This is a genomic window from Virgibacillus sp. 7505 (assembly GCF_002272135.1).
Lineage (GTDB): Bacteria > Bacillota > Bacilli > Bacillales > Amphibacillaceae > Terribacillus.
Genome location: NZ_NPBF01000025.1, coordinates 287,307 through 343,989, shown reverse-complemented (window position 1 = coordinate 343,989; position 56,683 = coordinate 287,307). Strand labels below are relative to the sequence as shown.

The window sequence follows — 56,683 nt, the reverse complement described above, 5'->3', positions numbered from 1 at the left end:
TGGGAGAGCGCTTCGCTGGCAGCGAAGAGGTCAGCGGTTCGAGCCCGCTATGCTCCATCTTACAAAACCCTTATTTTAAGGGTTTTTTCTTGTTTTAAAGGTAATAAATCATACATTGAATCAACTGCACAATACCTCGGACCGCATTAGCTTCTTTCTACTTTCATGCTTTACTATACCTACCATTTATCACATCTCTAGTAATAGAACCTACTCTTTCCTGCCCTTTTCCCTTTGCAATTTTCATAGGTCCTTTAGAGAAATCACCTGTAAAGCCACTTGAGACAGTACCTCCTATTCCTCTTTCTAGACATTTCACTCTAGCAGACAAACATACATTTCGACAATTTAGGTATAAAAATCTAGTCCTTCTATTTGAATTTGAATATACATGTAAAAAACAGGTCGGGGGAGGTTCAAACTTCCGATTAAAAAATAAAAGGGAAGGAAAAAGGAGTTGTGCAAGATGACATTAGAAATAGGAATCACGGTATTCACGTTCCTAGTTACTATGCTGGTCATCCTCTGGAGGCCACGGGGGCTTAATGAAGCTATCCCGGCAGCAGTAGGTGCCGCGATAATTTTATTGACAGGAATTGTTTCAGGGCCTGATGCGGCAGATATAGTGGATAAGATTGGGGGAGCCGCAATTACGATCATGGCCACAATCGTCATGGCGGTCATATTAGAGAGTTTCGGTTTCTTTCACTGGGTCGCTGCAAAGCTAGCTAATTTGGCTCGGGGTTCGGGGTATCGGTTATATTGGTACATTCAGCTTTTATGCTTTTTAATGACACTCTTGTTCAATAACGACGGAAGTATCTTAATTACAACACCAATCCTAATTTTACTTCTCAGGAATCTCCGCTTACCGACACACCAGCAAATTCCATATTTATTAAGTGGTGCCCTTATCGCTACAGCCTCCAGTGCACCGATTGGAGTAAGTAACCTCGTCAATTTGATTGCCTTGGAAATAATCGATATGTCACTTTACATGCACACAGCTATGATGTTTGTTCCGGCGACATTAGGATTACTGTTTATGTCTTGGCTAATGTTCATGGTTGTGAAGAAAAAATTACCTATATCATTACCTGAATCTGTAAAGGACATCGAAGAACACTTCTTTACGCAACACTTTAAACCGATACAAGGTAGGAAGGTATTCACAGACACTAAACAAAAACGAACAAAATTCATGCTTATACTATTGTTGTTTGTATTCTTAATACGCTGTCTGCTGTTTGTCGCTTCTTATCTGTCCATCCCTATTTCAGTCGTAGCAGTCCTCGGCTCTCTTGCGTTGCTGGCATGGCGCTGGTATTACTTACGTACAAATCCGATCGACATCATCAAAAAAACACCGTGGCATATACTCGTTTTCGCCTTTTCTATGTATGTCATCATTTACGGCCTGCATAACATCGGACTAACAGAAGTGCTTGTTAGATATAGTGAACCGATTATCAGCCAAGGATTGATGTATGCAAGCTTTGCAATGGGAGGACTTGTTTCGATTCTGTCTAACATCTTCAATAATCACCCAGCCTTGATGATCGGTACATTCACAATGACTGAAATAGGACTTGATCCAATCACTTTAAAGACGATTTATCTAGCGAGTATCATCGGCAGCGACATCGGATCACTATTGTTGCCAATCGGAACACTTGCTTCACTGATCTGGTTATATATCTTGAAACAACATGATATTACATTAAAGTGGATGGACTACCTCAAAGTATCGGTTATTGTCATCCCTATATCCACCATAGTTGCTTTGTTCTTACTCTATTACTGGGTCAAGATATTTTTTTCTTAGCGGCAGGGGTTTAATGAAATATATCCTCCAATTTAATTAAAGATAAGGGATTCAACCAATCGAATTCATTCTCTATAATTCCTTATCTTGTACTAATAGGTAAATACTTAGGTTCATTTTTACTGTATGCAATGGGAAGGAAAAGCGAACTAAGTAAAACACCTAAAGTGCACCAACTGTCACTTCTGCGATACATCTATTTCTTTCATTTAAACACCCCGTATTTACTGTCTTGTTATTAAGCAGTCCCAGCCAACACACTAAGCAGACACTTTCTTAAGGAGGTGTCTTTTTACAATAAAAGACCCCCTTGGACTTGTAAGGGGGCTGTACTATATTAGTTGTATATCTGATGCTCCTTGATATACTGATAACAGCTTTCTGGCAGCAAATACCGCGGCTCTCCTCCAACAGCAAACTCGTCGCGGATATATGTGGAGCTGATCTCCATCGCCAGTCCTTTATCAATCAAATGGAAAGTTTGTCCGTCATCATGATTTCGCAGCAGCGGAGAATGGCTGATTACCTTCAGCATATCAATATCGTTACGTGCCATGACTATAAATCGGTTATCGCGAACAAGTGCTTCACTGTTCCCCCATTTTCCAGCGCCGATATCCTCTAGCAGGTCAGCTCCCATAATGAAGTAGACCTCATCATCGGGATAGACTTCTTTAAAATGCGTTAGTGTCTGCTCGGTATAAACATTCCAAGCTTCCTGCTTCATCTCATAATCATCTGCAATATAGCAGTCATTATCTTTTATCGCCATCTGCACCATCTGCCAGCGATGTTCGTCTGTCGTATGAAGCTGTTTGTCTTTTCGCTTACTGGAGCATGGCAGGAAAATGACCTTATCCAGCTTACAACGGTGAGCGACCGTACTGGCCGTCCATAAATGGACATTTGTAACAGGATCGAACGATGAGCCATAAATTCCGATTTTCCCCATGCTACTTCTCCTCCAGCTGTGATTTGATGCGCTCGATCAATTCCATTTTATTATCCCAGCAAGCTGTGCTTAAATCGACAGGATAAGCTTCTGGATTATGAGTCCGCTTATATTCATCCCATAAGAATGTGAGGCTGTGTGTGACATAATTCCGTGTTTCCTCTAAAGATGGCAGTCTGTACACGAGTTCACCCTTTTGAAAAACAGGCTGCTGAAGCTCCTTCGCTTCAAAATCTGTTACAAATTTACTAATGTACGGATAGGTTGGATGGAACATTTTGAGTCGTGGTTCTTCCTCCGGATTTTCATGGGCAAGCGCAATATAATCTCCTTCTGATTTTTGGTTTGCTCGATTGATAATCCGATAGACCCGTTTAAGACCAGGGGTAGAAACCTTTTCAGGATTGGCGCTGATTTTGATTGTATCGGCCATATTTCCATTGTCATCTTCAATGGAAACTATCTTATACACCGCTCCTAATGCTGGCTGATCAAAAGCAGTAATAAGCTTCGTCCCGATACCCCAGTTGTCGATTTTGGCTCCCTGTGCCTTCAGAGCACCAATAGTCTCCTCATCCAAATCATTGGATGCGGTAATTTTCGTTTCCGTAAAGCATGCTTCATCAAGCATTTCCCGTGCCCGCTTTGATAAGTAGGCTAAATCGCCGCTGTCCAGACGAATAGCATTAAAACGGATCTTGTCACCCATTTCTTTAGCGACCCTGATAGCATTTGGCACACCGGACTTTAACGTATCGTACGTATCCACAAGAAACGTGCAATCCACATGCGTTTCGGCATATTTACGGAATGCTTCATACTCATCACGATAAGCTTGCACAAGCGCATGCGCGTGGGTTCCAGCAACCGGTATACCGAACTTTTTGCCTGCCCGCACATTTGACGTTGCATGAAAGCCGCCGATATACGCAGCTCTCGTCCCCCAAATAGCCGCATCCATCTCCTGGGCACGCCTGGAGCCAAATTCCATCGCTGTATCTCCCTCATCCAATACATGCATGATACGGGCAGCTTTTGTAGCGATGAGTGTCTGGTAGTTCACGATATTCAGCAGTGCTGTTTCGATCAGCTGTGCTTGAGCAAGCGGAGCTTCTACCCGGATGATCGGCTCGGTACCGAAGACAAGCTCTCCTTCCTTCATGCTGTACAAATCCCCAGTAAAGCGCAGGTCGCGCAAGTAGGCGATGAACTCCTTCTCATATCCCAGCTCCTGCTCAAGATACTCCAGATCTGAATTCGAGAAACGGAATTCTTTCAAATAATCGATGACTCGCTCCAAGCCAGCGAAAACAGCAAATCCATTACCGAAGGGCTGTTTACGGAAAAACAGCTCGAATACTGCTTTGCGATTATGCTTTCCATCCTTCCAATACGTCTGTGCCATATTGATTTGATAAAGGTCTGTGTGCAATGCCGTGCTATCATCCTGATAATGTGTCATTATTCCGCTCCTCCTTTTGTAATCTCTGCTCCTAACGCGCTTTTAAAGTGATGCAGGGCGTATGTATGCCCCTCTTGGTTGAAACTAGCAACAGCATCTGCGTGAACAACGATTTTGAAGCCATAATTATATGCATCGACCAGTGTATGGAAAACACAAATATCTGTTGCTACACCAACAGCATGAATCTCCTTGATACCACGCTCATTTAGCCGCTGCAGCAAATCGGTCCCTGCAAAAGCACTGTATCTTGTTTTATCCATATAATAAACATTCAATTCATGCTTGGCAGATTCATATGCATCCGACAGCTTGCCATAAAGTGCACGTCCCTCTGTCCCATCTATATTGTGCGGTGGATACAGCTTGCTTTCTGGATGATAGGCATCCTTCTCCTCATGCTTATCAATTGCAAAAACAACATAGTCACCGTTCCTAATGAATTCAGAGGTAATCGCCGTAAGTCGTTCCTCTATCTTTCGTCCTGGCACCCCGCAAGTCAGTGCCCCATCTTCTGCTACAAAGTCATTCGTATAATCGATATTTATCAATGCTTTCATCTTTCATCCTCCTCTGGATTAATGACGAGCTGTATAAATCGATTGCTTCAATTCCGCATCAATGAACCGATAAAGCTGAGTTGGCAGCTTGGATGTTCGCTGTGTCTTCTGCCCTTCAACTGCTTCGATGAAAGGCAATGTTTTAATTTTGCGTGCAAAAGCTTGCTCATTTTGAATTGCTTTATCATCCGTTATCGTCAGCAAGACTGCCTGCAGTTCCGAGTAAGTGAACAGCTCTGGCAAGAATTGCTTTGCTACTGTAGTTTGCAGTAAATCTCGTGTTATATGAGTAATAGCATGACGGATTATACTGGCGTGATCAAATGCTAAAAGATGCTGCTCCAGATCTTGTACAGGGAACAGTTCCACTTCTGCGGCATCATCATTCGCTTTTCTCTCAAATAATCTGTATTCCGGGACAATAGCATAATGCGCATTCGAGATGATCCACCCGCGCGGATCACGTCCTGGGTCATCGTATACACCAAAGTGTTTCAAATGTATTCCTGCTATTCCCGTCTCCTCTTCCAATTCCCGGCTGGCTGCCTCGATGGCTGTTTCTTCCGGTGTAACGAAACCTCCGGGCAATGCCCACTTCCCTGCTTCGATATTCGGATTTCCTTCCGTATCCTTCTCGGCACGCTTGATGAGCATCAACTTGAGTTTCATTTTTGGCGGAGCATATGCTTTGGTCTTTTCGGAGGTAATGGTAAATACAGCTATATCCGATGTGTACCCATCAGGTGTCCGGTAGCGACTAACATCATAAGGTATCTTTTTATTATTCGACTTCAATATGTTAATCTCCTTTTAATTAACATTATGTTAATTGTTAATTGTATTATATGCGGGATTACCACTCTATGTCAATGATAAACAAAAAAGCCTCCTCCTATAAGGAGAAGACTTTTAAGTCTGTGTAAAGATCATGACGGTTGCACTTGCTGCAATAACGAAGACAATCAAATAGACTCCTGTCATAAGCTTTTTCTTATTTAAGATAGACTCAACTGAAAATAACAGAAACATTATGGACAAAAGTGGCAGCATCAGCTGAGGATTCACTTCGTAATCCCGGTCGATATATCGATAGACACCAATTGCAATGACAATGATAGCGAGCAGAGCATTTATTTTACGTAACATTTGCTTTCTTCCCTTCCAAGTCGCATGATACCATAGACAGTATAACAGGACATAGCTCCTTGTTGAATAGAAAGGTTGTATGTATTATGCCAACTTACGATGAATGGCAAGTGACGTATAAAGAGACTGCCATCCGGGAAATCCAGAAATACTTCAGAATATATGAAATCGGCAACGTATCCGAAGCGATCTTGGAAGCCGGGTCTGCACGGATTGCGCAGCAAGCTGAGCGTATCGATGATAGCACATTTGCATCCTTGCTGGAACAAATCGGACGCAGCTTAGCTGCTAATGATATACAGGATGTCAGAAATAAATATTACGAATTGGAACAGCTGCCTATTTAGCCAGCTTGCAAAAGTACGTTTCGATACGGCTCAGGTACTTTTTCTGTTTTCCGTTCTTTTTTTACAGTCCGCCAAACTCGAAGATTTTCACTTTACGGATACCTACAAATCGGAACAGCGCTCGCTTCATTAAAATCTTATGTGCATTCCCTAAATAAAAGCGGCTGTAAAACCCTGGGCCTTTCATGGTGGAAACACAAACCGCTTGCTTGCCTTGGAGCAATCCTTCCGGCAGTAGACCCTCGTGCCGATAGGCAAAATTTGCTGAGAAGTTTTGATCGATGAATCCAAGCAGCATAGCCGGCGGCCTTCCCCAGAAAATAGGATAAATGAACACAAGCAGATCAGCTCGCTTAATTTTCTCCCGATACGCTTTAAAACGCGGATCAGTATGCATATCACGACGACGCTTTTTTTCATGGAAAACCAATGCTGGATCAAACTCTTCGGCATACAAATCGATTGTTTCCACTCCGCTGATGGCAGGATTGTGTTCAATACCTTCCTGCACTGCACGGAAAAAGGCATAGTTGAGAGATGCATGATTTGGATGGGCATATACTAACAATGCGTTCATCGATTTCCTCCTGTGCGTAAGATATCTACTTATACGGAAAGAAATTAATAAGGTTACAAAAAAAGAATGCGGCGATTATGCTGCATTCTTTTAAATTCTGTTCAGGCTGTAAGGACAAGAATAAGTATGGCTACTATCTGATAGCCGGCTCCAATGATACTTGTCGCCAAACCTCCGATTGCCATACCTTTTCCAGTTCTTTCCGGGTTCTCCGCTTTTCTTATCGTATGTAAAGCAAGGATGAATCCAATAATGCCAAAGAAGATACCGTATAAAGAAAGAAACAAACTGATGACCCCGAATACGAGCGAAATGAGTGCTGTTTTCTGCATGGATCAAAACTCCTTCTTTCTAAGTTCTGTCTCCATTGTATCCCTAGTCTCACCTTGCTGTCCTGTTTCTTAACTTTTCTAAATTATTTTATCCTTAAACAAAAAGTATCCTCTTACGAAGAGGATACTTTTTTATCATCAGCTTGCTTTGCCCAAACATCTTCATCGACGTTCGGAATGCCCGCTACGCTATCTGAATAGAACTGTGGATTCTTTCCTGCCTGTTTTTGTTCCATATAATCTTTTAATGCACGGAAAGCAATTCTTCCGAGCAGCACGATCGCAATCAAGTTGATGAATGCCATAAGTGCCATGAATAGGTCAGCAATTCCCCAAACAAATTCCAGGCTTGCCAATGAACCGACTGCAACCATAGCCACTACAGCCAATCTATAAATGAATAGCCATGTTTTGCTATGCTTGATGAAGTTAATGTTTGATTCTCCGTAGAAGTAGTTACCTACTACAGAAGAGAAGGCAAACAAGAAGACGATTAACGCAATGAATATACCAGCCCAGGATCCGACAAGTGATTCAAGTGCATTTTGTGTAAGAACGATACCGTCAGATTCTGAACTTGTATAAAGACCAGAAAGGATGACGATGAATGCTGTAGCTGTACAAACGCCGAAAGTATCAACATAAACTCCTAGTGATTGAATAAAACCTTGTTTTACCGGATGGGATACATTGGCAGTGGCTGCTGCTTGAGGAGCACTACCCATTCCTGCTTCGTTTGAGAACATGCCTCGTTTAATACCCTGCATCATCGCAACACCGACAGCTCCGCCGGCAATCTCTTTAATACCAAATGCATCCTGGAAAATGATAGTGAATGCATGCGGTATTTCGGAAATGTTGAAGATAATGATTCCAATAGCTAAAAGGATATATCCTCCAGCCATGACTGGTACGATGATTTCGGATACTTTGACAATTACCTTCGTACCTCCAAAGATGATAAGAGCGCTAATCACTGTCATGATGACTGCCATAAGTTCTTTGCTGATACCGAAAGAACTATGGAACGCACTAACAATCGTATTCGCCTGTACAGAGTTAAACGCCAAACCGAACGTCAAGGTGATGATAACGGCAAAGGTAATACCTAGCCAGCGCTGACCTAATGCTTTCTCCATATAATAAGCTGGCCCGCCGCGGAAAGAAGATTCTCCATCCCGCGTCTTATAAATCTGCGCAAGTGTTGCTTCCACGAATCCAGAAGCAGCACCAAGGAAAGCCATCAGCCACATCCAGAATACCGCTCCTGGACCCCCGACAGAAATAGCCAGTGCTACACCTGCTAAGTTACCAGTACCTACACGTGCCGCGGCACTGATACAGAAAGCTTGAAATGAGCTGACCCCTTTCCCATCAGTGGTCTTTTCACCAATTAATTTAAACATGTGTGGTATTTGCGTGAATGTAGTTAGTTTAAGTTTCAGTGTAAAATAAAGACCGACTAGGAGTAATAGTCCCATCATAATATAAGTCCACATAAAATCACTGGTAGACTGAATTATTTTTAATAATATCTCCATCTCTTTCTCTCCCCATAAAAAAATACACGATGTAAACTAATGTAACAAAATCTAACATGATACGCAATGTTTATTCCTTCCATAGCGATCTATCATCCGTGCTATACTGGTGTTTACAAAGACAAGGTGGGATATGAATTGAAACAATCTAATGAGAAAAAGCCCTTCCGTTATCCTTTGGCAATCTCGGTGGGTATCATAACAGCTATACTATTTGGAATCGCCTTTCAAAGCCCTACTGTTGGACTGGCTGCTGGATGTATGTTAGGTATCATTTTCGGCACAATGCCTAAGGGAACAAAAAAGGAGGAAGAATGATGATTGCGGTTCGTCCTTATAAAACAGAAGATCTACCGGCAATTGTCAAATTACTAAAAGATGAGAGCTGGACTACCCTTGCAGCTGATCCAGCTAGTTTTGACCAAGCTATGAAAGGCTCTGCCCCCGCTCTCGTTGCGCTGCATAATGATGAAATATGCGGCTATATTCGCTGTATCACTGATCAAGTTATTACCCTGCTCGTCGCTGAACTGCTTGTGGATGGAAAAATGCGCGGACAAGGAGTCGGCGGCAAGCTGCTACAAGAAGCACACGACCTTTTCCCTTCGACCCGTATGGAAATGCTGGCGACCAGTACATCGAAATCATATTATGAACAGAAAAATTTCCGGCCTTTTTATGGCTTCCGAAAGACATATGCGGAGTAATAACTTCTAAATATAGTCCATATGATATATTTTTTCGATATATTGTTTGTTAAAGTGCATAATGGGAATATATTACTAACTCAACAAGAGGAGGTAATGAAAATGGCACATGAAGATCGCGCACAGAATGCTGTGGAAAATCTTTCACAGGAAGATAAGAACGAGATTCTGAACAATTTCCAGAACTTCCAAGATTATTTAGGTAACAAGGTAAAACAAGGTGAGCGCCTTGGCTTGAGCGAAGAAGCTTTGACTAAAGCCGCTAAGCGCGTTGCTGACTATTTGGCAGACAAAGAGGAACCTCGCAACCGTGAAGAGTATCTGCTTAAGCAGCTGTGGCTTGTTGCTGATGAGGAAAACAAGAAGCCCCTTGCGAATACACTTGTGAAGCTAGCAAATCAAACAAACTAACGAAAAAAGCGGATCCGGATTGGATTCGCTTTTTTATTTACTATAGATCGGCTCCGGTCTATCACTGCTGATCTGACAGGAAAGCCCATTCGTTTCAATACTGATTGTACCTCCCTTGGCTGTTGCATAAAGCACAGCTCCCACTTTGCTAAGATTTCGAACGACTTCCTTGGTTGGATGTCCTAACTGATTATCTCTTCCGTAGGAAACGACTGCAAAATCAGGCTTTACTTTTTTAAGGAAGGAAAGTGTATTGCTCGTACGGGAACCGTGGTGCGCAACTTTATAGACCTCCGATTCCACTTCATAATTATGTTTCATCTTATATTCCTGCTGTGATTCAGCGTCACTCATAAGCAGAAAATCCACCGTCCGATACGTAAGCCTCAGTACGATGGAGGCCTGATTATTCGTGGCTTTAGGATGGTTGGCATTTAATACTTGAATAGATAAAAGCGGGTCTACCGATATATAGGAACCTTCTTTGGCGATAGTCACCGGGATTTGTTTTTCCGCCAGAATTTCTGTGTAACGCTGATATGTCCTCGTCGTATACAGCTTACCGCTGTCGAGCACTTGGCTCACCTTGAATTTCTCGAGTACCGGAAGAAGTCCGCCGATATGATCGATATCCGGATGAGTAGCAACTAACAGATCCAATTTCTTTACTCCCCGGGCAGAAAGCTCAGATATTACCTTCTCCCCTGATTCTGCGTCTCCTCCATCCACAAGAATATTATAATGGGATGGTGTTTGTATCAGTATGCTGTCACCTTGGCCGACATCAAGAAAATGTACCTGCAGCCTCCCTGATTCGTCGGTTTGTGAAAAAATATAGTCCCATATACCGCTTCCGCTTTCTGCTGCTGTATTCATCGGGAAACTAAGCATCAAGCAGAGACAGAATAAAAACACCCACTTCTTCATTGCGTTCCGCCCCCTTTTCCATAGGATGCAGTCCGCTTACTAATCATATGCACCAAGATGCAGCTCCTAATTTTAACAATCGATTGGACATGCTATACTATTAGCAATTGAAAGGAGCGACGAATCATGTTTACACATCGCATTGACTCAGCCACTTATATGAAGCTTTTGGAACCTCAGGACAGTGATAAACTGTTCCAGCTGATCGACAGTTCCCGTGATCACCTGCGCCAATGGCTTCCTTGGGTAGATCAGAATACGACTGTCGAGCATAGCAGACAATTCATCCAGCATACTTTGGCGCAGTTTGCAGCCAATGATGGATTTACAGCTGGCATTTGGTATCAAGGGGCTTTAGCAGGAGTAATCGGCTTCCATAAAATTGACTGGCAGAATCGCTCTACCAGCTTGGGTTATTGGCTGGGAGAAGAGTATACTGGTCTTGGTCTTATGCAGAAAGCTGTCAGCAAATCCTTGGATTATGCCTTCCTTGAACTTCGATTGAACAGAGTCGAAATCCGTTCGGCAATCGGAAATGTACGCAGCAGAAGAATTCCGGAGAAGCTTAACTTCACCCATGAAGGAACAATCCGCCAAGCAGAAAAGCTTGTCTATGGTTACGTGAATCACAATGTTTACGGTATGCTCTTGGAAGAATGGGAAGCAAAAGAAAACAGTAAGACAAACGATGATGAGGTAAATGGATAAGCATTTCTTACCAAATTAATTACAATTCCATTACATGCGTTTAGTCTCGTCTCCAACCGGCTATATAAACACTAAGGAGATGAGAAGAACAATGGAAAAGAAAATGCATATTGTATCATCGACAGATGACAACTACGCACAGCACTTGGGTATGACATTGAGTTCTCTACTTGAAAATACTTCAAACCCTGAGGATTTTGTCATTTCAATCATCGATGGAGGAATCAGTCAGCAGAAGAAACAGCTATTGAAAGAAACAGCAGCCGCCTACAATACACCACTGGATTTCTTGAATGTAGATTTGGATGCATACGGAGGCGCAATCGCCAGTCGCCACATTTCAAAAGCGGCTTACTATCGCATTTCCATCCCTGAAATGATGAATCCAGCTATTGAACGGACGCTGTATGTTGATTGCGATATGCTGGTACTAGATGATGTCAAAAAACTATTCGAAATCAATATGGAAGGCAATATCGTTGCAGCCGTAGGAGACTATGGGGAACACCGCCGTCTGGAGAAAATGGGAATCACAAAAGAAGATCGTTATTTCAACTCCGGTCTGATCCTAATTGATATGAAGGCTTGGCGCGACAATGATATTACAAATAAGGTGCTGACATTCATCAACGAAAATCCGGATAAGCTGGCTTGGCATGATCAGGATGCCCTTAACGCCATCCTATGGAATGACTGGCTGATGCTTCATCCGAAATGGAATGCTCAAACTCATGTTATCTTGAAAGAATATAAAGCGAAGTCACTCAAGGAAGAACGCGTGCTTCGGACAGTAAGAGAAACACCGTCAATTGTCCATTTCTGCGGAGAAGAGAAACCTTGGCAGGAAGGATCCATACACCCTTACACAGATGGCTACTATAAATATTTAGCAAAAACAGCATTCAAAACTGCCGCTAAATCTGAAAATCCCTTATCTGTATAAACTGTTTGTAAAACCGGAGTTAAGATAACTCCGGTTTTTTCTATGCGTTCTTCGCATATGTTACACTAGTACAAAAGGGGGTGCTTTTTCTGAAAGCTAGACGCACGCTTTATGCTGTGCTGCTGCCGATTGGTATCGCCGTAATCGCCCTATTCATTTTTCGCTCTTATTTTTATTTCCCTAGTACCGTATATGGTGAATCAATGGCTCCGACTTTGGAAGACCAAAACAAAATTCTCATTAGCCGCGTTGGCAACATTGATCGTTTTGATGAAGTTGTTTTCCATGCACCAGACCAGGATGCAAGCTATGTAAAACGGGTGATCGGGATTCCCGGCGACAGGATTGAATATAAAGATGATGTGCTTTATGTGAATGGCAAAAAGCATGCAGAGCCTTACCTGAAAGAAATGAAGGAAATGATGCGGGAAGATGCGTTATTTACGAATAACTTCAAGCTTCGTGATGTCATCGGAGAAGACACAATTCCTGATGGTTACCTGTTCGTCATGGGAGATAATCGCAGAAACAGCAAAGACAGCAGGATGTTCGGCTTGATTTCACAAAGCTCAGTCATCGGAGAAGTGAAGTTCCGCTATTATCCATTTCCTCAAATGGGATTGACCAATTAAATAAGTTGAGCTGACGAACAGTGCAGGTAATTGCACTGTTTTTTTATTTTCTCCAAATTATGGTTGACTCCCCTCACTCCGGGTTATATAGTTAGTTACATGAGTGATGAACCAATTATCCAAGATTATTAAAGGAGCAAAAGTATGCTTGATGATTCAAAGCCAATCTTTATCCAGATTAAAGAACAACTAGAAGACTCCATCCTCAATGGCTCCATAAAAATTGGAGAAAGAGTGCCCTCAACCAATGAATTTGCTAAACACCACAAGATAAATCCAGCCACTGCAGGAAAAGGGATCAACCAGCTAGTAGACGAAGGTATATTATTCAAGAAAAGAGGCGTAGGTATGTTTGTAACAGAGACAGCACAGGATATTCTTCTTGAAAAGCGGAAACAGCAGTTTTTTGATGCATATATCGTTCCGATGAAACAGGAAGCCAGTAAGCTCCATATTCCGAGGGAAGAAATCATTCGCATGCTGAAGGAGGAACAATGAAGATGACAATTGTAGCTGAAAGCCTGATAAAGGAATATAAAACTGCGACAGCCTTGAAAGGAATTGACCTTCGTATCTCAGAACCGAAAATCTACGGTCTGCTTGGTAGAAACGGTGCTGGAAAAACCACCTTCATGCAATTGCTGGCTGGCTACGATAAACCCTCAAGCGGAGATTTACGTATCAATGGTATGAAGCCTTTCGATAACCGGGCGGTTACAGAAAATACTTGCTTGATTAAGGAAGCAGATAATTTCAAAAAGGAGCTTACCGTTCAGCAAGTGCTGAAAATCGCTTCTATGCTCTACTGCAATTGGGATAAAAAGCTGGCGGCCGACCTTTTAGAAGGATTCGACTTAGACAAAAGACGACGCGTGAAAAGTCTCTCCAAAGGCATGGAGTCTGCTCTTGGCATCATTGTTGGCCTGGCAAGCAAAGCACCTGTTACGATGCTGGATGAACCTTATATCGGACTCGATGCCGCATCCCGTGCTTATTTCTATGAAGTACTGCTGGAAGAATTCCAGAGCAATCCTCGCATCATCATCCTGTCTACACACTTAATTGATGAGGTCAGCAGCTTGTTCGAAGAAGTGATTATCTTTAATAAAGGCAGTATCCTTTTGCATAAAAGTGCAGAAGAACTTAGAGCGCAAAGCTTCTGCATCTCAGGACCGGCAGCACAGGTCAAGGCCTTTACGGACGGCAAACAAATAATCAAAGAAAAAAGCTTTGCCGGTACGTCACAAGCCTATCTCCTATCCACAGAAGCACCTGCCTTAACTGGTGACCTGACAGTTTCAGGGGTGCCACTGCAAGACATGATGGTTCATTTAACAGAAAAAAGAGGTGTCCGTGCATGATGAAACAAATACAAGCTTTACTCTATTTCTTTGCTGTCGACAGCAAACGTACAGTTGCTATCTTTTGCTCTATACTGCTGCTGTGCATTACAGCATTAACTGTTCTTGGCGTTACTGTTGCAGATATCATGTACATCGCCATCTCAGCACCAGCATATATCTTTATGATCATCTTCGGTTTCAGAACAATTCAAGAGAGTCTCCCATTTGCTATTAAGAGGGGTATCACCAGGAAAAGTTATCATACAGCCGTCGGTATTTTCATTTTGCTGATCAATCTTGTAATGCTCGCTTTTCTTGCTGGAGTACAATTAATATTGGATGCTGTGTATCAGATAGCTAATGTAACGAACATCCATATTATCCGTCCAATTGGAGCGAGCACCGAGCTGAAAAGTATTTTTTATAGCTTGCCGCTTGATTATGCTCTCCTGTTATCTTTCTTTGCTGCCGGACTTTTACTTGGTATCATCGCCTATAAATTTGGCTTTCTGGGGGGTGCGGTACTCGGAGGCATTGCCTTAATTGGTATAACCGTGTCTCTGACTATCCAGGGATTAACTGACGTCATTACTTGGATACTAGACTTAGCTGTACTTCCAGCATTCGGACTGGTTTTTGCAGTTGCGCTTGTATGCTATGTAATAAGCTGGATCTTTATCCGCACCAGCAACTCCCAGCCTACCTCATAAAAAAAGAGACTCATGCCTGGGCATGAGTCTCTTTTCTATTATTTACTTACTACAGTAATTTGTTCATCAACCAAATCCACTACCATACTGCTCACGTTCTCTTCCTCAAGGATATAGTCAGTAATTTTATCCTCTACCTGGTCTTGGATAACACGGCGCAATGGACGTGCACCAAAACGAGGATCATAGCCTTTTTTCGCAAGGAAGTGTTTTGCAGCTTCTGTCACCTCAAGCTGGTAGCCTTCTTCTTCCATATTCTTCGTCAAATCAGAAAGCATAAGCTCAACAATTTGCACCAAATCTTCCTCTTTCAGCTCTTCAAAGCTGATGATGGAATCAAAACGGTTCAAGAATTCTGGTTTGAAGTAAGCTCCTAGTTTCTCAATCACAGAAACAGCTTCATTTGCAGATTTCGTAAAACCGACAGAAATCTGTTTGTCTCCAGTTCCGGCGTTGCTCGTCATAATAATGACGGTCTCCTTAAAGCTCACTTTACGGCCTTGGCTGTCAGTCAAATGACCGTCTTCCATGATTTGCAGGAACATATGCTGTACATCCGGATGTGCTTTCTCGATTTCATCCAAAAGGACGATCGTATAAGGATTACGGCGTACGCGCTCAGTAAGCTGACCTGCTTCTTCATGTCCAACGTATCCTGGAGGAGAACCAATCAGTTTCGCAACGGAGTGACGCTCCATGTACTCACTCATATCCAGACGGATGAAGGATTCTCGTGTGCCGAACATCTCTTCCGCCAGTGCGCGAGTAAGTTCTGTTTTACCTACACCAGTCGGTCCGACGAATAGGAAGGAACCGATTGGGCGCTGCTTGGATTTCAATCCAGCTCGGCTGCGGCGGATCGCTTTAGCAACTCGTTCAACTGCCTGTTGTTGACCGATTACCTTGCTGGACAGGTTAGCAGCTAGGTTCTTCATTTTGTTCTGTTCTTCAGACTGGATTTTCGTCACAGGGATACCTGTTTTCTCTTCTACAATCTGCTGGATTACCTCAACTGTCACTTCAGCTTTGTCTTCATTCTTTGGTTGCTCAAGCTTCTGTTCAAGCTGAATTTCTTCCTGGCGAAGATACGCAGCACGTTCATAGTCCTCGCGACCTGCAGCTTCTTCTTTCTCTTTCGCAATTTGTGCAAGACGAGTCTGAATGGCATCTTCGTCAGTCGTCACTGTAAGCAGGTTGATACGGGATCCGGCTTCATCAAGCAAGTCGATCGCTTTATCCGGCAAGAAGCGGTCCTGGATGTAACGCTGAGACAAGCTCACGCTCGCTTTGACTGCTTCTTCTGTGTAGGACACTTGATGATACGCTTCGTATCTCTCCTGTAGCCCTTTCAATATCTCGATTGCCTGTTCTGCTGTCGGTTCTTTTACGATGACCGGCTGGAAACGGCGTTCAAGCGCTGCATCCTTTTCGATTTGACGGTACTCTTTCAATGTTGTTGCTCCGATCAGCTGCAGCTCACCGCGAGCAAGTGCTGGTTTCAGAATATTACCTGCATCCATTTGGGAACCTTCAGCAGTTCCAGCACCGACTAATAGATGAATCTCATCCACAAAGAGAATGACATTCTTACGCTGCTGCAATTCGGAAATAAGCTGTTTCATCTTTTCCTCGAATTGACCGCGCACACCTGTGTTCGCAACTAGCGAAGCAACATCAAGCAAGTAAATTTCTTTATTTTGCAGCTTCACAGGCACATTGCCTTCAACAATCTGTAAAGCCAACCCCTCTGCTATTGCTGTTTTACCTACCCCTGGTTCCCCGATTAGTACTGGGTTGTTCTTATTGCGTCGGTTTAGCGTCTCAATGACACGTTTGACCTCTTGCTCACGGCCGATGACTGGATCTATCAGACCAGCACGCGCTCCATCAGTAAGGTTCTTACCAAGTGAGTCTAGCAATCCTCCGCGGCCATTGCCGCCAGCTTGCGCTTGGCTGTTTGCACCAGCCTGGAAGCCGGATTGTGCTCCGCCAAACATATTTTTAAAGAAATCATCCATTGTTCCGCCATTGGAAGCGAAACCGGCAGGGTTTTTAGACATATTTTTCATTTCATTATAGCAAGTATGGCAGAGCTGTAATTGCTGTTTTTGATTATTGAATTGCATTAACAAGTTCACGTTAGCTTCTCGTTCACCACAATGTTGGCATTTCATAATACAATTACCTCCCCGATTAGGTTAGTTTAATTTATTTGGTCAAGTGTCTAACTTTGACTTTGACTATCTTTGACCTTGTGACTTTATTATAGTCTGACCTTATTTGACTTTCAAGTGTTATGCTTTAATTTTTTTATTTTTTTCAGAAAAGGTATTTAGTGAATAATTAATGAAGAAATAAAAAAAGCATCGCCTTTATTAGGCGATGCTCTCAATTACTTCATATTTTGTTTTTCTTGATTTCGCAGTTCCACACGTCTAATTTTACCAGACGAAGTTTTCGGAAGTTCTTTAACGAACTCAATTTTACGTGGGTACTTGTAAGGTGCAGTCGTATTCTTTACATGCGTCTGCAATTCCTTCACAAGGTTTGGATCATTCTCATCTACACTTTCACGCAGGATGACGAATGCTTTAACTACATTACCGCGGATTTCATCCGGGCTTGCTACAACCGCGCATTCTGCTACAGCCGGATGTTTCACCAAAGCATCCTCTACTTCAAATGGTCCAATTGTATAGCCAGAGCTGATGATGATATCATCGCTGCGGCCTTCGAACCAGAAGTAGCCATCTTCATCTACAGAAGCTTGGTCACCTGTCACGAAATAGCCGTTGCGTTCCGCTTGCTGACGGCGTTCTGGCTCACGGAAATATGTCTTAAACAATGCAGGACTATCGAGTTTCAAGGCGATGTCACCAACTTCACCCGTTTTAACGCGATTTCCGTCCTCATCGATTACAACAACTTCATTTCCTGGAGTCGGTTTACCCATGGAACCTGGTCTTGGTTCCATACCTTTCATAATACCAAGCAGCAATGTGCTCTCTGTTTGGCCATATCCATCACGTACAATGATGTTGAAATGTTTCTGGAAGACATCAATCACTTCCCGGTTCAATGGTTCACCTGCTGATACCGCACTATGCAGGGCACTCAAATTATAGCTGCCAAGATCAGTTACTTTGGCCATCAGACGATATTCCGTTGGTGTACAGCAAAGTACATTGATTTTGTAATCCTCGAGTAGGGAAAGGTAAGTTTTAGCATCGAATCGTCCCATGTAGACAAAGCCTGTTGCTCCAGTACCTAAAACAGAAAGGAATGGACTCCAAACCCATTTCTGCCAGCCTGGTGCAGCTGTTGCCCATACGATGTCTCCTTTGGAAGCCGACAGCCAGTTTTCTGCAGCTGTCCGCAAGTGTGCATATCCCCAGCCATGTGTATGGACTACACCTTTGGGATTACCTGTCGTACCACTTGTGTAGGACATCAATGCAATATCTTCTCTGGAAGTCTCTACCGTTTCCAGTTCTTCTGAAGCTGTTGTTTTGAGCTTCCCGAGATCCTTCCAGCCATCGACTGCTCCGCCGACTGCAAGTTTGATTAAGCTATCTTGATTCTCGATGCCTTCAAATTGCGCAGTAAAGGCATGATAACTGATGATGCTCTTCACTTTTCCATGATCGATACGGTATTGCAAATCCTTCGTCTTCAGCATTTCGGAGCTAGGGATGATCACAAGTCCGAGCTTCAAGGCTGCTGCATAAATATGATACGCCTCAACGACACGCGGTACCATAACCAGTATCGCATCCCCTTTTTCCAAGCCCAATTCTTTCAGAACATTACCTGTGCGGTTTACATCCTGGAATAACGTTTTATACGTTACTTCCATCTTATTACCCGCCTCGTCCATCCAAATGAGCGCCTTACGATCTTCATCTGTAACGAATCGCTCCATTTCATCAACGATGTTGTATTGCTCTGGTGCAATCAAATCTTTTCTTTCCATACTTACGCCTCCTAAATGGCTGCCTGTTTTAACTAATGCACTAATTATAGCAGACCAAAGCACGACTTCCCAGTAATAATTGTTACCAAATTATAAAACTTGATATTAGTATCAGGTCTCAATACTTCTCCAAAGCGTCATAGTCGCGTAACTGCGATAAGGAGCCCACCTTTCTCCTCGTGTATGTATAGCTGCTGGAGTCGGTTTTTCAGTGAGATTGTCATATGATTTCAAGGCGTTTTGCACCCCGATATCAGCAGCTGGTAATAAGTCGGAACGCCCTAACCCGAACAGCATCCAGTTTTGCGCGGACCAGCTTCCAAGCCCCCTGATCTTCGTAAGCTCTGAAGCAATTTCTTCATTAGAAGCAGCAGCAAGCTGTGCGAGATCCAGCTTCCCTTCTATAATAAGACGACTTGTATCAATTACATATTCAGCTTTCCTTTGCGAAAACTGCAGCTTCCGTAAGTCGTCATATTCCAAGGAAGCAACGTTTTGCGGTGTTGGATAAAACCAGATACCTTCCTCTTTTGTCCCGAATGCTTCGACAAACCGATTTGTCAGTGTGTAGGCGAACTTCAAATTAAGCTGCTGGTGGATGATTGTTTTCATCAAACAGTAGTATAAGTCTGTATCTTTTATGATAGGTGTTCCTGCGTGTGCATAAAAAAGCCGCTCCAAATCTGAACCGATAAAATGAGCAGCTACTTCTGTAAGGTCAATATCCCATTGAAGCCAGTTCTCCACCCAAGCAAGTATGTCCTTCTGTCTCGAAGAATCTGCAGAAGACACTTTGACAACCGGTGATGTAATTGTTCCATTGAACTGGAGCACGACGATATGACGCGATTCATCTCCCAATACAACAGGAAGCTTCAGCTCATGCCCTTCTGCATCAACGATATTCAGCTGGTCCATACTCCATCTTTTCATTAAATAATGATAATCGTATGTATGTAATCCTTTAAGCTGCTTTTCCCACATCAGTAGCATCTCCTATCCTATTTGTTTTATCGCAAAATCAATTACATCATGCATCACTTTCGTCAAACGCTTATTTTTATGCCAAAGTAGCTTTGTTGTGGGCTGATTGATTGGTTCATCTAGATCTACAGTGCTTAACTCGCCTGATTGCAATTCTTTTTCCACTGTCATGAGCGGTAAGTAAGATAAACCCAAACCAGCCATTACGCATTGCTTGATTGCTTCTATACTGCCGAATTCAATGACATTTTCCGGTTGCAAATTCTGTTTTTGTAATGCTTGCTCTAATTCCGTTCGATAAGCACAGTCTTTCTCCGTCAAGATCAAAGGATGCTGCATCACCTCAGCCAAGCTAGCGGAGGGGTAAACTGCCAGCTGATGGTTCGGGGAGCTTATCAAAACGATCTCCTCTTGAAATAGAGAGACTGACTCCAGTAAAGCATTGTGATGTTTCCGCTCCATAATAAATGCTATATCCAACTCGCCTTCCTGGAGCATTTTCTCCGCAGTTTTACTAGACGGTACGGGTTTCAGAATAACCTGCACCTGTGGATACTGATTTCGTATAAAGCGAAGGAGTTCAGGCAGCCGGTAGATGCATTGACTTTCGCAGGCACCTATCAGAATTGTCCCTTTATTCTCTAGCTCATCCGCAAATACATGTCGCATTTCATCATGCAATGCCAAGATTCTTTTAGCATAGCTCAGCATTTTAATTCCCGCTTCAGTAAGATAAATCCTCTTTCCAAGACGCTGGAACAAATCAACTCCATATTCCTTTTCCAGCGCTTTTATTTGTGCGGTAACGCTAGATTGTGCGTAATCAAGCAGCTGAGCAGTCTTTGTGAAATTAAGTGTTTCAGCCGCTACAGTAAAAGTCTTTAAATGGTTGATGTGCATATATACACTCCCTAAATCGCTTTTTTCGATCATAATAATCAAATTATTCAGCTTTTCCTATGCATGAATGCAGTATACACTTTTATATAAATATTGGAAAAGGTTTACGCCAACTGGCTTGGAGTAGCTCCTCTTAAGATTGAACTTAATTGCTGAAAGGAGAGAAAACGATGAAGGACACTTCTAAAAAAACTTGGCGGGACTACTTCATGGAAATCGTCCATGCTATCATCCAAACCAAATAAAAGAGCTGACCCAATTCGGATCAGCTTAAAATTGCGTAATGGCTTTCGGCAGGATATCCTGTTTGACCAGGTCATCCAATGTACGGAAGGTATATCCTTGCTTCTTCAGTTCAATAATCAACTTCTCCAATGCAACGGCATTATCTTCAGATACAGAGTGCAGCAAGACGACTGCACCCGGATGCATTTGGGCCATCACTTGATCATACGCGTACTGCCAGCCTTTTTGTTCGCCTGTTTTCCAATCAGCATAAGCAAGTGACCAGAATACATTCGTATAGCCAAGTTCTTCAGACCACTTCAGCGAACGGGCACTAAAGGTACCTCGCGGCGCCCTTAAATAGTGCATGTCGTCTTGATCTGTCAAATCAGCGACAGCATCCTCCAGCATTTCAAGCTCTTGCTGCATCTTTTCTTTAGAAACCTTCGTCAAATCTGGATGATGATACGAATGATTGCCGACAATATGACCTTCGTCGACCATCCTTTTCACCAAATCAGGGGCTGATGATACATAATGACCTGTAATAAAGAAAGCAGCCGGTACTTCGTGCTTCTTTAATACATCCAGAATATCTCCTGTATATCCTTGTTCATAGCCGTTATCGAATGTGATATATACCGTTTTCTCCCCAGAACCATCCAAATAATAACTATGATATTCATCCAAAAGCTGCTGGTATTTGCCTACTTCTGGTATACTGCCACCCTTGCTCTTAACAAATCCCCAGCCATAGCTGACCGGGCTTTCTGCCGATACAAAGGATGGTGAGACAAGCAGCAGACATAACAGCAGCATAAATGATTTCCATCGCATATGGCACACTCTCCTTACGGATAGATTGCGCCATATCCACGTCTCCTATGCGATGCAAAAATTAGAAAAGACCGTGCATCAGCACGGTCTTACTTTAATTTATTTTCCATTTCATCGAGCATCCGAAGCATTTCATCGATTTCCTCCAAGGAAGTCTCCTCCGGTTCGATACTATCCAAATAATCCATGAAAGCAGACAGACGCTGCTTCAAGTCATCCACTTTACTCGTTGCCAAAGATAAAACCCCTTTACCGCATTATCTGGCTTCAGTATACCACAGCGCTGTTCATTATTGTACGTTGAAGGTGAAAGACAGATGATCTTGAATCGGAATCCAAGCACCAATTCCCTGTTTGGTAACATTTTTAACAACAATCTGCTTTCTTGATCCCTTTAACTCCAGGTAGACTTCCCCAAAAGTAATCGTACCCTTTTCATTCACTGCCGGTGCATAAGCCGTAAGAATTCCAGACTTATTCAAAGGAACACCGTAAGCATTTTCCTTATTGGTACCTCTTCCTATTACCGTTTGGAAGGAAAGCGGAAGCTTTGTATTCTTCTGGGCCTGCTGCAGCATCATTAATTTGATATCCCTAGGGTTATCTATTTCAGCTGTCAGTCCACCCTTCACATATCGTTCTTCCTGCTGCTCGTAATTCATTTGCTTAGCCGATTCTCCACCAGCATTGCTCAGCTGGTTCGTATTCACTTTTTGATATTGCCAGTTGATATTTGTCTCTGCAGACTGGTATTCAAGCGGCCAATGCCCCATGTAGATCATCCCTCGATACCCGATTGCCAACGGAGATGGTTTCAGAGTCGATTCATTAAGAATGCGAATCAGTTCCGGATTTTGGATGACAATATCACTTTCTTCCGTCAGTTCTTTAACAAGCTCACTTGGTTCCAGAACAATTTGATCCTTATTTGAGTTCGGATAAGTATTTTCCTTTGAAATATTTAATACGTGATTTGGTATTTCAGTGTCCTTCTTTTGTACATTCTCAGCTTTCCCTGCTATGGAGAAAGGAAGAGTAAGCAAAGTCAATGCCATGATTGCTATGATGATTCTAGCGAATTTCATAAAGAAAAGCCCCTGCCTTTCAGATTTTTTTCTAGTATCTGAAGACAAAGGCTATCCTATACATTTAATAATGGTTCAAGTGAATGACTTCCAATCTTTCCTCGATCTCGATACTATCCTTGACTGATTGCACCATGGAACAATTGTTGTGCGCAAGCTGGAGATTCTTCTCCAGTTGCCCCTTGTCCAAATGAAAACCACGTATAACGAAAGTAAGCGTGATCTTAGTAATACGGTTTGCTGCCAGTTCATCCCGTTCTACCTCTGCTGACACTTCCATATCGTCAATTTCCAGCCGCTGTTTCTCCATGATCTTCCGGAATACTGACGCACTGCAGCCTGCTATCGAGGAAACCATTAGCTGATAAGGCCGGATACCGAATTGCTCATTTCCGTCTATATCCAAAGTTTGATGTGGTAGTTCGATACGGAATCCATGCTGTTTCATTGTCAGCTTCAATTTCCTCATCTCCTTGCGAATTCTTTATGCGTTATATTCCCTCTTGTATGATTTTCTAACCTACATCCGTACGATTGACCAAATCCAGGAAAAACTATACAGTAGGATTGGGAAAGCATCTTACATACAGGGGTAATAGACATATGAGAAATGCGTACAGTTTTTGGATTTTAGTCAGTATTGTCGCAGTCTCCGGTTTCAGTCAAGGGCTGCTGCTTCCGCTGATCGCCATCATATTTGAACAAGACGGTCTTTCTTCCTCCATGAATGGATTAAATGCAGTTGCCATCTACATCGGTATCCTGCTCGTATCTCCTTTTATGGAAGCGCCGCTCCGCAAATTCGGTTATCGGCCAGTCATTATGGCAGGTGGACTAATTGTCGTGGCAGCACTGCTCGCTTTTCCATTATGGAAGTCATTTTGGTTCTGGTTTGTACTTCGTCTGTTGATTGGAATTGGCGACAATGCCCTTCATTTTGGAACCCAGACATGGATTACATCTTCATCTCCTGAAAAGGTACGCGGGCGGAATATTTCGATTTATGGACTTTTCTTTGGAATTGGCTTCGCTGTCGGTCCGCTTATGACTTCACTAGTTAAGGTTTCAGAATCCTTGCCATTTATATTATCTGGCGCGCTTTGCTTGGTCGCTTGGTTCACCCTTTTTCAATTGCGCAATGAGTTTCCAACGGAAGAAAATACGCAATCATCACAGCAGCAAGGGCTTCTGCAGCGCTTTGGATCCACCTTGAAATATGCATGGGTCGCTTTCCTGCCGCCGCTCGGCTATGGATTTTTGGAATCTTCCTTGAACGGAAGTTTTCCTATCTATGGCTTACGTCAGGACATCGGCGTATCAGAAGTATCTATATTGCTTACCGGATTCGCCATTGGCGGGATTGTGTTTCAGATACCGCTTGGTATGCTTAGCGATAAGTTCGGCCGTAAGTACACGCTGTTGACCGTAATATTGCTTGGAACAATCTTTTTCGGGACTGCTGTATTTACAGAACAAAATTATATTGCCCTGTTCATCTGTTTATTTGCAGCCGGAATGGTCTTAGGTTCCACCTTCTCCCTCGGCATAAGCTATATGACCGATCTGACTCCAAGACATTTGCTGCCGACAGGTAATCTGCTTTGCAGTATCACCTTTAGTATCGGCAGTCTTGGTGGTCCTTATATCAGTGGCGTGTTTATCGAAAAATTGCCCGATCTCAGTTTCTTCGTTATTATGACAGTCATTTTCGCTGGTATCTTTACAACATTGCTAGTTCATGCGATTTTCACAAAACGAGCTGTCGTAGCAGAACAATAGTAAAAGGGATGAGCCCGTCTGGGCACATCCCTTTTTAATTGATATATCGGGAGAATCGCTTCTCCAGCCGTTCCTGGAAATAGGAAATGATGATACAAAGCGGCCAATACACAAGTGCCACCGTAATGTACATCGTCATGGAATCGAATGTACGGCCAGCTACAATCTGCGCCTTCTGAAACATTTCCGGCACCGTAATAACCGCTGCCAGACTCGTCGCTTTCACCAAATCAAGAAATACATTCGTAAGCGGCGGCATCGCAACTCGTGCAGCTTGCGGGACAATGACCCGCGTCAATGTCTGCCAATAGTTAAGACCAAGTGCATAGGAGGATTCCCATTGGCCATAAGCAATACTGTTCAGCGCCCCCCGGTTTACCTCGGCGATATAAGCTGCACTATTCAAGCCGAAAGCGAGAACAGCACAGGTGAAAGCATCAAGCCTGATTTGTACGACAGGCAGCCCTTGATACAAGATGAATAAAAACACCAGTATCGGTGTCCCGCGCATAAACGAGATATAAAACCTTGCAGGCCATCGAAGGACAAAGAATCGGGAGCTGCGGCCAACCGCCAGGAAAAAGCCGAGAATCAAACCCATTCCCATACCGGCGAAAGCAACTGCTATCGTCATAGGCAGTCCTTCAAGTATAAAGGGAAGGTTCTCCCACGCTAATTCTGCATCAAAAAATTTGCCGATATCCACTAGCTCGAATGGTATCATTCCGCTTCTTCCTGCTGTTTCTCCAATATTTCTTCTATTGTCGGAATATCTTCATCCGGCTGCTTCGAAACATCTGCACCGCCGAAGAATTCCTCAGAAAGCTTCGTCAATGTACCGTCTTCTCTCATCTCACTCAAGACCTTATCCACCTGTTTCTTCAATTCTGTTGCATCCTTCGGCATGATGGCCGCATTGGCTGTTTCATCGAATTTAAAGTCAGGATGGATTGTGATATTGAAATCCGGGAAGGCTTGCAGTGCCAATGACTGCAGATAATAATCATTGATGATCAGATCTGTCCGTCCATTATCGACATCACGTAAATAAACATCATTTGTTGTATTACCATACGCTACTACTTCGGCACCTAATTCCTCAGCTATTTCACTGTAGCCAGTCGTTGCCTCACCACCAGCCTTTTTCCCTTGCAGATCCTCCAAAGAATTGATACCGGAGAAATCATCTTTACGCACAATCATTGTTGTGTAAGAGTATTTGTACGGTTCACTATACGCGAACTTTTCTTTCCTTTCATCTGTCACGCCAATATCATTCGCTGCGAGATCCACTCGTCCGTTCTGGACCGAAGCAAGCATGTTATTGAAATCAGATGTCTTGAATTCCACTTCCAAGTCTAGACGTTTCGCGATTTCCTTGATTACCTCTACATCATATCCAGTAATATCATCCGAACCTTCTGGATAATAGCTAGCTGGATACAAAGTACCTGAAGTTCCAACTGTAATCTTTCCGGAATCCTGAATAGCTTCCCATACTTTATCTTCAGAAGCTTGATCAGAACTATCATTGGCAGAAGAACCGCAAGCACTCAAAACAAGGACGACCAGTAAGCTGCAAAATACAAGTAATCGTTTCTTCATTATGATGTTTCTCCTTTATCGATTTACTTATTAGCTTCTTGTTTCAACAATTCATCAACTGTCGGCAGTTCTTCATCTGGCTTTTTGGAAACATCCGCACCACCATAAAATTCCTCTGACAGCTTAGACAATGTGCCATCTTCCCGCATTTCATCAAGAGCCTTGTCCATTTGCTTTTTAAGTTCTGGAGCATCCTTTGAAAGGATCGCGCCTTGTTCAATTTGGTCAAATTTGAAATCCGGATGAATCATGATGTTGAAATCAGGAAAAGCCTGCAACGCCAAGGATTGCAAATAAAAGTCATTAATGATTAAGTCAGTCCGGCCATTATCGACATCGCGTAAGTACACATCATTTGTTGCATTGCTGTAAGTTACAACCTCTGCTCCAAGCTGCTCTGCAACCTTGCTGTGGTTTGTTGAAGCTTCTCCTCCAGCACGTTTTCCTTTTAAATCCGCTAAGCTGTGAATACCAGACAAATCATCTTTCCGAACGATCATGGATGTATAGGAATACTTATACGGCTCTGTGAAAGCGAATTGCTCTTTTCGTTCGTCCGTTATCTCTATATCATTTGCCGCAACGTCTATCCTGCCGTTTTGTACAGAAGCAAGCATGTTGTTAAAATCGGATGTCTTGAATTCCACTTCCAAATCCAGACGCTTCGCAATTTCTTTGATCACTTCTACATCATATCCCGAAAGCTCATCAGAACCCTCCGGGTAGTAAGAAGCAGCAAATAAAGTACCGGATGTACCAACTACGAGCTTACCTGAGTCCTGAATCTTTTCCCATACCTTATCATTGCCAGCGCTTTCAGATTTGCCTTCATCATTGCTTCCGCAAGCTCCCAGAAGAAGCATAATTACAAATAAGCTACATATAATACCTAATCTTTTACCCATGAAGTCACACACTCTCCCCTTGTTATATTTTCATATATCCTAAAAGATAACAGGTAATCACTTCTATTTCAATATTTTTCTGAACTGTTTCATTTTAAATATCAAACTGTTATATACACACATATAATTTATTATTTTTTTATATTGATTTTAAACTAGCGGTCAACTATAGTAGAATTACTATTACATTATAATAATTATAAACAAATCACAATCCATAAGGAGGGTTATTAACGACATGAAAAAACATGCTGAACTTATCGCCGCATTATTCAGCGGTGCCTTGATTCTCATCACCTATTTCACTTTTCATGACTCTGTAGCTGGACCTTTCCTTTACAGTGCAGCATATCTCATCGGGGGATTCTTTAAAGCGAAAGAAGGTATGACAGAAACTATTACACAACGAAAGCTTAATGTGGAAATGCTGATGATTTTTGCAGCTATAGGAGCTGCTATTATCGGTCATTGGCTTGAAGGTGCATTGCTCATCTTCATTTTCGCCCTTTCCGGAGCTTTGGAAACATATACAGAGAATAGAAGCAGTCAGGAATTACGTGCATTGCTATCCCTTCAGCCAGATGAAGCGACCAGAATGACCGCCTCCGGGAAAGAGAGTATTCCTGTCGATCAGCTTCAAGTCGACGATCTTGTAATCGTGCTGCCCGGGGAACGTATTCCCGCAGATGGAATCATCCTAAAAGGAGTTACAAGCATTGACGAAAGTGCCATTACCGGGGAGAGTATACCGGTGACAAAAGCAGAGGGAAACGAAGTCTTCGCCAGCACCGTCAATAGCAGCGCTGTATTGGAAATCTGTGTCACGAAGCCTGCGCAAGAAACATTGTTCCAGCGAATCATCACAATGGTGCAAACAGCCCAGGAACAAAAATCACCTGCTCAGCATTTTATCGAGCGCTTCGAAGGTCCCTATGTCAAAACGGTTCTGATGCTGGTTCTGCTCCTTATCCTCATTCCTCCTTTTATAATAAATTGGTCGTTTACCGAGTCCTTTTACCGAGCTATGATCCTGCTTGTCGTTGCCTCTCCATGTGCGCTGGTGGCTTCGGTCATGCCAGCCACCCTATCCGCTATCTCAAAAGGAGCAAGAAACGGGATCTTGGTCAAAGGTGGGTCTCATCTGGAAACACTCGGGCAAGTAAAAGCTGTCGCATTCGACAAGACAGGCAGTTTGACAGTCGGGAAACCATCTGTCACAGATTTCCTTGTCAGTAAAAATGCTGAAGCCAGTATTGTGCTAGAGGCAGCTTATGCTATCCAATCCCAATCCTCTCATCCTCTTGCTAAAGCTGTTGCAGCATATGCCAATGCTGATAGCATCGAGCAAGCCGAGCAGGTAAAGGATGCCGCTGGACAAGGTATGAAAGGGATATGGCTGGGAGAGGAATGGCGGATCGGAAAAGCTTCCTATATGCAGAAACCGGCTGATCAAGAATTAACTGATCAAGCTGATGCATTGGCCGCTGCCGGGAAATCCCTTGTTTATATAGAGAACGAACAAGGAGTAGCCGGCGTATTCGCTCTGCAGGATACAATCAGACCGGAAGCAAAAGCTGCAATTCGTTCCTTATCCAAGCTCGGTATTTCCACTATCATGCTAACTGGTGATAACGACCAGACTGCAAAAGCCATCGCCAAAGAAGCAGGCATCACAACGTACCGCGCCAACTGCCTGCCTGAAGAGAAGGTTGCAGAAATTAAAGAGCTGGAAAGAAGCTACGGAACGATAGCCATGGTTGGTGATGGTATTAATGACGCACCTGCCCTCGCTACTGCTCAAGTCGGAATTGCCATGGGAAATGGAACTGACGCTGCACTCGAGACTGCCGATATGGTTCTCATTAAGAATGATTTGCGTAAACTAGCCGATGCCATTAAGCTATCGAAGCGTATGCGTAGAATCATCAAACAAAATATCATTTTCTCAGTCGCTGTCATTCTGCTGCTCATACTGGCAAATATCAGTCAATATCTTGGGTTGCCGCTAGGTGTGGTCGGGCACGAGGGAAGTACTATTTTGGTCATATTGAACGGTCTCCGGCTCTTGAGATAAAAAAAAGCGGCGCCCTTATCAGGCTGCCGCTTTATTTTTCTTCCGCTCATCCAGCATGGCATTGATCTCACCGCCAGTGATGATGATGATGCCGGAAAGATAGAACCAGATCATCAGGACAATGACAGCCCCAAGAGATCCATATGTTGCGGAATAATTACCAAAGTTATCAACATAAAAGGAGAATAACAGGGATGCAATCATCCAGCCGATAGCCGCGAAGGCTGCACCAACCATTGATTCTTTGATTGAAATTTTCTTACTAGGTGCCAGGACATACAATGCAAGTAGTACAATGAAAAATATTACAAAAGAAATGACCCAGCGCAATGCTCCCCATACAGTCAGGAATCCTTCATCCAATCCGAAAATGGAAAAAATGTAAAGCCCAATTGTTTTTCCGAATATCGGCAGCAGGAATGCGACTGCAATAACGAGCACCATGGCGATTGTCAATACTACGGCTACTCCTCTAGCTACGATGAATGAACGATCCTCATTGACATTGTAAGCCTTATTCAATGCACGGATGATGGCATTAACACCATTTGATGCGGACCATAGTGTTGCTAGAATACCAATGGATAATAGTCCACCGTTACGCTCATTAACAAGACCCGTAATATTTTGCTCAAGCAAATTCATGGTTGATTCTGGTGCGAATGTTGATAAAGTATTCATGATATCTTGTTGGCTGACCGGCAAGAATGCGATCAAGGACACAAGAAAGATGATAAATGGAAATAGTGATAGCAATAAAAAATAAGCCAGCTGGGCAGACAAGCCAGTCACTTCGTCATTGCTGATCCGCTGCCCAAGCTGTTTCAGAAAGCTCCCCATGGTTTCTCCTCCTTCTCTCTCTAAAGCCGCCTTTTCTTTATCTGGCTGCTACTGTATTACTACCGCTTGCCAATTGTTTCGGACGCTGTCCGGCCGGTAATTCGATCTGATCGTCCAGCTTGCTCACTTTCTGAAGAGCAGTCTGTACTTCCTCTAGTCCTCTCAAGCCTTTATCAGCGGTATTGGATAAACTAGTCGCCACTCGAGCATAGGATGTTTTTACATCATCCATTAAGACGCCAGGATTGCGGAGGTAGAACACCGCTTCAGAACCTGCACGCATCAAGTTACCGCGTACATGATCCCTTGTCTGTGCATCACATAACGAAATCAAGCCGCCGACAGTAGCACCAATCGTTAAACCCAATGTGAATTTACTTTTCATCATACCGGCTCCTTCCATTGTGTCTGTTGTTTTATTATCTCGCATAATTCCGCACACCCAGCCTCGAGCATCTCATAAACAGCTTCAAATTCACCAGTGAAGAATGGATCAGTGATATCCTCTCCAGCACGCTCTGGAATAAGATCTGTGAAAAGCTGATAACGTGACGTATGAGCAGGAGCTATAACTGATAAATCCCGCAAATTAAGCTGATCCATTACGATGATATAATCGTATGCTCCTAAAATTTCTGACTGGACTTGCTTAGCCACATGATTAACCATCAAAATGCCCTTATGTCCGAGAAGCTCACAAGCCGAAGGGTGCATCTCCTTCCCTTCATGCCAGTGGCCGATACCGGCTGAGTCAACAGTTACAAATGCAGATAGACCTTGTTCCTCTATACGCTTGCGGAAAATCACCTCAGCCATCGGCGAGCGGCAGATGTTGCCTAAAGAAATAAACAACACATTTATCATTCACTCAACTCCCTCGTTTTATAAATGTGAAAATGTGCGAATGTCTGGTATTCCATTCCCCATGAAACAACGATTCAAACGACCTAGTGCTAATGCTATAATATGGAAAAGGAAAGGGTGATAATGATGACGACCATGTATCCAAGCGCTTTAACTCCCAACTCCACCTTCGCAATTACTGCTCCGTCAAGCGGAGTTCCTGCTCCTCTGCATTCCAAAATACATAAAGCTAAAATGCAGCTCGAGAAACTCGGTGCTCATGTGATCATTGGAGAAACCGTCTGGACACAGCAAGCCGCTAGAAGCAGCTCTGCTGAAACTAGAGCTCACGAACTGATGGCTTATCTGAGTGATCCTGAAATCGATGCAATCATGCCGCCATGGGGAGGAGAACTGCTTGTACAAGTATTGCCTATGCTTGATTGGGACAAGCTATCCAAGAGCAAGCCCACATGGCTGATTGGTTATTCGGACACAAGCACACTTCTATGCAGCTATACACTCCAAACAAATTTTGCAACTGCCCATACGACTAACTTTTTTGATTTGAATATGGAAGCACTCGATGAAACAACGAAGCAATGGCATAAGATATTATCTGCAACGTCCCGCAAGCACATGGAGCAGCACTCATCCCCTATGTATCAATCATCATGGGATGCGCTATTTGATCAAGACAATCCTGAGGGCTTCGACTTGGACAGCAAAACAGAATGGAAAACCACGACAGGTGAAGCCGTTTCCTTTACTGGTCGCTTAATCGGTGGCTGCTTGAATACCTTGACCGCTATCGCCGGGACGAAATATGCTCCTATTCAAACTTGGCGGGAATCTTTTAAAGAGGATACGATCGTCTACTTGGAATGGTTGGATTGGAGTACTGCTGAAACTTACCGGAATCTTTGGCATTTGAAGGAACACGGCTGGTTCAACGATGCGAGCGGATTACTATTTGGCAGGCCTTCTCGAAGCACTCCTTCAGAGGATTATACAGACGAACAGATGATTCATGAATTCGCAGATGAAATTGGATTGCCGATAATCTACGATGCCGATATTGGACATATGCCGCCGCAGTTCACGATGATCAATGGTGCGTTGGCAAATGTATCATATAAGAACGGCAAGGGAACTCTAACTTATCTGGAATAGGAGAAGAGGAGCTAAAAGCTCAGCTCCTCTTTCCTTGTTTTGCCGGATGTGCCGCAGCGAGATGCGGGTGTCCGTATAATTTCTCCCTAAAAGTTCCTTCTGCATATTCCTTTTTATATAATCCTCGCTCCTGCAAGATAGGTACAACCAATTCCACGAAGTCTTGCAGGTCTTTTGGTGTAATGTAATGTGTCAGATTGAAGCCATCCACTCCGCTTCGCACAAAGAAATCCTCAATCTTGTCCGCGACCTGCTCAGGACTGCCGATGATGATATCCATTTCAGCTGGCTGACTGAATTTCTCCTGTATCTCTTTTACCGTAAATGGTTTGGCAGCATCCTTTGTCAGATAAGCAGCTCGCGATTGACCTTGTTCCGTATGCTTGTACGTGAACAGTTCTTCTTCATTTTCATAGGAAGCTAAATCATAGCCTGTGGACCCGCCATACTGGGCTTTGGCAGCATCTGCGCTCCAGTATTGCTTGATCTCGTCATATTTAGCATGAGCCTTCTCTTCTGTTTCAGCTACAACGACGTGCAGGAAGGTAAAAGCCTTGATTTCATCGCGGCTTCTGCCATAAGCCTCCGCACGCGCTTTGATATCCTCTATATAATAGCTGATTTTTTCTGGTGTCGGTCCGCCGACAAACACACACTCTGCATGCTTTGCGGCAAAATCCCTGCCTTTTTCGGAAGTACCTGCTTGGTAGAGCACCGGTGTGCGCTGTGGGGATGGCTCACTTACATGTGGTCCTTCCACTGAGAAATATGTACCCTTGTGCTTGATGCGGTGCACCTTTTCTGCGTCCACTAGAACCCCTCTTTCCGGGTCCGAAATAACAGCATCTTCTTCCCAGCTGTCCTCAAGCAGCTTATAAGAAACCTCCAGGAATTCATCAGCTATTCTGTAACGCTCATCATGCTTTACCATCTTCTCCAGTCCAAAATTCTGGGCTGCATTCGGCAAATAGGAAGTAACGATATTCCAAGCCACTCGCCCATTGGTCAGGTGATCGAGCGTCGAAAATTTACGTGCATTATGAAAAGGCTGTTCGTAAGAAGTACTGACCGTGACAGCGAAGGACAAATGCTTCGTCACAGCTGCCATGGCCGGGATAGCGAAGGCTGGATCATTAAGCGGTACTTGCACGCCATCACGCAAGGCTGCCTTTTCATCTCCTCCGTAAACATCATAGACGCCAAGCACATCAGCGAAGAACACCGCATCGAACTTTCCTTTTTCCAAAAGGCGCGCAAGCTCCATCCAGTATTCCAGCGACTTATACTCCCGATGTCTTCTGTTCTCCGGGTGCTTCCATAAGCCATGGGCGTTATGATTGGCGGCTGTCATATCAAATGCTTGCAGGATAATTTGTTTGGTCATCGCTTCCACTCCTCTATTTATGTAAAAAAGCCTCTTCCGTTTTACAGAAGAGGCTCCTTATCCAAGGTAAAATGCTCCTCTTATCTGTCAGACTTCTCGTCTGCTGGAATTGGCACAGTGCATTACTGCCTGTTGCCGAGGCTTCAAAGGGCCAGTCCCTCCACCTCTCGTGATAAGAAAATACTATTTGATTATGTTAGTTTGTTTTCAATTTGTTCCCGATATTGACTGAGTGTGCCTGGCGAATTTCGCTTGAGCTTTTGAAGCAGCGCTTCGTATTGAATCTCTTTCTCACTAATGCGCTTCCGGAAAGCTGCCCGCTCTGTGTCGTCCGTACAAACACGCACCAGATCACGCAGTGCTACAATCTCTTTCTGCAGCTCCATCTCTGGTGGAATATAGCCAGCATTCTTCAGGATCTTATAGCTCATACGCATATCCTCCGGTACACCGGATAGATCCTCCAGCTCCAAAGGTTTTCCAGCACCAGGAAGATTACGGAACTCCCCATTTGCTTCTGCCTGCTTGATACGCTCCTCCGCAAGAAGCGAAATCAGATCCATATAATCACTCCCTGCATACAAGAAAAGCAACCGATCATGATCGGTTGCTTTTCATTATACAATAATCTGAATTATTTACCAATGAATTGCTGTGTCCAGTAGTTACCGTTTTCTACATAACCTACACCGATGTTAGTGTACTCAGGGTTAAGGATATTCTCACGGTGACCTTGGCTGTTCATCCAAGCTTCAACGACTTCTTCAGGAGTCTTTTGTCCTTGAGCGATGTTTTCACCTGCAGTTTTATAAGAAATACCGAAAGATTTCATCATATCGAACGGAGAACCGTAAGTCGGGCTGTTGTGATCGAAGTAACCATTATCAGCCATATCTTTGGATTTCGCACGTGCTACTTTGCTTAGTTCAGTATCGGCTTTCAAAGCTTTAAGACCAGCTTTTTCACGCTCTTTGTTAGTCAAGTCTACTACTTGCTGTTCGAATGCACTCAGGCCTTCAGCAGCTTGCTTTTCTTCTGTTTGCTTGTTATCAGAAGCAGTTTCTTGTTTTTGTGCTGGAGCTTGAGCTTTTTGTTCAGTTGCTTGCTCTTCAGCTTTTTCTTCCTTTTTCGGAGCAGCAGCTTTTTGCTCTTCTTTCTGAGCAGCTGGTGCTTTTGCTTGCTCTTGCTGAGGTGCTGCTTGAGCAGGAGTCTGTTCTTTTTCTTGCTGAGCTGGCTGCTGAACATTGTACTTCGCTAGCAAGCTATCAGTATTAATGTGAATGTTATAAGCTGATAGATATTCATTCACCCATTTATTCAAATCTTCGATAGAAGAGAAAGATCCGCTTTTCACTACTTGTGCTACGTGCACTTGAGCTTCTTCTTTCGTTGGTTGAGCTGGTGCAGCATTTGCTGTTCCTGCCAATGCGCCTCCCGCTAGAATAGCTGTAGATAGTGTTGTTACTAATACTTTCTTAAACATGATGTTGCTCCTTTCGAGATGTATGTTTTCTTGTTGCAGCAACATCATAGCATGGGTTTTTGTGTAATATTGCAGCCTAGAATTTCCAATAGGCACTCAAACCTGTACAGCACTGCGAAAAGTCCGATTCTTATGCGAAATGGTACCCGTTTAGCCGACTACGAAACTAGTAATAAACAGACGCTTTACTATTTATTGGATGTAAATTAGGATTGACACCTTTTTCATTCCTAGTTTTTGTAACAATAGAACAGTATTTGTAATCTATCTGTAAATTGACTTACGCTTAATCCTTGCATATAATCCTTTACTCCTAATCTATTTAGTTTAATCTGCCAAATTAGGATAAAGGTATCTCTTTAACACCTCTATACCAGGTGATAGAATGAATTATGTCGAATTTAAGCGCCTTTTTGGCTCTTTGACAGATCTACCCCCATAAAGCTTTATACGGGGGAGAATGAATATAGTAGAAATATGTCATTATTGGAGGAAATATAATGTTTGCTAATCCCGAAATTGGAATAGACCTTGGCACTGCAAATATACTTGTGTATACGAAACAAAAAGGAATCGTATTGAATGAACCATCTGTGGTTGCAATTGATATGGAAACAAAAAACGTTGTGGCAGTTGGAGCAGAAGCGAAAGAAATGGTTGGTAAAACACCACAGAATATCGTACCGATTCGTCCATTAAAAGATGGCGTAATCGCCGACTATGATGTAACAGCTCAATTATTGAAAGAAATCCTGAAAAAAGTGAGCAAGGTGATGGGCTCTTCCCTTCGCAAACCAACTATCGTTGTCTGCACACCGTCTGGCAGCACATCCGTTGAACGACGCGCTATACATAATGCGGTCAAATCGTATGGTGCAAAACAAGTACACTTGATTGAAGAACCAATTGCGGCAGCAATTGGTGCTGACCTGCCAGTGGATGAGCCAGTTGCGAATGTAATTGTCGATATCGGCGGTGGTACAAGTGAAGTAGGTATTATATCATTCGGCGGCGTTGTATCTTGCCGTTCTGTCCGCATCGGCGGAGATTCAATGGATGAAGAGATCATCCAATATATCCGCAAGCAGTACAATATCCTCATTGGAGAAAGAACTGCTGAACAGATCAAAATGGAAATCGGCTATGCATTGATTGACCATGATGAGTTGATGATGGATGTCCGCGGCCGTGATATGGTAACAGGATTACCTAAGACTGTGGGTATTTCTTCTAAGGAAGTACAAGTAGCTCTTAAGGAATCCTTGGAACAGATCCTTGAAACAATACGCATGACATTGGAAGACTGCCCGCCTGAACTAAGCGGAGATATCGTTGACCATGGTGTGATCTTGACTGGCGGAGGCGCATTGCTTAAAGGCATGCAGCAATGGCTTGCTACTGAAATCAGCGTCCCTGTTCATTTGGCTCCGAATCCACTGGAATCCGTTGCAATCGGTACTGGCCGTGCCCTGCAGATGATCACAAAACTGCAAAAAGCAGCAAAATAAAAAACAGGCGTATCAGTCAGCTGATACGCCTGTTTTTTTTACAGAAAGGCGAAAAAGACCGCTTAGAAACGAAGGAATAAGCGAGAAATCCTGGAGTAAGGCGCCTTTTCCTCCCGCATGGCTTTATCGCTTAAGCCTCAGTTTTTGGTCTTTGGAGCTAGACATGGAAAAGCGGAAAGGATCGCTCAGAATCGGAGGAGTAAGTGAGAGTCATGCGTAAGGAGCTTTTTCCTCCCGCATGGCTTTATCGCTTAAGCCGTAGTTACTGACCTTTGGTGCTAGACTGTACCAATCCGATTCCGATTCCGACTGGATCAACCAAATAAGCGAGATAAAAAGAATCAAACTCCATCTTTTCTCTGACAACAACCGCCCCTTCTTGCTTGGCTGCTAGGATTGCTTTATCCAAGTCTTCCACTTCAATCTGGATTCTTGTTCCATGCGGAAAATCATGCGGTCCTTTACTTATTCCGCCATCAATTCCTCCGGCTGTCTCCACATTTTGATAACCCCAATTCGGAGCGTCAATATTCCAGCCAAAAACATTAGCGTAGAAGCTAGCTGCCTTTTCCGGGTCTTGGCTATTCAGCTCAAACCCCATCACTTTACCCCTGATTTTCTCCATTACACCTCTCCTTATCTGTTCAGAAGTTCGCGAATACTGTATGCATGCTCTTCAATTACTGGCCGCAGACCTGGATTGTAGAATACAGACGCTGGATGGTAGGTCGGGAAGATACGATATATCTTCTCGGAAAGCACGAAGGAATCCTCCTCTATGCTTTTCAGCTGCTGTATTGGCTGTTCTATCAGCTTTCCAGCAACTTCCGTGATTTTTTCCTTCGAACCGGTTATCCGCTCCCAGCCTATTCGCCCCAGTGTCACGAGAATTTCTGGTTCCGTCTGGGCAATTTCATAATCTAGCACAGGCGCATGTGCAAGCACTTCAGCCTTGGTCGGTGTTCGATTATATTTTTTCGTGACAGTCTCACCGCGTATTTGTTTTGTTTTATATTGATAGGGTCTGCTTCTGACTGCGCTTGAAATAAAAACTTCCGATCTATCCACAGCTGCTCGCTCCAGAAACAGATCCAGCTCCTTGCCTGCTCGTCCACTGAATGGCATCAGGCTATGTATCTCCGTCTCTCCCGGTGCTTCTCCTATAAAGAAGAGAAGCGGATGCTTCGGCCCTCTCCCTGGCAGGAAACCTTCACAAGGATAAGGAGCCATCCTTTCTTTGGCTAACTGAACCAACTCCTCCGGCAGCATGTCAATCCTGCTCCTGCAGCACGCGAAGCAAGGCACCGACTTCTTCAGCTGATAATGTGATACCTTTACCCATCTTCTCATGATCCGGAGCCCAGTCCCGTATATCATACTTCGGCTCCCGCCCGTTCCAGCTGATCAAATTGAGTTCCTTCTGCCATCCTTTCGGTGAAACGGATAGCACTCCGAGTTCTTTCACAATCTCATAAGATAATTCCGCCATTATTACTCCCACCTTTTCCCTTTTCCCTTTTCCCTTTTCCCTTTTCCCTTTTCCCTTTTCTAAAGTCTAGCAGAACTTTTTGATATAATGAAACGATAATGAGCTTAGGGAGGAAAAACAGATGCAAAACCCAATTCGATTGAATGATACACAGCGCAACGAAATGATAAGTTCCCTGCAGACTTATTTTGAACAAGAAAAGACGAGCAGCTAGGCGACCTGGCCGCAGGTCTGCTGCTCGACTTCATCATCAAAGAACTAGGTCCTGTTTTTTATAATGCTGGTATCGAAGCATCCTATCAATTTATGAATGAGAAGATTGAGGACCTATTTGGGATTCAGGTGCGGGAGCGATGAGTGCTCCTCAGCTTAAGCGATATCTGTAAAAGTTCCCAATTCCACTGTTTTGCTTTGTTTGATCCAATCAGCCACTTTACCAGATGTGAGTAATTCTACTTCATCCAGTCGCGGATAGTTGTAGGAGGAACCTGTATAGATAGCTTTATCCAAATAACCCGGATGTGACATTACTTCTAGTGTATCTGCGTCACCGAAGATCTCTAGCAATGAAGCTTCACTGGCCAGAGCTTTTTCAAGAGACAACTCGAATTTATCGGTGGAGGCGTACCCCACTGGAAGCTTCATATTATGACGGACAGGCAAGTCATACTTATTGGCAAGCTCCAGGAATACTTCATCGATTTCGTTATAGGTATTGATATGGTGATGACTATCCAAATGTGTCGGTGTAAGTCCGAATGAAAGAAAGCGTTCAATCTGCGCTTGCCACTCTGCTTCCACTTCCTTCCGGTCAATCGTATAGGAGCCTTGATAGAATGCAAGATTACGAAAAGAACCATTACTATCGACTATTGTTTTATGAGTCGATAACAGCGGTTCCCCGCATGTCAGCACTAAATGGATACCGACGCCCAGTTTCTGATGCTCCTTAGATAGCAGAGCAGCATGTTCGGCACCAGGCATATTTACCATCAATGTAGCTGATGTTAATATCCCATTTTGATAACAATCAAGAATACCGTAGTTTACGGCACGGGAATACCCAAAATCATCCGCATTTATAATTAGCTTCTTCATGAATCCCTCTCCTTTGTGAGCAGAATGCAGGCTATACATTACTTCTCTATAAGAGAATGGATTACCTCCTAAGACGTCGCAGCTGGCAGCAATACCCCACCCAACATCTCCTTAAATAGTTCCTCCTGCTCCTTCAGTTTTTCCCACGGAACTGCTCCGACCATAGCTTGTAAATACATCCCATCCTGGTGCAGAAAATAAATATTCCCGATCGCTTCACTGTTCAATTCTTGTTTGAATTCCTTCGTACGAATCCCTTGTTCGATAAGATTCTTGAAATATGCTGTAGCCCAGCGAATTCTATCTTGGAAGAAAATCATTTTTTCTTCATCCCGCCAGTGCATCAGCAAATACTCATACACAACTGTACCGAAGGAGCTAGAAGCCGTTTGGAGCTGTTCGCTAGATTGATCAATATAAGCAGTCAGAACCTGCCAAACAGAGGTATTTGTTGAAAGCATATGATCCATATAACTCTCAAACACTTTATCCTTCTCATCCAATATGGCTTGAAACATCGTTTCGGTATTTGGATAATACGTATAAACTGCTCCTCTGCTCCAGCCGGATGCCTGGACGACATCGGTCATTGTCGTATGCTGATATCCTTTTTGAATGAATACCTCTTCAGCCGTTTTCAGCACTTCGAGCCTTTTCTTCTCTTTGTATGCGTCCGTCACTTTTGGCAAGTGCCTCTCCTCCTTTTATCTTTCGGAAACTGAACCACGCTGTCATACCAAGTGTCAACAACAAACAGCCTGTCAGTATGAATCCAAGAATAGGACCGAAAACTGTCATGATAATGCCTCCTGCTGCCATACCAAGAACTGCGCCCGCTCCCATAAAGCTGTTGATTGTACCGTAAACTTTTCCGGTTTCCGTAACCTTTGCCTGCAGCTGAACAGCTGTATGAAAAGGCATGTTAATTGAACTGAACCCGAATCCAATCGCAAAAAACAACAGTGGTACAAGAAACACATATATAGCCTCAGGTAAATAGCTTGCTCCCCCAAGTAGCAGGACAACTGTACCTATTCCAAGTGTACCGAAAATAAGCGCTGGAGCAAGCGCCATCCGCAACCTCTTCGATCCAAACAGATAAGCAGCAAGGAACATTCCAGCACCGCTGGCAGCTATTGAGTAGCCAAAAACAGTGGTTGGCTGCTCCAGGACTAGCCGCAAAAGCACCATCACTTGGCTGTCAGCAAATTGCAAGACGAGCATGGCAGCGCTAATAAGCAGAAGGGCAGCATACAGGTGATGGGACTGGCGTATGATCCTGATGCCATCTTTCATTTCTCCTATTAGATCTAATTCTTCTCGCTCAGTCTGGAGTCTCGCAACCTTAATTGTACTTAATAGTACGGCAGCAAACAAAAACGTACCGATATCTACCAGTAGAATATACTTGACTTCCATCATAAGTAAAAGCGTGCCTCCAAGAACAGGTCCTGCTATTTTGCTGATTGTCCCAAGCACTTCACTAACAGCAATAGCAGTCGGCATCTGATTATCTGGCACAAGCTGTTTAACTAAGCCATTCTCAGCCGGAGCAAAAATAGCGGCAAGGGAGCCAATAGCAAAAAATATGAAATATATTTGCCAAATAAAAGATGCAGCGAACAGCATACCCACTGCACCAGCACGCAGCAAAGCTGTTGCGATCATCACATATTTCCTGTTCCATCGATCTACCATGACTCCTGCTAGAGGACCGAAAACAATTCCTGGAACTGCTTGACTAAGCACCAGCCCTGATAGCTCGATGGGCGTTGCTTCAAATGTCAAGGAGACTAAAGTAAACATAGCCAGCACATGAAGCCAATCGCCTAAACCTGAAACAAATTGTGCAGCCTGAAGCGTGATATAGCGTTTATTACTCCATAATGACTTTTCCATTTCTTTTTCCCCCTTATAATAACGACACGTTTGTCATTATTATAAACGACACTAATGTCATTTAAAAGAGAAAAATAAAAAACCGAGCAATATCTGCTCGGTCCAGTTAATTCGGGATATATTCTGTATTAGACTCAGATTCCATTTCGTCTAGTATTTTCAATTCTTCTGTCAGATGCAAGAACCAGTCCTTATCGCCAGAAATAAGAGATAAATCAATAAGATTCAATAGATGCGCCCTGCTCGGCTCTACGCTTGGCGGAAAATACTTGATCTTGCTTTGGAATGTTTCGATCGTTTTACCGATCGTATTTTTATGGTCACTTTCTGTTACGTATACTTTCACCGTGTTCAGTTTCGCATTCACTGCTTCTACGAACCCGGTAAATAATTCATCATTTATCGAATGTCCTGTTACCCAGTCACCAACAGTTACAAAGCTTTGATTATCAGACATATCGTTGTCCTCCTTCAGCTTAACCGGCTGGCTAAGCAATGGTGATTGTTGTAGGTTGTTGAATACTATAAAAGATTCATACCAAAAGCGCAATACTTTTGTATATAAAATTTTAAAATATTCAGACAAATAGTCTTTCAGCAATTTCACAACAGTTACAATGCTTGGCTGTATATTCATTTTATACCCCATAGCCCTTTTCTTTAATCACACTGCTTGTCGTTTTCTCTCTGCCTCCGAATGCGCTATAATGTGACTATATATTGCAGGAGGTTGTACCATGATACGCAGCATAGCGATAACACGTGACAAAAAAATACTCAAAGATCTGCCGTATCAGGAGCTAAACAGTCCCGACATTCTCTGGTACTGGGTCGATTTTAGTGTACCGACAGAGGCCGAATCAGAAAAACTCGGCGAGATCTTCCATTTCCACCCACTGGCAATTGAGGACTGCTTCCATTTCCTTCAGAGACCGAAGCTCGATGAATATGACGGGTACCATTTCCTCGTTCTTCATGAGCTGAATCACGAATCGTTCATGTCAGATGAATTGGATATCTTTCTCTCTGAACGTTATGTAGTCACTTTTCATCTTGAAGAATCAATGGCTGCGGACCACGTTTGGCAGCGAGTCATGAATGAGGGTCCAAATGAACACTCTCCATCAAAAATCGTCTATCATCTAATAGATAAATTGGTTGATGATTACTTCCCTCCGTTGTATAAAATGGAGGATCGGCTGAACGAGATTGAGGATGAAGACAGCCACAAATCACCTCAAACTTTAATCAATGAAGTATTCGATATCCGCAGTGATTTGCTTAGAACCCGGCGTACGATTGCACCAATGAGAGATCTGATCTACCGGCTTCTCAGCATTCAGAAATTCGATTTTGTCCAAAATCAAAAGGCCTACTTCAATGATATTTATGATCATTTGCTGAAACTTACGGAAATCGTTGATTCCAACAGGGAGCTCACCTCGGATATGCGGGACAGCTACGAGTCGATCAATAGCAATCGAATGAATGCAATCATGATGACCCTGACTATTGTCTCCACCATTTTTATTCCTTTAACCTTTATTGCCGGTGTATACGGGATGAACTTCGCCTATATGCCGGAGCTGCACTGGAAATACGGCTATCCGATTGCCATGCTGCTGATGGCTGCCATTGCCGTAGTAATGCTGTGGCGCTTCAAACGAAAAGGCTGGTTCAATATCTTTAAATGACAAAATGCGTGCAGTATCATCTGCACGCATTTTGTCATTGGTCGTCCACTACTTCTTTTAATAATGACATAGCTTTCAGCGAAGGCGGGAACCCATTCAACAATGCACAATGTTGGATTGCTTCCATCATCTCTTGGACAGATATGCCGGACAGGAGAGCAGCTTCGAATTGCTGCCGAAGTGCACGCTCATCTCCGTTTGTAACGAAAACAGCTATACTGAGCAATGCCAGGAATTTACCGTTAAGCCCGGTATATCCAATCTCTCCACTATCAACAGCAAGGTTCTCTTCTTCCTTCATCAGCTTAGCCACCAACGCCCAACCTTGATCTTTTGCTTCCTTCATCGGGAACCCTCCGCTTAATCCTTGGGCATAACTAGACCTATTTTCCTAGTTGCACATTTCTATTATCGGTAGAATCCTTAAGTTATGAACAATTCAGAAGAAAATAATTCAAATTCTTCCTAAAGTGAGAATAAAGATTATGGCCTGGCATTCCACGGCTCGATTGTTCCGACGATATAGCGGGAATGTCTCTGTTTGACTGCTTTTCCTACTCCTTTTACTATTTCTTCATTTGTAAGCCACCTGGAAGTGCTTCCGGTCAGCTGGAAACCTAAGATGACTTCATAATAATCGATAGTATCGGGATAATGAGGTACATAGTTTTGTAACGGATCCTGAGCACTGCTCCCTTTTATATGAAAAAGCTCTATCCTCTTTGACGCATTGCCATATGTGTTACAAAGAGCTTGTATTGCACTGTTTCCGCTGTGGTGAATCCAGCTTACAATGATATCTGGCGGCGGAACATCCTCCAGCTTTTTTTGAAAACTTTCAAGCTGATGGTAATCTGCTTGTATCGTTCGAAGGCGCTCTGAATGGGCAGCACATTCAGCTAAACGCCTGAGTTTTTTCTCCGTTCGAGCAATGACTGTCACCATATGCCCCTCCTGATTCCAGTCAAGGACAGCTGCTTGGAGCATGCCCGTTCCTCCAATTACTAGATAATGTTTCATGGTGGTCTCCTTTAATGAACAGGAGTCTGCCAATGGCAGACTCCTATCAAATTCATTTCCACGATTCAGGGTACATATTCAAATCAAGTCCCCATAGAGGACCGACAAGCGCAAAGACTCCTAGAATGAGCAGAACGAGGGTAAATATGTTAAGCACAAAGCCTATCCTGACCATCTCTGCTATTGTAATTTTACCAGTTGCAAATATGATAGCGTTCGGCGGCGTTCCAACCGGAAGCATGAATGCACAGTTGGCAGCCATCGCAGCAGGCACCATGATAGTATATGGATGAACATCCAAAGCTAAAGCCAATGATGCCATGACAGGCAGGATCATAGTAGCAGTCGCTGTATTGGATGTAATCTCGGTCAAGAACAATACGAGTGTTGTCGAAATAACGATGATCACAAAAATATTTAATCCTTCCAAGACTGTAAGCTGATCACCGATCCATTGGGAAAGCCCGGAGCTAGTGAAGCCAGCTGCGATTGCAAGTCCACCTCCGAATAGAAGCAGAACTCCCCACGGCAATTCTTTCGAAACGTCCCAATCAAGAATCCTTTGCCCTTTTTTACTTGAACTAGGAATCAAGAATAATATTACACCTGCCAAGACTGCTATTGTCGTATCACTGATACCCGGGATAGCTAGTATCTCCAACACAGCATCCTCCTGCCAAAGAAAGGTGCGGCTGACCCACATGAATGCAGCAAATGTAAATATGGCAAGCACGGCTTTTTCTTCGGATGACATTTTTCCCAGATCCCGTTTTTGCTTAAGGATCAGCTCTTTTCCACCCGGTAATTCCTTCATCTTGATTCGGAAAACGAATTTCGTCAGATAAAACCATGTCGAAAACAAAAGGACAATAACAATCGGTACGGCTATCAGCATCCAGCCGCCAAAGGAAATCTCTACGCCAAACAAACTGCTTGCCATTGCCGCCAGGATAATGTTCGGGGGCGTACCGATCAGCGTTCCGAGACCGCCAATCGTTCCTGCATACCCAATCGCGAACACAAGTGATTTTTCGAACTTCCGATTATCTTCACCAATGTCTTGCTTGCTGGCTTTTGCCGCTTGACTGGCTTGATAAATAATAGCTGTCCCGATCGGCAGCATCATCATGACCGCTGCCGTATTGGATACCCACATCGAGAGGAAACCAGTAGCAATCATGAATCCAAGTACGATACGTGAGGTACTCGTTCCGACTACACTGATGATATTCAATGCAATACGTTTATGCAAATTCCATTTCTCCATTGCCATAGCAATCAAGAAACCGCCAAGGAAAAGGAATACAATCGGATCTCCATAGCTTGAAGCCGCTGTGTCTCCATCAAGACCTTGTGTTATTGGCAGGAGAATTAGCGGTAGTAAGGAAGTAGCTGGTATTGGAATGGCTTCTGTGATCCACCATGTCGCAACCCACAATGTCGTAGCCAATACCATGCCTCCTTCATAGCTCAATCCTTCGGGGTAATAAAACAAAATGACAGAGAAAAACAATAGAGGACCTAACAGCAATCCAATTAACTGGGGACGTTTGTAAGTACGGGGTGCCTTGTTGGAAGTGCCTGATTGGTTCGATGATTGATCTGACACTTTATTCTTTGAGGTTGGTACAGCGAAAAGCAGCAACTGCTTGGTTCTTTCATGCGCATGCCATAGCCCTTCCCATAACGATAGCATACTAGACTTCATTCAATCGCCTCCTTCAAATTTAAGCGCTTACATAATAGTATAAGCAACTAAATAAATTACATGTTAAGCCTATTAGACTCCTGGTTGTTCTGTCAAATATTTGTACAATAAAACAGCGGGCATTTGCCCGCTGTTTTATTGTCAACTTGGAATACCTGACTGGATGGAAAGCTGTTTCTTCAGCTTCCCTCCCTGTATTACCGTCTTTATATTATTTGTGTCAGCCATGGAAGCGATATTTTCCAATGGGTTTTCCTGCACAATAACTATGTCTGCTAATTTACCTTCAGCTATTGTCCCGATTTTATCTTCCCAGCCTAAGCACTCTGCAGCTACTTTAGTTGTCGCAATAATTGCTTCCATCGGACTCATGCCAATGTCGCACATCAGTGCCAGCTCACGCAAGTTCATGCCATGCGCCATAACACCTGCATCGGTTCCCATCGCAATTTTGACACCTGCTTCATATGCTCTTGCTACGCTCTTCTGATGAATTTCCATTACTTCCTTCGCTTTATCAACCGCATAAGCAGGCATGCTTTCATTCGCTTCACTTGCTTCCACGACACTGACAGGGGCGAGCAACGTTGGAACAAGGTACGTACCATGCTCCAGCATGAGCTCGATTGCTTCATCGTCAAGGAAGATACCATGCTCGATAGAATGGATGCCTGCTCGGACAGCTTGTTTTACACCTTCTGCTCCCTGGGCATGTGCCATCACTTTACGCCCTTTCCGATAAGTGGCTTCTTCTACGATGATGCGCAGCTCTTCCATGGAGAATTGTGTGAATTCCGGATGATCGGTCGGACTCATGACACCTCCGGTCGCATGTACTTTAATAATATCCGCACCTGCCCGGAGCATCTCCCGGACCTTCTGACGTACCTGCTCCGGTCCATCGCAAATACCAGATGGAAACCCTGGATAAGCCTTATTAGTCAAATCCATATCGGACACCATCCAATTATCGCCATGACCACCTGTGATCGTAAGCGGATTAATGCTTATTTGCATACGCGGTCCGCTAATCAAGCCATGTTCGATGGCCTGTTTTACGCCAAGGTCGGCATAACCAGCATCTCTTACTGTCGTGATGCCTGCATCCAGTGTTCGTTTCATGTACGTCAACGCTTCATAGAAACGCATCGAAAAAGGAGTGATAAGTGATTCCCGTACATCTTTAATTTCCATCATCATATGCACATGTGTATCAATCAAACCTGGCAGTATATAACCGCCCTGTGCGTCAACGACTTCTTTGGCATCAATACCGATAAAGTCAGCCGATGGCCCCATAGCAGCGATACGATCTTCTTTAATGGCAATCACAGCATCCTCTATTACCTCTCCTGTTCCATTAATTACGATACCATTGCGAATAAGCTTGTCCATTTTACAGCCTCCTTAAATGTATGTACAAAATGTACTGGCGACTACTGATCTGGCTGGAAAAAAGAAGCGAATCCGCCCTTGAAAAGCAGCCGCAGCTGACTTAAACCATTGCCTTCACCTTGATGCTATCACTAATGGTTACTTATTAAATAACCTAAGTAGCACAACTCGGTCAGCATAACTCTAGTCCTTTGATGTAATTCCGAATGGAGTCTTTGCCCGGGAAATAATTGAAATGACGTCTCCTGCAGCGACGATGATAGCAAAATCACCTGTTTACTTATTCCAGCAACAATTCTTCAGCAATAGCAAGGAACATATTCGCCCCATCCGCCAATGCCGCTTCGTCAATAAGGAATTTCGGATGGTGATGGGGAGCTGGTGTCTGGTTATCCGGAGAACAAGCGCCTACGAATACGAAGCAGCCAGGAACAACGTTTGAGAAGGCTGAAAAATCCTCGCCTCCCATAATTGCTTCTCCTTCGACTGCTACCCCTTCGCCCAGCTTGCGTCGGATTGCTTCAAACGCAATAGCAGTTGCATCCGCATCATTGACGACTGAATCGTAGCCGTACGTATAATTAAATTCATACTGGCAGCCATTCGCTTCGGATACACCCTTGATAATTTGTTCAATCGCCTCGACTGCCCGTTTACGGACGTCCTGACTAAAGGAGCGAACGGAAGCCCCAATCTTCACTTGTTCTGGAATGACATTGACAGCGTCTCCGGCTTGTAATGTCGTGACAGACACAACCAGTTCATCTTTCGGGCTCGTGATGCGGGAAACGACCGTTTGCAGGCTGGTAATGATCTGAGCACTTGTAACGACTGGATCAATTGTGTTCTCTGGCTGAGAAGAGTGTCCTCCTTTCCCTTTGATCGTGACATGGAACATGTCTGAATTGGACGTAGCAGCTCCCGGTGTAATCGTCAGCTGACCTAATGGCGTAAGAGAGGAAAGATGCAAACCGAACACATAATCCACACCTTCGGTCACACCGGCTGCAACCATTTCTCTAGCGCCTCCTGGAAGCAATTCTTCTGCGTGCTGGAAGAAGAAACGTATTTCACCATGGATTTTATCCTGCTTTGCACTTAGTGCTTTCGCGACTCCAAGCAAAATGGCAGTATGACCGTCATGTCCGCAAGCATGCATGACACCATCGTTTTTTGATGCATAAGGAAGACCTGTTTCTTCTTGTATCGGCAAGGCATCCATGTCAGCCCGGAAGCCGATCGTTTTACCAGGATGAGCCCCCTTCAGTACCGCCATTACACTTGTTTCAGTAGGTCTAGTCACTTCCAGATTAGGAAAAGTGCTTAATGTTTCATAAAGGAAAGCTGATGTCTTATACTCTTGGAAAGACAGCTCCGGATGCTGATGCAAATATCTTCTCCAGCTGACAATCTCTTCTACTTGTTCATTGGACAATTCAATTTCGGTCTGTTTCGTTAGCATAAGATCTCCCCTTCAATAATTACAATAATGAAATATTTCAGAAAATTTGTATGTTCACTATCATAGCACTCCCTGATCTCGTATTAAAGACCCTAGATGAATATCCATTCAATTTTCCTGATAAAAATCAGTTAGATATTACCTATAAAAAGTTTTAAGTCAGCGATTGTTAACGTTAAATAAGAAATATTGAAAAAGAGGAGTACAAAGACTCCTCTCTAGAAAACAAGATCCTCTGCAATACCAAGGAAATATTGCACACCATCCTGCATTGCTTCTTCCTCTATTCGAAATTGCGGATGATGATGAGGTGCAGGAGATGGATTAGCATCTTCTTTGGCACCGACAAAAACAAAGCATCCGGGAACAGCATTCGCAAAGGCGGCAAAATCTTCGCCTCCAAGGATTGCACTGCCATGAAGCACTGCATCTTCCCCGAGTTTTCGCTTCAGAGCACGCTCTGCTATTGCAGTAGCTTTCTCTTCATTGATAACAGAGTCATAACCATACGTAACGTCCAGTTCAAAATCAGCACCATTTGCCTCTGTAATGCCTTTTACCATACGCTCAATAGCAGATATCGCATTCTTCCGCACATCTTGCTTAAGCGAACGCAATGATGCTCCTATATGCACTTCATTCGGAATAACATTTACTGCATCTCCAGCCTGGAGAGTGGTGAGTGAAACGACCAGTTCTTCTTTTGGGCTAGTCATCCGTGATACTACTGATTGCAAATTCGTGATAATCTGGGCACTGATAACAATTGGATCCACCGTTTTATCGGGCTGTGAAGAATGCCCGCCTTTTCCCTTTACAGTCAAATGGAACTGATCGGAATTGGATGTAGCTGGTCCATAAATGACACCAACCTTACCGCGCGGCAATTGAGAAGCAACGTGCAGTCCAAACACCATATCCAATCCTTCGGTAACACCTGCTTCTACCATTTCTTTAGCACCGCCAGGAAACAGCTCTTCTGCGTGCTGGAAGAAGAAGCGGATTTCCCCACTCATCTCTTCCTGCTTGGCACTTAAGATTTCTGCTGCTGTGAGCAAGATGCTAGTGTGCGCATCACGACCGCATGCGTGCATCACACCATCGACCTTTGAAGCGAAAGGAAGATTCGTTTCTTCCTGTATAGGCAAGGCATCCATGTCTGCTCGGAAACCAATTACTTTACCCGGTTTCGCTCCCTTCAGCTTTGCCATGACACTCGTCTTTGTTGGTCTACTCAGCTCTAGATTCCCAAAACTTGCTAATGTATCATAAACGAATTGTGAAGTACGCTCCTCCTGAAAAGAAAGCTCGGGGTTTGCATGTAAGTGCCTTCTCCAGTTCAATAGATGTTGTTTGTGCAAGTCATTAGCTTCTAATACTATTTCGTTTCGTTCCACAATGATCCTCCTCGAGACTAGCTCCCTTAAATATTTTATATAAATGAATTATTCAATTGTATGAATTATAAAGGGAAGCTTCAAGAGACAATGGATCGATTACAGACGCCCGGGATTATTTCCAATTTTTTCTTTATAACACCTTATGATTCTCCCCCTTAACCAAGAAATGCCCCCTCTAAATATGAGCAAGATTAGGTTAGAATTTAAATATGTAAGCGCTAACAATTGACGTGCAAAAGTTGGAGCTGCCTCCACGTATGCACCGATTGGACTGCCTTACAGCAATTTCATTAACCATTATGAAGGAGGAATCGTATGCAGACCCGGTTTTATCGTCGTATTGTGTGGGTTACCTCAATGCTCCTAGTCCTAACCACGTTTCTACCCTTTGTTTCCAGCCCAGTAGATGCCAAAAAACAGAAAGCAGAAGTTATTAATCTTTTCACTGATTTCAGTTCAACACCGCTTGGTTTGGACAATCCAAACCCTACCTTCAGCTGGCAAATGCAAGCTGACCACCAAGGAGCCAAACAAAAAGCTTATCAGCTTGTTGTAAAGGATCCAGGAGGGAAAACTGTCTGGGATACTAAGAAACAGCATTCTGAGGAGTCTGTCGCTATTCAATATGAAGGAAAAGAACTGAAACCAGCTACTCGTTATGAATGGGAAGTGTCCGTTTGGAACGAAAATGGTAAGAAGGCAACAGCAGCCAGCTGGTTCGAAACAGGATTATTGGATACAGATATTTCTGCTTGGGACGGTGCCGAATGGATTGGTACCGAAGCAGAAGATATGGTGCTCCAAGCGTATTATTTCAATGTGTATAAAGTACATTACAGCTTACAGCTGGATAAGAAAACAAATACAGAAAAAGCCAGCTTCATCCTCGGCGCTAATGATCCAAGACTGATGGATAAGAATAAGAACATGTACAATCTCGAGAATGATGTGAATGAAAGCTATGTGGAATTCGAGCTGGATGTCTCGGATGTACAGAGAGATTCTGGGAATGCCAAGCTGCTAATCTATCGGGCGGGCTATGAACCGGAAGATGATCCTGCCAGTCCAATCACAGTACTGGATATTTCCCGAGACTTGATCGATAACAAAAATAAGCATAAGGCCCATGACATATCAATCTGGGGAAATTCAGGTGTCTTCCATATATTCATAGATGGGGAGAATCGAATCACTCCTGCGAATGGGTTCAATGTGAACCCCGTCGGATCAGGCGGTAATTATATCGCTTTCCCAATGCTGTCCGAAATCGGGTTTTCAGTGGATAAGAAGCAGCAGGCAAGCTTCCGCAATCTGAAAGTGACGAACTACCGCAAGCCATCCAACACCCTTTTTGAAGAAAATACAGAGGCAAAAAATTATAAAGGCATTTTTGCCAAAGCGAAAGGCGTAACTGTTACATCTGGTGCTTACAACGTTGCTGGGGGCAACAAAGGCGTCTTTGCTGTTGCCGATCCGAGTGGTCATTCCACGCCGCTGCTGAGAACCGAGTTCAAAACAGATAAAAAGAAAATCAAAGATGCCAGACTGTATGCAACAGCCCGAGGAATATATGAACTCTATCTCAACGGAGAACGTGTCGGAGAAGATTACTTCAACCCGGGTTTGACACAATACAACAAAACACAGATGTACCAAATCTATGATGTGACGGATCAGCTTAAGTCTGGTAAGGCAAATGCCTTCGGAGCCATGCTGGGAGAAGGATGGTGGAGTGGTGCCAGCACATTCACGACCGAAAACTGGAACTATTTCGGCGATCGCAATTCCCTTCTGGCAAAGCTCGTTGTCACCTATGAAGATGGCACGACAGAAACCATCACAACGAACCCTGACTGGGAGTACACGACAGACGGACCGCTCGTTTACGGCAGCTTCTTCCAAGGGGAAGTGTACGATGCAAATAAAGAAATGAAGAATTGGAGCAAAGCCGGCTTTAAGGCAAAGAATTGGAAACAGGCTGTAGAAGTGCCGTTAGATGAAACGACGACCGCCGGGAATCTGGATTATAGTGATATGCAGATTACGGGACAGGTCGGAGAAAACGCCCGGATTGTCGATACATTGACAGCAAAAAGCATGGAAGAAGTGCGACCAGGCGTATATGTATATGATATGGGCCAAAATATGGTCGGTGTTCCGCAAATCAATCTGAAGAAACAGAAAGCTGATGAGAAGATTACCTTGCGCTATGCCGAAATGCTTTACCCGGACAGCGAAGAATCTGGTGAGAATACCGGTATGCTCATGCTGGAAAATCTGCGCGCAGCTTTGGTTCAAGATACGTATGTAACGAAAAAGGGTAACCAGACGATCCAGCCTCGTTTCACTTTCCATGGTTATCGCTATATCGAGATTACTGGTGTAGATAAGCCACCTGCTCTCAAGGATGTGAAAGGGTTGGTGATCAGCTCCATTCATGATATTGATTCGAGCTATGAGACATCCAATTCAACTGTGAATAAGCTATGGGAAAACATAACTTGGAGCATGCGAGGAAACTTCCTCTCTATCCCGACAGACACACCCGCGCGGAATGAACGCATGGGCTGGAATGGCGATATATCCGTTTTCTCGGAAACAGCCACCTATATGGATAACGTGAACCAATTCCTCCGCAGGCATAATCTGGCTAACCGTGATCTGCAGCGCGCTGACGGGCGTTATTCCGACGTAACACCAATCGGCCCTGGCTTTGGCGGTATCCTGTGGGGAAGCGCTGGTCTAACAGTCCCGTGGCAGTCTTACCAGCAATATGGAGATGAAACTGTTCTGCAGGAACATTACGACAGCATGAAACAATATGTCGATTATCTGGGTACAAAAGTGAATGCAACGACAGGATTGATAAACGAAGGTCCATTAGGTGACTGGCTCAGCCCTGAAAACAGTAAGACAGAAAATGTTTTCCTCTGGGCGGCTTATCATGTGTATGATTTGGAGATCATGGCGAAGACAGCTGAGATTCTTGGTAATGATGACGATGCTGCACATTATTGGGAACGCTACGAAGAACGGAAGCAATTCTTCAATGACAAGTTCATTGATCCGGAAACGAAAAAGACATTGAAATCTGACGGTTCCATTTCGGATAGTCAAGCTTCCTATGCTGTACCTTTGGCTCTCAACGTATTGAATGAGACCAATGCAGACGCTGCTGCTGATCATCTAGCAGCCACAGTCCAGAGAAAGAATACGGATGACTTAGGTAAGGAGCGTCAAGAGTACTCTCTCATGACAGGTTTCATTGGAACAGCAGCGATCAGCCAAGCACTTTCTGATTATAGCCACGATGATATCGCTTATCGTTTGCTGCAGCAGGAATCCTATCCATCCTGGCTGTATTCAGTGAAAAACGGTGCAACGACAATTTGGGAACGACTTAACTCTTATACAGAAGAAGACGGATTTGGCGGCAATAACAGCATGAATTCCTTCAATCACTATTCATTCGGTGCCGTTGGAGCGTGGATGTACAAAGAATCATTAGGTATCAAACGAGATCCTGATCACCCAGGCTTCAAGCACTTCCTGCTCGAGCCTACACCAGATCCGGATCAGGTGATGACATGGGCGAAGGGACATGTTGATTCCATGTATGGCCGTATCGAAAGCAGCTGGAAAGCAGACAATCAAGCCTTCAGCTACGATGCTGTCATTCCGTCGAATACGACAGCAACAATCACAATCCCGGCAAAAGATACGAAGTCGGTTCGAGTTAATGGAAAACCGATCCATAAGGCAACTGGTGTCACCTTCAAGGAGCATAAAAATGGAGAGGTTTCCTTCGATGCAGAGTCAGGCAGCTTTACATTCGAATCCATTTTGCCATAACTACCCTAAGGCTTCCTCAATGGGAGCCTTCTTTTTCTGCTATCCTCTTACCTCTGATGTACGTAAACGACTATGATGCATCAATCCTCGCCCTTTCTCACCAGCTTAAACATTCGGATATAAAAGGACACTGTCATTGCGATACTGCACATAGAAATAATGAACAGTAAGAAACAAATAATAGCTGTTACACCGCTATCTATTACACGGTTTATCATGAAGCTGGCAATAGTCAGAATAGTGGTCACCAAAGCCATCTTAGGAATAAATGAAGAAGCACGCTTCAGTTTATCCTGCTTCGTTTCCACATCCGTGTAAATTGGTGCAGCATCTCTTGGAGCTACAAAGATATACATTCCATAAGAACTGCACACAAGTGTCCAGCCTGCGTGCTTGAACATATCCAGATACTCTTGTTCCTCTGCTTCATCCAGGGTGCGGTAATCGATCATGTATTGTACCTGTTTCGGTTCCCCGCGGACAAGTCGGTAGCCCATGAAGGCAAAATCCTGTAAATGCCAGCCTTTGGCTGCCTGTTTGGCAAGCTTCTGCATATCCTCTTTTTCCGAAAAAGCCAGTCCGCCTGAAGATATATACTTTCGTTGTCTCATTGTCCCTTCCTCCCCTTCGTCTGCAGTACAATTGTCGCCAGGTCGAGCATCCTGCTCCGCCTTTCAACTTCCTCTTCCAACTTGGAAATACCAGCAGCAGTCGTAACATAGGTTTTGCGCCTCGGCTCGCTTTCAGGTTCAGCTTCAATCAAGCCGGCATCCAGCAATTTCTTTATGATGGTATACAATGTTGCAGGCCCTATCTTAAACGTCCCATCTGTTTCTTCTTCTACGTACTGCATAATGGCATACCCATGCCTGGGCTCCACTAATGCGACTAGAATATAGAAAACCGGATCTGTCAGTTCTTCCAGCGAATTTCCTTTAGCCATAACACCCATCCTTTATATCCATATATGATATATCACTTATGGATATAATATTGCATTTGGAAACTGTTGGCAATAGGTATAAATATTTTTTATAAGGCTGTTTTCGTAAATATTGTTGCTATTGCTAAAACAAAAGAAAACTCGCATTTGAAAATTGCGAGTTTTTGTTATTTAAAGATTTGCTTCTTCAACTAAAGCACCTGTCAATTTAGTCCAAAATCGTGCTCCGTTGAGAAAGATCTGCGGTTTTTTTTACATATTCCTCTATATAGTCTTTATCATTACCATTTAGTTCATTTGGCAAGTTATCCGTTGCAAAATACCTCATATCTTTCGACTCATTATAATCAATCTTCATATCTCCACTGAAATTTTTGGTGTAATAAACGGCTGTTGCAGAATATAATTCATCACCATTAGGTACTTTTAAATAAGAATTTGAACCAGAGTGTACATTAAGTAACTTTAGATTTTCAACTATTAACCCTGTTTCTTCAAATACCTCCCTTTTTGCCACCTCTTCAAAACTTTCTCCTAAATCCATTAAACCACCCGGTAAGCCCCAATTTCCATCGTGTCTCTCTTGCAATAAAATCTCATTTTGCTTATTTACAATGATAACAACTGATCCAGGTAAAATAATTGGTCTATGACCCACATACTGTCTTAGATATTTGAAGTATTCCATTAGGATTCCCCCTCGATTATTCCGTCAACTGTCCCAATTGCCGAACAAAAGCAATCCGGATTCTCCCACTAACCAGCCCTGTTAGTTAAACAGGATTATTTTCATTATTCTAATTTTAACACAAGCCCTTAAATTCGGTAAAAAACAACAATCTACGCGAAAACAACTTTTATAAAAAAAGCAGAGCATATCTGCTCTGCTTTTCAGGTTATCTGGATTTAGAAGTAAATAGCTTCGGAATATCCGATACAAACCTCAACGGCATACCATTGACAGGGTGTTTAAAGTTCAGCTTGCGTGCATGCAGGCAGAGGCGTTTGATCGACCGATCCTCCGCTCCATACTTTTTGTCCCCTGCAATCGGATGTCCGATATCTTGCATATGGACACGAATCTGGTTTTTCCGTCCTGTCTCCAGGCTGATTTCCATCAATGTAAAATCCTTATTCCCTTGAAGTACCTGATAATGTGTCACTGCCTTCAATCCGTCGTTCTCGTACTTACTGGAATACATTTTATGTGTACTTGTTTCCTTCAGCCAGGAGGTAATGGTTCCTTCTGACTTAGAGACGTCGCCTTCAACAAGAGCAACATAAGCCCGCTCCTTCGTTGTTTGCCACGATTCCTGCATTATCTTTTTAATTTTCTCCGATCTAGCGAATACCATCACACCGGATGTATCGCGGTCAAGACGGTGAACGACAAATATCTTATTATCACTGTGCTGCGCTTTGACATAATCAGATAGCTGACGGTAAGCGGTATTTTCTTTTTCATTATTGGAAGCGATTGACAACAGTCCAGAAGCTTTCTCGATAACAATGAGGGTGTCATCTTCATACATGATTGTTATGCCCTGAAGCGGTGCTGCTTCTGTTACTGTATCTGTACGGATCGTCACTTCCTGACCCGGTCGCAATTTGTCATTGAATTGTGTGGAAACACGACCATCAATGGAAACCTGGCCGCGGGCCAAGATAGATTTCACTGAATTACGGCTCTTGCCTACAACCTTTAACAGGAAAGGTAATAGTTCTGCTTCTTCTGTTACGTTATATACTTTCGGCTTCGCTGGCTGGAACCCACGAGAGCGCGGACGTTTATTTTTCATAATTAAATCCTTTCTATGCCATTCGTTATGGCGTCATTGGTGCATCTCTTCATCTTAATTGTTCTGGATTGGAAATACAAGCACTGCTCTTGAAGATAAAGGAATTTTATACAGATTCCTATACATTTTGTCCAAAAAAATATAAGATGAACAGTATAGAACAGCAGGAGTGAGATCATGAATATTGATGGATTGGAGTCATT

Annotated in this window: 61 protein-coding genes, 1 tRNA gene, 1 pseudogene and 1 riboswitch (2 of these 64 only partly in view); of the genes and pseudogenes, 20 read left to right on the top strand and 43 right to left on the bottom strand. The window is 43.5% G+C overall.

The window, feature by feature from the left end; genetic code table 11:
• Nucleotides 1-57, top strand: a tRNA-Ala gene (locus CHH91_RS11495); it begins 16 nt to the left of the window's first position.
• Between the two features lie 409 nt (nt 58-466).
• The gene (locus tag CHH91_RS11490; RefSeq protein WP_095223573.1) at nt 467-1,825 is read left to right on the top strand and encodes an arsenic transporter; all 1,359 of its coding nucleotides are present in this window, start codon (nt 467-469) and stop codon (nt 1,823-1,825) included.
• A gap of 337 nt (nt 1,826-2,162) precedes the next feature.
• Here CHH91_RS11490 and nadD read toward each other — a convergent pair whose 3' ends face one another.
• The 5 genes from nadD to CHH91_RS11465 form a co-directional block, all read right to left on the bottom strand.
• Nucleotides 2,163-2,777: a nicotinate (nicotinamide) nucleotide adenylyltransferase gene (gene nadD, locus CHH91_RS11485; protein ID WP_095223572.1), complete on the bottom strand. Its 615-nt coding sequence runs from the start codon at nt 2,775-2,777 to the stop codon at nt 2,163-2,165.
• A 1-nt stretch (nt 2,778) separates the two neighbouring features.
• Entirely contained in the window at nt 2,779-4,239 is a 1,461-nt protein-coding gene (locus CHH91_RS11480) for a nicotinate phosphoribosyltransferase (RefSeq protein ID WP_095223571.1), read from the bottom strand.
• On the bottom strand, nt 4,239-4,799 hold the full coding sequence (locus CHH91_RS11475; protein ID WP_095223570.1) for a cysteine hydrolase family protein: 561 nt from the start codon (nt 4,797-4,799) through the stop codon (nt 4,239-4,241). The genes CHH91_RS11480 and CHH91_RS11475 overlap by 1 nt, the downstream gene beginning before the upstream one ends.
• 18 nt (nt 4,800-4,817) lie before the next feature.
• Entirely contained in the window at nt 4,818-5,594 is a 777-nt protein-coding gene (locus tag CHH91_RS11470; protein WP_095223569.1) for an NUDIX domain-containing protein, read from the bottom strand.
• Nucleotides 5,595-5,708: 114 nt separating this feature from the next.
• On the bottom strand, nt 5,709-5,945 hold the full coding sequence (locus tag CHH91_RS11465; RefSeq protein WP_095223568.1) for a hypothetical protein: 237 nt from the start codon (nt 5,943-5,945) through the stop codon (nt 5,709-5,711).
• Nucleotides 5,946-6,031: 86 nt separating this feature from the next.
• Here CHH91_RS11465 and CHH91_RS11460 point away from each other — a divergent pair, with 86 nt between their 5' ends.
• The gene (locus CHH91_RS11460) at nt 6,032-6,292 is read left to right on the top strand and encodes a hypothetical protein (RefSeq protein ID WP_095223567.1); all 261 of its coding nucleotides are present in this window, start codon (nt 6,032-6,034) and stop codon (nt 6,290-6,292) included.
• A 64-nt stretch (nt 6,293-6,356) separates the two neighbouring features.
• Here the strand turns inward: CHH91_RS11460 and CHH91_RS11455 are convergent.
• The 3 genes and pseudogenes from CHH91_RS11455 to CHH91_RS11445 form a co-directional block, all read right to left on the bottom strand.
• A pseudogene (locus tag CHH91_RS11455) lies at nt 6,357-6,869 on the bottom strand (NAD(P)H-dependent oxidoreductase); the annotation flags it as partial.
• 101 nt (nt 6,870-6,970) lie between these two features.
• Nucleotides 6,971-7,201, bottom strand: coding sequence for a DUF4190 domain-containing protein (locus CHH91_RS11450; RefSeq protein WP_095223565.1), 231 nt, complete (start codon nt 7,199-7,201; stop codon nt 6,971-6,973).
• 113 nt (nt 7,202-7,314) lie between these two features.
• Nucleotides 7,315-8,742 (bottom strand): alanine/glycine:cation symporter family protein, encoded by a 1,428-nt coding sequence (locus CHH91_RS11445; RefSeq protein ID WP_095223564.1) that lies wholly within the window; start codon nt 8,740-8,742, stop codon nt 7,315-7,317.
• Nucleotides 8,743-8,880: 138 nt separating this feature from the next.
• On the opposite strand from CHH91_RS11445, the gene CHH91_RS11440 reads away from it, so the two are divergent.
• From CHH91_RS11440 to CHH91_RS11430, 3 genes are all read left to right on the top strand, one after another.
• Nucleotides 8,881-9,060 carry a hypothetical protein gene (locus CHH91_RS11440; RefSeq protein ID WP_095223563.1) on the top strand — a complete coding sequence of 60 codons (180 nt, stop codon included), beginning with the start codon at nt 8,881-8,883 and terminating at the stop codon, nt 9,058-9,060.
• Nucleotides 9,060-9,449 (top strand): GNAT family N-acetyltransferase, encoded by a 390-nt coding sequence (locus tag CHH91_RS11435; protein ID WP_286160764.1) that lies wholly within the window; start codon nt 9,060-9,062, stop codon nt 9,447-9,449. The genes CHH91_RS11440 and CHH91_RS11435 overlap by 1 nt, the downstream gene beginning before the upstream one ends.
• Before the next feature lie 102 nt (nt 9,450-9,551).
• Nucleotides 9,552-9,860, top strand: a complete 309-nt coding sequence (locus CHH91_RS11430) for a DUF3243 domain-containing protein (RefSeq protein WP_095223561.1) — start codon at nt 9,552-9,554, stop codon at nt 9,858-9,860.
• Between the two features lie 33 nt (nt 9,861-9,893).
• On the opposite strand, the gene CHH91_RS11425 is transcribed toward CHH91_RS11430, so the two are convergent.
• Nucleotides 9,894-10,787, bottom strand: coding sequence for a ComEC/Rec2 family competence protein (locus CHH91_RS11425; protein ID WP_095223560.1), 894 nt, complete (start codon nt 10,785-10,787; stop codon nt 9,894-9,896).
• A 126-nt stretch (nt 10,788-10,913) separates the two neighbouring features.
• Here CHH91_RS11425 and CHH91_RS11420 point away from each other — a divergent pair, with 126 nt between their 5' ends.
• The 6 genes from CHH91_RS11420 (at nt 10,914) to CHH91_RS11395 (ending at nt 15,123) form a co-directional block, all read left to right on the top strand.
• Complete coding sequence (locus CHH91_RS11420; protein WP_095223559.1) at nt 10,914-11,495, top strand: GNAT family N-acetyltransferase; 582 nt, start codon at nt 10,914-10,916, stop codon at nt 11,493-11,495.
• A gap of 91 nt (nt 11,496-11,586) precedes the next feature.
• Nucleotides 11,587-12,438 (top strand): glycosyltransferase family 8 protein, encoded by an 852-nt coding sequence (locus tag CHH91_RS11415; RefSeq protein WP_286160763.1) that lies wholly within the window; start codon nt 11,587-11,589, stop codon nt 12,436-12,438.
• Nucleotides 12,439-12,518: 80 nt separating this feature from the next.
• A complete protein-coding gene (gene lepB / locus CHH91_RS11410) occupies nt 12,519-13,070 on the top strand; it encodes a signal peptidase I (RefSeq protein ID WP_286160762.1) in 552 nt (183 codons plus the stop codon).
• A gap of 144 nt (nt 13,071-13,214) precedes the next feature.
• On the top strand, nt 13,215-13,568 hold the full coding sequence (locus CHH91_RS11405; RefSeq protein ID WP_095223558.1) for a GntR family transcriptional regulator: 354 nt from the start codon (nt 13,215-13,217) through the stop codon (nt 13,566-13,568).
• Nucleotides 13,569-13,570: 2 nt separating this feature from the next.
• Nucleotides 13,571-14,431, top strand: a complete 861-nt coding sequence (locus CHH91_RS11400; RefSeq protein ID WP_095223557.1) for an ABC transporter ATP-binding protein — start codon at nt 13,571-13,573, stop codon at nt 14,429-14,431.
• A complete protein-coding gene (locus tag CHH91_RS11395; protein ID WP_095223556.1) occupies nt 14,428-15,123 on the top strand; it encodes a hypothetical protein in 696 nt (231 codons plus the stop codon). Before CHH91_RS11400 ends, CHH91_RS11395 begins: the two co-directional genes overlap by 4 nt.
• A gap of 38 nt (nt 15,124-15,161) precedes the next feature.
• Here the strand turns inward: CHH91_RS11395 and CHH91_RS11390 are convergent, their stop codons facing one another.
• The 8 genes from CHH91_RS11390 to CHH91_RS11360 all read right to left on the bottom strand — a co-directional run bounded on the left by CHH91_RS11390 (nt 15,162) and on the right by CHH91_RS11360 (nt 23,596).
• Nucleotides 15,162-17,297, bottom strand: coding sequence for an ATP-dependent Clp protease ATP-binding subunit (locus tag CHH91_RS11390; RefSeq protein WP_095223555.1), 2,136 nt, complete (start codon nt 17,295-17,297; stop codon nt 15,162-15,164).
• A 218-nt stretch (nt 17,298-17,515) separates the two neighbouring features.
• A complete protein-coding gene (gene mbcS, locus CHH91_RS11385; protein WP_095223554.1) occupies nt 17,516-19,096 on the bottom strand; it encodes an acyl-CoA synthetase MbcS in 1,581 nt (526 codons plus the stop codon).
• A 111-nt stretch (nt 19,097-19,207) separates the two neighbouring features.
• A complete protein-coding gene (locus tag CHH91_RS11380; protein ID WP_095223553.1) occupies nt 19,208-20,080 on the bottom strand; it encodes a DNA-3-methyladenine glycosylase family protein in 873 nt (290 codons plus the stop codon).
• Between the two features lie 12 nt (nt 20,081-20,092).
• Nucleotides 20,093-20,980: a LysR family transcriptional regulator gene (locus CHH91_RS11375; protein ID WP_176465766.1), complete on the bottom strand. Its 888-nt coding sequence runs from the start codon at nt 20,978-20,980 to the stop codon at nt 20,093-20,095.
• A 270-nt stretch (nt 20,981-21,250) separates the two neighbouring features.
• A complete protein-coding gene (pdaA, locus tag CHH91_RS11370) occupies nt 21,251-22,042 on the bottom strand; it encodes a delta-lactam-biosynthetic de-N-acetylase (protein ID WP_095223551.1) in 792 nt (263 codons plus the stop codon).
• A gap of 89 nt (nt 22,043-22,131) precedes the next feature.
• Complete coding sequence (locus tag CHH91_RS20580; RefSeq protein ID WP_164072015.1) at nt 22,132-22,278, bottom strand: SE1561 family protein; 147 nt, start codon at nt 22,276-22,278, stop codon at nt 22,132-22,134.
• A 54-nt stretch (nt 22,279-22,332) separates the two neighbouring features.
• Nucleotides 22,333-23,127: a YfkD famly protein gene (locus tag CHH91_RS11365; RefSeq protein WP_095223550.1), complete on the bottom strand. Its 795-nt coding sequence runs from the start codon at nt 23,125-23,127 to the stop codon at nt 22,333-22,335.
• Nucleotides 23,128-23,191: 64 nt separating this feature from the next.
• Nucleotides 23,192-23,596 (bottom strand): OsmC family protein, encoded by a 405-nt coding sequence (locus CHH91_RS11360; RefSeq protein WP_374079590.1) that lies wholly within the window; start codon nt 23,594-23,596, stop codon nt 23,192-23,194.
• Nucleotides 23,597-23,730: 134 nt separating this feature from the next.
• Between CHH91_RS11360 and CHH91_RS11355 the strand changes: the two genes are divergently transcribed.
• Nucleotides 23,731-24,906 (top strand): MFS transporter, encoded by a 1,176-nt coding sequence (locus CHH91_RS11355; protein WP_095223548.1) that lies wholly within the window; start codon nt 23,731-23,733, stop codon nt 24,904-24,906.
• Nucleotides 24,907-24,940: 34 nt separating this feature from the next.
• Here the strand turns inward: CHH91_RS11355 and CHH91_RS11350 are convergent, their stop codons facing one another.
• From CHH91_RS11350 to CHH91_RS11340, 3 genes are read right to left on the bottom strand one after another with little or no spacing between them, the layout of a single operon-like run.
• Entirely contained in the window at nt 24,941-25,630 is a 690-nt protein-coding gene (locus CHH91_RS11350; protein ID WP_095223547.1) for an amino acid ABC transporter permease, read from the bottom strand.
• Entirely contained in the window at nt 25,627-26,511 is an 885-nt protein-coding gene (locus tag CHH91_RS11345) for a transporter substrate-binding domain-containing protein (RefSeq protein ID WP_095223546.1), read from the bottom strand. The genes CHH91_RS11350 and CHH91_RS11345 overlap by 4 nt, the downstream gene beginning before the upstream one ends.
• 23 nt (nt 26,512-26,534) lie before the next feature.
• On the bottom strand, nt 26,535-27,416 hold the full coding sequence (locus tag CHH91_RS11340; RefSeq protein WP_095223545.1) for a transporter substrate-binding domain-containing protein: 882 nt from the start codon (nt 27,414-27,416) through the stop codon (nt 26,535-26,537).
• A 238-nt stretch (nt 27,417-27,654) separates the two neighbouring features.
• On the opposite strand from CHH91_RS11340, the gene CHH91_RS11335 reads away from it, so the two are divergent.
• On the top strand, nt 27,655-29,490 hold the full coding sequence (locus tag CHH91_RS11335) for a heavy metal translocating P-type ATPase (RefSeq protein WP_095223544.1): 1,836 nt from the start codon (nt 27,655-27,657) through the stop codon (nt 29,488-29,490).
• An 18-nt stretch (nt 29,491-29,508) separates the two neighbouring features.
• Here the strand turns inward: CHH91_RS11335 and CHH91_RS11330 are convergent, their stop codons facing one another.
• Genes CHH91_RS11330 through CHH91_RS11320 form a run of 3 tightly spaced genes read right to left on the bottom strand, consistent with a single transcriptional unit; the run spans nt 29,509 to nt 31,194 of the window.
• Nucleotides 29,509-30,330, bottom strand: a complete 822-nt coding sequence (locus CHH91_RS11330; protein WP_095223543.1) for a YihY/virulence factor BrkB family protein — start codon at nt 30,328-30,330, stop codon at nt 29,509-29,511.
• Between the two features lie 37 nt (nt 30,331-30,367).
• The gene (locus tag CHH91_RS11325) at nt 30,368-30,718 is read right to left on the bottom strand and encodes a hypothetical protein (protein ID WP_141234157.1); all 351 of its coding nucleotides are present in this window, start codon (nt 30,716-30,718) and stop codon (nt 30,368-30,370) included.
• Nucleotides 30,715-31,194, bottom strand: coding sequence for a low molecular weight protein-tyrosine-phosphatase (locus CHH91_RS11320; protein ID WP_095223541.1), 480 nt, complete (start codon nt 31,192-31,194; stop codon nt 30,715-30,717). The genes CHH91_RS11325 and CHH91_RS11320 overlap by 4 nt, the downstream gene beginning before the upstream one ends.
• A 123-nt stretch (nt 31,195-31,317) precedes the next feature.
• On the opposite strand from CHH91_RS11320, the gene CHH91_RS11315 reads away from it, so the two are divergent.
• Nucleotides 31,318-32,346, top strand: coding sequence for a S66 family peptidase (locus tag CHH91_RS11315; protein WP_176465765.1), 1,029 nt, complete (start codon nt 31,318-31,320; stop codon nt 32,344-32,346).
• A gap of 19 nt (nt 32,347-32,365) precedes the next feature.
• On the opposite strand, the gene CHH91_RS11310 is transcribed toward CHH91_RS11315, so the two are convergent.
• From CHH91_RS11310 to CHH91_RS11300, 3 genes are all read right to left on the bottom strand, one after another.
• Entirely contained in the window at nt 32,366-33,730 is a 1,365-nt protein-coding gene (locus tag CHH91_RS11310; protein WP_095223539.1) for an LLM class flavin-dependent oxidoreductase, read from the bottom strand.
• A gap of 77 nt (nt 33,731-33,807) precedes the next feature.
• A riboswitch (SAM riboswitch) is annotated at nt 33,808-33,909 on the bottom strand.
• A gap of 12 nt (nt 33,910-33,921) precedes the next feature.
• Nucleotides 33,922-34,293, bottom strand: a complete 372-nt coding sequence (locus tag CHH91_RS11305; protein WP_095223538.1) for a DnaJ family domain-containing protein — start codon at nt 34,291-34,293, stop codon at nt 33,922-33,924.
• A 71-nt stretch (nt 34,294-34,364) separates the two neighbouring features.
• Nucleotides 34,365-35,213, bottom strand: a complete 849-nt coding sequence (locus CHH91_RS11300; RefSeq protein WP_095223537.1) for a CAP domain-containing protein — start codon at nt 35,211-35,213, stop codon at nt 34,365-34,367.
• Nucleotides 35,214-35,713: 500 nt separating this feature from the next.
• On the opposite strand from CHH91_RS11300, the gene mreBH reads away from it, so the two are divergent.
• Nucleotides 35,714-36,721 carry a rod-share determining protein MreBH gene (gene mreBH, locus CHH91_RS11295; RefSeq protein WP_095223536.1) on the top strand — a complete coding sequence of 336 codons (1,008 nt, stop codon included), beginning with the start codon at nt 35,714-35,716 and terminating at the stop codon, nt 36,719-36,721.
• A gap of 262 nt (nt 36,722-36,983) precedes the next feature.
• Here the strand turns inward: mreBH and CHH91_RS11290 are convergent, their stop codons facing one another.
• Genes CHH91_RS11290 through CHH91_RS11280 form a run of 3 tightly spaced genes read right to left on the bottom strand, consistent with a single transcriptional unit; the run spans nt 36,984 to nt 38,210 of the window.
• Nucleotides 36,984-37,346 carry a VOC family protein gene (locus tag CHH91_RS11290; RefSeq protein WP_095223535.1) on the bottom strand — a complete coding sequence of 121 codons (363 nt, stop codon included), beginning with the start codon at nt 37,344-37,346 and terminating at the stop codon, nt 36,984-36,986.
• A gap of 11 nt (nt 37,347-37,357) precedes the next feature.
• The gene (locus CHH91_RS11285; RefSeq protein ID WP_095223534.1) at nt 37,358-37,990 is read right to left on the bottom strand and encodes a uracil-DNA glycosylase; all 633 of its coding nucleotides are present in this window, start codon (nt 37,988-37,990) and stop codon (nt 37,358-37,360) included.
• A gap of 1 nt (nt 37,991) precedes the next feature.
• Entirely contained in the window at nt 37,992-38,210 is a 219-nt protein-coding gene (locus CHH91_RS11280; protein ID WP_095223533.1) for a YdbC family protein, read from the bottom strand.
• A 219-nt stretch (nt 38,211-38,429) separates the two neighbouring features.
• Here CHH91_RS11280 and CHH91_RS21470 point away from each other — a divergent pair, with 219 nt between their 5' ends.
• Nucleotides 38,430-38,567 (top strand): DUF2164 family protein, encoded by a 138-nt coding sequence (locus CHH91_RS21470; protein ID WP_217973726.1) that lies wholly within the window; start codon nt 38,430-38,432, stop codon nt 38,565-38,567.
• Nucleotides 38,568-38,579: 12 nt separating this feature from the next.
• Here CHH91_RS21470 and chbG read toward each other — a convergent pair whose 3' ends face one another.
• The 4 genes from chbG to CHH91_RS20575 form a co-directional block, all read right to left on the bottom strand.
• A complete protein-coding gene (gene chbG, locus CHH91_RS11270; protein WP_095223532.1) occupies nt 38,580-39,308 on the bottom strand; it encodes a chitin disaccharide deacetylase in 729 nt (242 codons plus the stop codon).
• A gap of 68 nt (nt 39,309-39,376) precedes the next feature.
• Nucleotides 39,377-39,988, bottom strand: coding sequence for a TetR/AcrR family transcriptional regulator (locus CHH91_RS11265; protein WP_286160768.1), 612 nt, complete (start codon nt 39,986-39,988; stop codon nt 39,377-39,379).
• On the bottom strand, nt 39,936-41,207 hold the full coding sequence (locus CHH91_RS11260) for an MFS transporter (protein WP_095223530.1): 1,272 nt from the start codon (nt 41,205-41,207) through the stop codon (nt 39,936-39,938). Before CHH91_RS11260 ends, CHH91_RS11265 begins: the two co-directional genes overlap by 53 nt.
• A 106-nt stretch (nt 41,208-41,313) precedes the next feature.
• Nucleotides 41,314-41,664: an IDEAL domain-containing protein gene (locus CHH91_RS20575; protein WP_176465764.1), complete on the bottom strand. Its 351-nt coding sequence runs from the start codon at nt 41,662-41,664 to the stop codon at nt 41,314-41,316.
• 280 nt (nt 41,665-41,944) lie between these two features.
• On the opposite strand from CHH91_RS20575, the gene corA reads away from it, so the two are divergent.
• Complete coding sequence (gene corA, locus CHH91_RS11250) at nt 41,945-42,901, top strand: magnesium/cobalt transporter CorA (protein ID WP_095223528.1); 957 nt, start codon at nt 41,945-41,947, stop codon at nt 42,899-42,901.
• Between the two features lie 34 nt (nt 42,902-42,935).
• On the opposite strand, the gene CHH91_RS11245 is transcribed toward corA, so the two are convergent.
• The 6 genes from CHH91_RS11245 to CHH91_RS11220 form a co-directional block, all read right to left on the bottom strand.
• Complete coding sequence (locus tag CHH91_RS11245; RefSeq protein ID WP_095223527.1) at nt 42,936-43,247, bottom strand: carboxymuconolactone decarboxylase family protein; 312 nt, start codon at nt 43,245-43,247, stop codon at nt 42,936-42,938.
• Between the two features lie 137 nt (nt 43,248-43,384).
• Nucleotides 43,385-43,921 carry a Rossmann-fold NAD(P)-binding domain-containing protein gene (locus tag CHH91_RS11240; protein ID WP_095223526.1) on the bottom strand — a complete coding sequence of 179 codons (537 nt, stop codon included), beginning with the start codon at nt 43,919-43,921 and terminating at the stop codon, nt 43,385-43,387.
• Nucleotides 43,922-43,973: 52 nt separating this feature from the next.
• Complete coding sequence (locus CHH91_RS11235) at nt 43,974-45,629, bottom strand: SLC13 family permease (RefSeq protein ID WP_095223525.1); 1,656 nt, start codon at nt 45,627-45,629, stop codon at nt 43,974-43,976.
• A 141-nt stretch (nt 45,630-45,770) separates the two neighbouring features.
• Nucleotides 45,771-47,024: a metal-dependent hydrolase family protein gene (locus tag CHH91_RS11230; RefSeq protein WP_095223524.1), complete on the bottom strand. Its 1,254-nt coding sequence runs from the start codon at nt 47,022-47,024 to the stop codon at nt 45,771-45,773.
• A gap of 280 nt (nt 47,025-47,304) precedes the next feature.
• The gene (locus CHH91_RS11225) at nt 47,305-48,486 is read right to left on the bottom strand and encodes a M20 metallopeptidase family protein (protein WP_095223523.1); all 1,182 of its coding nucleotides are present in this window, start codon (nt 48,484-48,486) and stop codon (nt 47,305-47,307) included.
• Between the two features lie 218 nt (nt 48,487-48,704).
• Complete coding sequence (locus CHH91_RS11220) at nt 48,705-49,883, bottom strand: M20 metallopeptidase family protein (protein WP_286160761.1); 1,179 nt, start codon at nt 49,881-49,883, stop codon at nt 48,705-48,707.
• 318 nt (nt 49,884-50,201) lie between these two features.
• Between CHH91_RS11220 and CHH91_RS11215 the strand changes: the two genes are divergently transcribed.
• Nucleotides 50,202-53,738, top strand: a complete 3,537-nt coding sequence (locus CHH91_RS11215) for an alpha-L-rhamnosidase (protein WP_095223522.1) — start codon at nt 50,202-50,204, stop codon at nt 53,736-53,738.
• Nucleotides 53,739-53,818: 80 nt separating this feature from the next.
• Here CHH91_RS11215 and CHH91_RS11210 read toward each other — a convergent pair whose 3' ends face one another.
• The 4 genes from CHH91_RS11210 to CHH91_RS11195 form a co-directional block, all read right to left on the bottom strand.
• Nucleotides 53,819-54,349 (bottom strand): DUF2812 domain-containing protein, encoded by a 531-nt coding sequence (locus CHH91_RS11210; RefSeq protein WP_095223521.1) that lies wholly within the window; start codon nt 54,347-54,349, stop codon nt 53,819-53,821.
• Entirely contained in the window at nt 54,346-54,681 is a 336-nt protein-coding gene (locus CHH91_RS11205; protein WP_095223520.1) for a PadR family transcriptional regulator, read from the bottom strand. The genes CHH91_RS11210 and CHH91_RS11205 overlap by 4 nt, the downstream gene beginning before the upstream one ends.
• A 208-nt stretch (nt 54,682-54,889) precedes the next feature.
• Nucleotides 54,890-55,369, bottom strand: a complete 480-nt coding sequence (locus CHH91_RS11200) for an NUDIX hydrolase (RefSeq protein ID WP_095223519.1) — start codon at nt 55,367-55,369, stop codon at nt 54,890-54,892.
• 208 nt (nt 55,370-55,577) lie between these two features.
• Entirely contained in the window at nt 55,578-56,480 is a 903-nt protein-coding gene (locus CHH91_RS11195; RefSeq protein ID WP_095223518.1) for an RluA family pseudouridine synthase, read from the bottom strand.
• Nucleotides 56,481-56,657: 177 nt separating this feature from the next.
• On the opposite strand from CHH91_RS11195, the gene CHH91_RS11190 reads away from it, so the two are divergent.
• On the top strand, nt 56,658-56,683 hold the beginning of the coding sequence (locus CHH91_RS11190) for a LysR family transcriptional regulator (protein WP_095223517.1). 925 nt of this gene lie beyond the right edge of the window; 26 of the gene's 951 nt are visible here — the first part of the coding sequence; it begins with the start codon at nt 56,658-56,660; its stop codon lies off the right edge, out of view.

Coding starts and splice junctions, on each gene's coding strand:
- CHH91_RS11355 (WP_095223548.1), top strand. CDS start 23,731: ATGAGAAATGCGTACAGTTTTTGGATTTTAGTCAGTATTGTCGCAGTC.
- chbG (WP_095223532.1), bottom strand. CDS start 39,308: ATGAAGAAGCTAATTATAAATGCGGATGATTTTGGGTATTCCCGTGCC.
- CHH91_RS11395 (WP_095223556.1), top strand. CDS start 14,428: ATGATGAAACAAATACAAGCTTTACTCTATTTCTTTGCTGTCGACAGC.
- CHH91_RS11315 (WP_176465765.1), top strand. CDS start 31,318: ATGATGACGACCATGTATCCAAGCGCTTTAACTCCCAACTCCACCTTC.
- CHH91_RS11305 (WP_095223538.1), bottom strand. CDS start 34,293: ATGGATCTGATTTCGCTTCTTGCGGAGGAGCGTATCAAGCAGGCAGAA.
- CHH91_RS11360 (WP_374079590.1), bottom strand. CDS start 23,596: ATGAGGAAATTGAAGCTGACAATGAAACAGCATGGATTCCGTATCGAA.
- CHH91_RS11350 (WP_095223547.1), bottom strand. CDS start 25,630: ATGATACCATTCGAGCTAGTGGATATCGGCAAATTTTTTGATGCAGAA.
- CHH91_RS11365 (WP_095223550.1), bottom strand. CDS start 23,127: ATGAAATTCGCTAGAATCATCATAGCAATCATGGCATTGACTTTGCTT.
- CHH91_RS11450 (WP_095223565.1), bottom strand. CDS start 7,201: ATGCAGAAAACAGCACTCATTTCGCTCGTATTCGGGGTCATCAGTTTG.
- CHH91_RS11320 (WP_095223541.1), bottom strand. CDS start 31,194: ATGATAAATGTGTTGTTTATTTCTTTAGGCAACATCTGCCGCTCGCCG.
- CHH91_RS11340 (WP_095223545.1), bottom strand. CDS start 27,416: ATGGGTAAAAGATTAGGTATTATATGTAGCTTATTTGTAATTATGCTT.
- CHH91_RS11260 (WP_095223530.1), bottom strand. CDS start 41,207: ATGGAAAAGTCATTATGGAGTAATAAACGCTATATCACGCTTCAGGCT.
- CHH91_RS11445 (WP_095223564.1), bottom strand. CDS start 8,742: ATGGAGATATTATTAAAAATAATTCAGTCTACCAGTGATTTTATGTGG.
- CHH91_RS11400 (WP_095223557.1), top strand. CDS start 13,571: ATGACAATTGTAGCTGAAAGCCTGATAAAGGAATATAAAACTGCGACA.
- mbcS (WP_095223554.1), bottom strand. CDS start 19,096: ATGGAAAGAAAAGATTTGATTGCACCAGAGCAATACAACATCGTTGAT.
- CHH91_RS11425 (WP_095223560.1), bottom strand. CDS start 10,787: ATGAAGAAGTGGGTGTTTTTATTCTGTCTCTGCTTGATGCTTAGTTTC.
- CHH91_RS11415 (WP_286160763.1), top strand. CDS start 11,587: ATGGAAAAGAAAATGCATATTGTATCATCGACAGATGACAACTACGCA.
- CHH91_RS11240 (WP_095223526.1), bottom strand. CDS start 43,921: ATGAAACATTATCTAGTAATTGGAGGAACGGGCATGCTCCAAGCAGCT.
- CHH91_RS11230 (WP_095223524.1), bottom strand. CDS start 47,024: ATGGACAAGCTTATTCGCAATGGTATCGTAATTAATGGAACAGGAGAG.
- CHH91_RS11290 (WP_095223535.1), bottom strand. CDS start 37,346: ATGGAGAAAATCAGGGGTAAAGTGATGGGGTTTGAGCTGAATAGCCAA.
- CHH91_RS11330 (WP_095223543.1), bottom strand. CDS start 30,330: ATGGGGAGCTTTCTGAAACAGCTTGGGCAGCGGATCAGCAATGACGAA.
- CHH91_RS11310 (WP_095223539.1), bottom strand. CDS start 33,730: ATGACCAAACAAATTATCCTGCAAGCATTTGATATGACAGCCGCCAAT.
- CHH91_RS20575 (WP_176465764.1), bottom strand. CDS start 41,664: ATGTCTGATAATCAAAGCTTTGTAACTGTTGGTGACTGGGTAACAGGA.
- CHH91_RS11465 (WP_095223568.1), bottom strand. CDS start 5,945: ATGTTACGTAAAATAAATGCTCTGCTCGCTATCATTGTCATTGCAATT.
- CHH91_RS11475 (WP_095223570.1), bottom strand. CDS start 4,799: ATGAAAGCATTGATAAATATCGATTATACGAATGACTTTGTAGCAGAA.
- CHH91_RS11430 (WP_095223561.1), top strand. CDS start 9,552: ATGGCACATGAAGATCGCGCACAGAATGCTGTGGAAAATCTTTCACAG.
- CHH91_RS11225 (WP_095223523.1), bottom strand. CDS start 48,486: ATGCTAACGAAACAGACCGAAATTGAATTGTCCAATGAACAAGTAGAA.
- CHH91_RS11300 (WP_095223537.1), bottom strand. CDS start 35,213: ATGTTTAAGAAAGTATTAGTAACAACACTATCTACAGCTATTCTAGCG.
- CHH91_RS11435 (WP_286160764.1), top strand. CDS start 9,060: ATGATTGCGGTTCGTCCTTATAAAACAGAAGATCTACCGGCAATTGTC.
- CHH91_RS11205 (WP_095223520.1), bottom strand. CDS start 54,681: ATGGCTAAAGGAAATTCGCTGGAAGAACTGACAGATCCGGTTTTCTAT.
- CHH91_RS11215 (WP_095223522.1), top strand. CDS start 50,202: ATGCAGACCCGGTTTTATCGTCGTATTGTGTGGGTTACCTCAATGCTC.
- CHH91_RS11375 (WP_176465766.1), bottom strand. CDS start 20,980: ATGCACATCAACCATTTAAAGACTTTTACTGTAGCGGCTGAAACACTT.
- CHH91_RS11380 (WP_095223553.1), bottom strand. CDS start 20,080: ATGTGGGAAAAGCAGCTTAAAGGATTACATACATACGATTATCATTAT.
- pdaA (WP_095223551.1), bottom strand. CDS start 22,042: ATGCGATGGAAATCATTTATGCTGCTGTTATGTCTGCTGCTTGTCTCA.
- CHH91_RS11245 (WP_095223527.1), bottom strand. CDS start 43,247: ATGAAGGAAGCAAAAGATCAAGGTTGGGCGTTGGTGGCTAAGCTGATG.
- CHH91_RS11405 (WP_095223558.1), top strand. CDS start 13,215: ATGCTTGATGATTCAAAGCCAATCTTTATCCAGATTAAAGAACAACTA.
- CHH91_RS11345 (WP_095223546.1), bottom strand. CDS start 26,511: ATGAAGAAACGATTACTTGTATTTTGCAGCTTACTGGTCGTCCTTGTT.
- CHH91_RS11490 (WP_095223573.1), top strand. CDS start 467: ATGACATTAGAAATAGGAATCACGGTATTCACGTTCCTAGTTACTATG.
- CHH91_RS11210 (WP_095223521.1), bottom strand. CDS start 54,349: ATGAGACAACGAAAGTATATATCTTCAGGCGGACTGGCTTTTTCGGAA.
- mreBH (WP_095223536.1), top strand. CDS start 35,714: ATGTTTGCTAATCCCGAAATTGGAATAGACCTTGGCACTGCAAATATA.
- CHH91_RS11200 (WP_095223519.1), bottom strand. CDS start 55,369: ATGGAATACTTCAAATATCTAAGACAGTATGTGGGTCATAGACCAATT.
- nadD (WP_095223572.1), bottom strand. CDS start 2,777: ATGGGGAAAATCGGAATTTATGGCTCATCGTTCGATCCTGTTACAAAT.
- CHH91_RS11480 (WP_095223571.1), bottom strand. CDS start 4,239: ATGACACATTATCAGGATGATAGCACGGCATTGCACACAGACCTTTAT.
- corA (WP_095223528.1), top strand. CDS start 41,945: ATGATACGCAGCATAGCGATAACACGTGACAAAAAAATACTCAAAGAT.
- CHH91_RS11235 (WP_095223525.1), bottom strand. CDS start 45,629: ATGAAGTCTAGTATGCTATCGTTATGGGAAGGGCTATGGCATGCGCAT.
- CHH91_RS11280 (WP_095223533.1), bottom strand. CDS start 38,210: ATGGCGGAATTATCTTATGAGATTGTGAAAGAACTCGGAGTGCTATCC.
- CHH91_RS11420 (WP_095223559.1), top strand. CDS start 10,914: ATGTTTACACATCGCATTGACTCAGCCACTTATATGAAGCTTTTGGAA.
- CHH91_RS11195 (WP_095223518.1), bottom strand. CDS start 56,480: ATGAAAAATAAACGTCCGCGCTCTCGTGGGTTCCAGCCAGCGAAGCCG.
- CHH91_RS11335 (WP_095223544.1), top strand. CDS start 27,655: ATGAAAAAACATGCTGAACTTATCGCCGCATTATTCAGCGGTGCCTTG.
- CHH91_RS11460 (WP_095223567.1), top strand. CDS start 6,032: ATGCCAACTTACGATGAATGGCAAGTGACGTATAAAGAGACTGCCATC.
- CHH91_RS11390 (WP_095223555.1), bottom strand. CDS start 17,297: ATGAAATGCCAACATTGTGGTGAACGAGAAGCTAACGTGAACTTGTTA.
- CHH91_RS11285 (WP_095223534.1), bottom strand. CDS start 37,990: ATGCTGCCGGAGGAGTTGGTTCAGTTAGCCAAAGAAAGGATGGCTCCT.
- CHH91_RS11325 (WP_141234157.1), bottom strand. CDS start 30,718: ATGATGAAAAGTAAATTCACATTGGGTTTAACGATTGGTGCTACTGTC.